This window comes from Histophilus somni (assembly GCF_014202395.1).
GTDB classification, from domain to species: domain Bacteria; phylum Pseudomonadota; class Gammaproteobacteria; order Enterobacterales; family Pasteurellaceae; genus Histophilus; species Histophilus somni.
Genome location: NZ_JACHGQ010000004.1, coordinates 115343 through 173013, shown reverse-complemented (window position 1 = coordinate 173013; position 57671 = coordinate 115343). Strand labels below are relative to the sequence as shown.

At 37.7% G+C, this 57671-nt stretch carries 53 protein-coding genes, 4 tRNA genes, 4 pseudogenes and 2 riboswitches (2 of these 63 running past the window's edge); of the genes and pseudogenes, 19 read left to right on the top strand and 42 right to left on the bottom strand.

Features of this window, described 5'->3' with window-relative positions:
• The 5 genes from HNR69_RS03925 to HNR69_RS03905 form a co-directional block, all read right to left on the bottom strand.
• Window positions 1-96: the 5' end (the start) of a DUF2489 domain-containing protein gene (locus HNR69_RS03925; protein ID WP_075294051.1), read on the bottom strand. Its footprint begins 348 nt before the window's first position; 96 of the gene's 444 nt are visible here — the first part of the coding sequence; the start codon lies at window positions 94-96; its stop codon lies off the left edge, out of view.
• A gap of 3 nt (window positions 97-99) precedes the next feature.
• Complete coding sequence (yihI, locus tag HNR69_RS03920) at window positions 100-660, bottom strand: Der GTPase-activating protein YihI (RefSeq protein WP_041604064.1); 561 nt, start codon at window positions 658-660, stop codon at window positions 100-102.
• Window positions 661-785: 125 nt separating this feature from the next.
• Window positions 786-1103: a met regulon transcriptional regulator MetJ gene (metJ, locus tag HNR69_RS03915; RefSeq protein ID WP_011608626.1), complete on the bottom strand. Its 318-nt coding sequence runs from the start codon at window positions 1101-1103 to the stop codon at window positions 786-788.
• 170 nt (window positions 1104-1273) lie between these two features.
• Window positions 1274-2917 carry a chaperonin GroEL gene (gene groL, locus HNR69_RS03910; protein ID WP_011608625.1) on the bottom strand — a complete coding sequence of 548 codons (1644 nt, stop codon included), beginning with the start codon at window positions 2915-2917 and terminating at the stop codon, window positions 1274-1276.
• Between the two features lie 30 nt (window positions 2918-2947).
• Window positions 2948-3238 (bottom strand): co-chaperone GroES, encoded by a 291-nt coding sequence (locus tag HNR69_RS03905; protein ID WP_011608624.1) that lies wholly within the window; start codon window positions 3236-3238, stop codon window positions 2948-2950.
• Between the two features lie 237 nt (window positions 3239-3475).
• On the opposite strand from HNR69_RS03905, the gene aspA reads away from it, so the two are divergent.
• From aspA to sodA, 3 genes are all read left to right on the top strand, one after another.
• A complete protein-coding gene (gene aspA, locus HNR69_RS03900) occupies window positions 3476-4891 on the top strand; it encodes an aspartate ammonia-lyase (RefSeq protein ID WP_011608623.1) in 1416 nt (471 codons plus the stop codon).
• A 185-nt stretch (window positions 4892-5076) separates the two neighbouring features.
• On the top strand, window positions 5077-7344 hold the full coding sequence (locus HNR69_RS03895; protein ID WP_075294052.1) for an NADP-dependent malic enzyme: 2268 nt from the start codon (window positions 5077-5079) through the stop codon (window positions 7342-7344).
• A gap of 138 nt (window positions 7345-7482) precedes the next feature.
• Window positions 7483-8112 carry a superoxide dismutase [Mn] gene (gene sodA / locus HNR69_RS03890; RefSeq protein WP_075294053.1) on the top strand — a complete coding sequence of 210 codons (630 nt, stop codon included), beginning with the start codon at window positions 7483-7485 and terminating at the stop codon, window positions 8110-8112.
• A gap of 128 nt (window positions 8113-8240) precedes the next feature.
• Here sodA and hpt read toward each other — a convergent pair whose 3' ends face one another.
• The 10 genes from hpt to HNR69_RS03840 all read right to left on the bottom strand — a co-directional run bounded on the left by hpt (window position 8241) and on the right by HNR69_RS03840 (window position 14621).
• Window positions 8241-8780: a hypoxanthine phosphoribosyltransferase gene (gene hpt, locus HNR69_RS03885; protein ID WP_011608620.1), complete on the bottom strand. Its 540-nt coding sequence runs from the start codon at window positions 8778-8780 to the stop codon at window positions 8241-8243.
• A gap of 203 nt (window positions 8781-8983) precedes the next feature.
• Complete coding sequence (raiA, locus tag HNR69_RS03880; RefSeq protein ID WP_012341586.1) at window positions 8984-9301, bottom strand: ribosome-associated translation inhibitor RaiA; 318 nt, start codon at window positions 9299-9301, stop codon at window positions 8984-8986.
• Between the two features lie 235 nt (window positions 9302-9536).
• Window positions 9537-10913, bottom strand: a complete 1377-nt coding sequence (locus HNR69_RS03875; RefSeq protein WP_075294054.1) for an alanine/glycine:cation symporter family protein — start codon at window positions 10911-10913, stop codon at window positions 9537-9539.
• A 104-nt stretch (window positions 10914-11017) separates the two neighbouring features.
• A riboswitch (glycine riboswitch) is annotated at window positions 11018-11120 on the bottom strand.
• Window positions 11121-11122: 2 nt separating this feature from the next.
• A riboswitch (glycine riboswitch) is annotated at window positions 11123-11208 on the bottom strand.
• A gap of 109 nt (window positions 11209-11317) precedes the next feature.
• Complete coding sequence (gene yacG, locus HNR69_RS03870; RefSeq protein ID WP_075294055.1) at window positions 11318-11512, bottom strand: DNA gyrase inhibitor YacG; 195 nt, start codon at window positions 11510-11512, stop codon at window positions 11318-11320.
• A complete protein-coding gene (gene coaE / locus HNR69_RS03865) occupies window positions 11509-12156 on the bottom strand; it encodes a dephospho-CoA kinase (RefSeq protein WP_075294056.1) in 648 nt (215 codons plus the stop codon). The genes yacG and coaE overlap by 4 nt, the downstream gene beginning before the upstream one ends.
• Before the next feature lie 19 nt (window positions 12157-12175).
• Complete coding sequence (locus tag HNR69_RS03860; RefSeq protein WP_075294057.1) at window positions 12176-12883, bottom strand: prepilin peptidase; 708 nt, start codon at window positions 12881-12883, stop codon at window positions 12176-12178.
• Entirely contained in the window at window positions 12880-14100 is a 1221-nt protein-coding gene (locus HNR69_RS03855) for a type II secretion system F family protein (protein ID WP_012341581.1), read from the bottom strand. The genes HNR69_RS03860 and HNR69_RS03855 overlap by 4 nt, the downstream gene beginning before the upstream one ends.
• A 187-nt stretch (window positions 14101-14287) precedes the next feature.
• Window positions 14288-14363 (bottom strand) — tRNA-Val (locus HNR69_RS03850).
• A gap of 66 nt (window positions 14364-14429) precedes the next feature.
• Window positions 14430-14505 (bottom strand) — tRNA-Val (locus tag HNR69_RS03845).
• 40 nt (window positions 14506-14545) lie between these two features.
• Window positions 14546-14621 (bottom strand) — tRNA-Val (locus tag HNR69_RS03840).
• Between the two features lie 173 nt (window positions 14622-14794).
• Between HNR69_RS03840 and gltX the strand changes: the two genes are divergently transcribed.
• Together gltX and HNR69_RS03830 are read left to right on the top strand one after the other, a co-directional pair.
• Window positions 14795-16237, top strand: coding sequence for a glutamate--tRNA ligase (gene gltX / locus HNR69_RS03835; RefSeq protein ID WP_075294058.1), 1443 nt, complete (start codon window positions 14795-14797; stop codon window positions 16235-16237).
• Window positions 16238-16322: 85 nt separating this feature from the next.
• Window positions 16323-16398: transfer RNA gene (locus HNR69_RS03830), tRNA-Ala, on the top strand.
• Between the two features lie 177 nt (window positions 16399-16575).
• Here HNR69_RS03830 and HNR69_RS03825 read toward each other — a convergent pair.
• The 3 genes from HNR69_RS03825 to HNR69_RS03815 form a co-directional block, all read right to left on the bottom strand.
• Window positions 16576-17310 (bottom strand): 4'-phosphopantetheinyl transferase family protein, encoded by a 735-nt coding sequence (locus tag HNR69_RS03825; RefSeq protein WP_075294059.1) that lies wholly within the window; start codon window positions 17308-17310, stop codon window positions 16576-16578.
• 38 nt (window positions 17311-17348) lie between these two features.
• A complete protein-coding gene (locus tag HNR69_RS03820; protein WP_011608610.1) occupies window positions 17349-17591 on the bottom strand; it encodes a hypothetical protein in 243 nt (80 codons plus the stop codon).
• Between the two features lie 223 nt (window positions 17592-17814).
• Entirely contained in the window at window positions 17815-18951 is a 1137-nt protein-coding gene (locus HNR69_RS03815) for an RNA-guided endonuclease InsQ/TnpB family protein (RefSeq protein ID WP_147590746.1), read from the bottom strand.
• Window positions 18952-19048: 97 nt separating this feature from the next.
• On the opposite strand from HNR69_RS03815, the pseudogene tnpA reads away from it, so the two are divergent.
• A pseudogene (gene tnpA, locus HNR69_RS03810) lies at window positions 19049-19276 on the top strand (IS200/IS605 family transposase); the annotation flags it as partial.
• 176 nt (window positions 19277-19452) lie between these two features.
• Here tnpA and htpG read toward each other — a convergent pair.
• From htpG to HNR69_RS09795, 4 genes and pseudogenes are all read right to left on the bottom strand, one after another.
• A complete protein-coding gene (gene htpG, locus HNR69_RS03805; RefSeq protein ID WP_075294303.1) occupies window positions 19453-21333 on the bottom strand; it encodes a molecular chaperone HtpG in 1881 nt (626 codons plus the stop codon).
• A gap of 296 nt (window positions 21334-21629) precedes the next feature.
• Complete coding sequence (locus HNR69_RS03800) at window positions 21630-24539, bottom strand: lactoferrin/transferrin family TonB-dependent receptor (protein WP_075294304.1); 2910 nt, start codon at window positions 24537-24539, stop codon at window positions 21630-21632.
• A gap of 204 nt (window positions 24540-24743) precedes the next feature.
• Complete coding sequence (locus HNR69_RS09540; RefSeq protein WP_247593551.1) at window positions 24744-26477, bottom strand: transferrin-binding protein-like solute binding protein; 1734 nt, start codon at window positions 26475-26477, stop codon at window positions 24744-24746.
• 462 nt (window positions 26478-26939) lie between these two features.
• Window positions 26940-27038 (bottom strand): annotated as a pseudogene (locus HNR69_RS09795) (IS200/IS605 family transposase); the annotation flags it as partial.
• Window positions 27039-27100: 62 nt separating this feature from the next.
• Between HNR69_RS09795 and relB the strand changes: the two are divergent.
• Together relB and HNR69_RS03785 are read left to right on the top strand one after the other, a co-directional pair.
• On the top strand, window positions 27101-27322 hold the full coding sequence (gene relB, locus HNR69_RS03790; RefSeq protein WP_075294306.1) for a type II toxin-antitoxin system RelB family antitoxin: 222 nt from the start codon (window positions 27101-27103) through the stop codon (window positions 27320-27322).
• Window positions 27322-27582 (top strand): type II toxin-antitoxin system RelE family toxin, encoded by a 261-nt coding sequence (locus HNR69_RS03785; RefSeq protein WP_075294307.1) that lies wholly within the window; start codon window positions 27322-27324, stop codon window positions 27580-27582. Before relB ends, HNR69_RS03785 begins: the two co-directional genes overlap by 1 nt.
• A gap of 177 nt (window positions 27583-27759) precedes the next feature.
• Here HNR69_RS03785 and HNR69_RS03775 read toward each other — a convergent pair whose 3' ends face one another.
• The 5 genes and pseudogenes from HNR69_RS03775 to HNR69_RS03755 all read right to left on the bottom strand — a co-directional run bounded on the left by HNR69_RS03775 (window position 27760) and on the right by HNR69_RS03755 (window position 32877).
• Window positions 27760-29217, bottom strand: coding sequence for a surface lipoprotein assembly modifier (locus HNR69_RS03775; protein ID WP_135026492.1), 1458 nt, complete (start codon window positions 29215-29217; stop codon window positions 27760-27762).
• A 115-nt stretch (window positions 29218-29332) separates the two neighbouring features.
• Window positions 29333-29524 carry a hypothetical protein gene (locus tag HNR69_RS03770; RefSeq protein WP_075294309.1) on the bottom strand — a complete coding sequence of 64 codons (192 nt, stop codon included), beginning with the start codon at window positions 29522-29524 and terminating at the stop codon, window positions 29333-29335.
• A 178-nt stretch (window positions 29525-29702) separates the two neighbouring features.
• Window positions 29703-30116, bottom strand: a pseudogene (locus tag HNR69_RS03765) (pseudouridine synthase); the annotation flags it as partial.
• 71 nt (window positions 30117-30187) lie between these two features.
• On the bottom strand, window positions 30188-31528 hold the full coding sequence (locus HNR69_RS03760; protein WP_075294311.1) for a PTS sugar transporter subunit IIC: 1341 nt from the start codon (window positions 31526-31528) through the stop codon (window positions 30188-30190).
• A gap of 2 nt (window positions 31529-31530) precedes the next feature.
• Entirely contained in the window at window positions 31531-32877 is a 1347-nt protein-coding gene (locus HNR69_RS03755; protein ID WP_075294312.1) for an alpha-L-fucosidase, read from the bottom strand.
• Window positions 32878-33256: 379 nt separating this feature from the next.
• Here HNR69_RS03755 and HNR69_RS09740 point away from each other — a divergent pair.
• Window positions 33257-33438, top strand: a pseudogene (locus tag HNR69_RS09740) (IS1595 family transposase); the annotation flags it as partial.
• 526 nt (window positions 33439-33964) lie between these two features.
• Here the strand turns inward: HNR69_RS09740 and HNR69_RS03745 are convergent.
• The 8 genes from HNR69_RS03745 to HNR69_RS03710 all read right to left on the bottom strand — a co-directional run bounded on the left by HNR69_RS03745 (window position 33965) and on the right by HNR69_RS03710 (window position 39160).
• A complete protein-coding gene (locus tag HNR69_RS03745; RefSeq protein WP_081376599.1) occupies window positions 33965-34525 on the bottom strand; it encodes a KwaA family protein in 561 nt (186 codons plus the stop codon).
• Between the two features lie 14 nt (window positions 34526-34539).
• Window positions 34540-35448 carry a Kiwa anti-phage protein KwaB-like domain-containing protein gene (locus HNR69_RS03740; protein ID WP_135026490.1) on the bottom strand — a complete coding sequence of 303 codons (909 nt, stop codon included), beginning with the start codon at window positions 35446-35448 and terminating at the stop codon, window positions 34540-34542.
• Window positions 35449-35497: 49 nt separating this feature from the next.
• Entirely contained in the window at window positions 35498-35941 is a 444-nt protein-coding gene (locus HNR69_RS03735) for a very short patch repair endonuclease (RefSeq protein WP_075294314.1), read from the bottom strand.
• Window positions 35941-37026 (bottom strand): HpaII family restriction endonuclease, encoded by a 1086-nt coding sequence (locus HNR69_RS03730; protein ID WP_075294315.1) that lies wholly within the window; start codon window positions 37024-37026, stop codon window positions 35941-35943. The genes HNR69_RS03735 and HNR69_RS03730 overlap by 1 nt, the downstream gene beginning before the upstream one ends.
• A gap of 5 nt (window positions 37027-37031) precedes the next feature.
• Window positions 37032-38072, bottom strand: a complete 1041-nt coding sequence (locus HNR69_RS03725) for a DNA cytosine methyltransferase (RefSeq protein ID WP_075294316.1) — start codon at window positions 38070-38072, stop codon at window positions 37032-37034.
• Window positions 38065-38280 (bottom strand): helix-turn-helix domain-containing protein, encoded by a 216-nt coding sequence (locus tag HNR69_RS03720; RefSeq protein WP_008752997.1) that lies wholly within the window; start codon window positions 38278-38280, stop codon window positions 38065-38067. Before HNR69_RS03720 ends, HNR69_RS03725 begins: the two co-directional genes overlap by 8 nt.
• A gap of 80 nt (window positions 38281-38360) precedes the next feature.
• Complete coding sequence (locus tag HNR69_RS03715; RefSeq protein ID WP_198351454.1) at window positions 38361-38957, bottom strand: tyrosine-type recombinase/integrase; 597 nt, start codon at window positions 38955-38957, stop codon at window positions 38361-38363.
• Between the two features lie 11 nt (window positions 38958-38968).
• Window positions 38969-39160: a hypothetical protein gene (locus tag HNR69_RS03710; RefSeq protein ID WP_075294317.1), complete on the bottom strand. Its 192-nt coding sequence runs from the start codon at window positions 39158-39160 to the stop codon at window positions 38969-38971.
• A 161-nt stretch (window positions 39161-39321) separates the two neighbouring features.
• On the opposite strand from HNR69_RS03710, the gene HNR69_RS03705 reads away from it, so the two are divergent.
• Window positions 39322-39924, top strand: a complete 603-nt coding sequence (locus tag HNR69_RS03705; RefSeq protein WP_075294318.1) for a helix-turn-helix domain-containing protein — start codon at window positions 39322-39324, stop codon at window positions 39922-39924.
• Window positions 39925-39976: 52 nt separating this feature from the next.
• Window positions 39977-40645 (top strand): hypothetical protein, encoded by a 669-nt coding sequence (locus HNR69_RS03700; protein WP_075294319.1) that lies wholly within the window; start codon window positions 39977-39979, stop codon window positions 40643-40645.
• Window positions 40646-40831: 186 nt separating this feature from the next.
• On the opposite strand, the gene guaA is transcribed toward HNR69_RS03700, so the two are convergent.
• The 3 genes from guaA to guaB form a co-directional block, all read right to left on the bottom strand.
• Entirely contained in the window at window positions 40832-42403 is a 1572-nt protein-coding gene (gene guaA / locus HNR69_RS03695) for a glutamine-hydrolyzing GMP synthase (protein ID WP_075294320.1), read from the bottom strand.
• Between the two features lie 21 nt (window positions 42404-42424).
• Window positions 42425-42733, bottom strand: coding sequence for a hypothetical protein (locus HNR69_RS03690; protein WP_041605033.1), 309 nt, complete (start codon window positions 42731-42733; stop codon window positions 42425-42427).
• A 70-nt stretch (window positions 42734-42803) separates the two neighbouring features.
• On the bottom strand, window positions 42804-44267 hold the full coding sequence (gene guaB / locus HNR69_RS03685) for an IMP dehydrogenase (RefSeq protein WP_075294321.1): 1464 nt from the start codon (window positions 44265-44267) through the stop codon (window positions 42804-42806).
• Between the two features lie 166 nt (window positions 44268-44433).
• On the opposite strand from guaB, the gene birA reads away from it, so the two are divergent.
• Entirely contained in the window at window positions 44434-45366 is a 933-nt protein-coding gene (gene birA / locus HNR69_RS03680; protein WP_075294322.1) for a bifunctional biotin--[acetyl-CoA-carboxylase] ligase/biotin operon repressor BirA, read from the top strand.
• Window positions 45367-45589: 223 nt separating this feature from the next.
• Here birA and glnA read toward each other — a convergent pair whose 3' ends face one another.
• The gene (gene glnA / locus HNR69_RS03675; protein ID WP_075294323.1) at window positions 45590-47008 is read right to left on the bottom strand and encodes a type I glutamate--ammonia ligase; all 1419 of its coding nucleotides are present in this window, start codon (window positions 47006-47008) and stop codon (window positions 45590-45592) included.
• A gap of 242 nt (window positions 47009-47250) precedes the next feature.
• Between glnA and typA the strand changes: the two genes are divergently transcribed.
• The gene (typA, locus tag HNR69_RS03670) at window positions 47251-49101 is read left to right on the top strand and encodes a translational GTPase TypA (RefSeq protein WP_012341568.1); all 1851 of its coding nucleotides are present in this window, start codon (window positions 47251-47253) and stop codon (window positions 49099-49101) included.
• Between the two features lie 61 nt (window positions 49102-49162).
• Here typA and rpsT read toward each other — a convergent pair whose 3' ends face one another.
• Window positions 49163-49426, bottom strand: coding sequence for a 30S ribosomal protein S20 (rpsT, locus tag HNR69_RS03665; RefSeq protein ID WP_011608572.1), 264 nt, complete (start codon window positions 49424-49426; stop codon window positions 49163-49165).
• Between the two features lie 277 nt (window positions 49427-49703).
• On the opposite strand from rpsT, the gene murJ reads away from it, so the two are divergent.
• A complete protein-coding gene (gene murJ / locus HNR69_RS03660) occupies window positions 49704-51275 on the top strand; it encodes a murein biosynthesis integral membrane protein MurJ (protein ID WP_075294324.1) in 1572 nt (523 codons plus the stop codon).
• A 162-nt stretch (window positions 51276-51437) separates the two neighbouring features.
• Here murJ and ftsY read toward each other — a convergent pair whose 3' ends face one another.
• Entirely contained in the window at window positions 51438-52781 is a 1344-nt protein-coding gene (gene ftsY, locus HNR69_RS03655; protein ID WP_075294325.1) for a signal recognition particle-docking protein FtsY, read from the bottom strand.
• 63 nt (window positions 52782-52844) lie between these two features.
• Here ftsY and rsmD point away from each other — a divergent pair, with 63 nt between their 5' ends.
• Complete coding sequence (gene rsmD, locus HNR69_RS03650; protein WP_011608569.1) at window positions 52845-53447, top strand: 16S rRNA (guanine(966)-N(2))-methyltransferase RsmD; 603 nt, start codon at window positions 52845-52847, stop codon at window positions 53445-53447.
• Here the strand turns inward: rsmD and dprA are convergent.
• A complete protein-coding gene (gene dprA, locus HNR69_RS03645) occupies window positions 53430-54536 on the bottom strand; it encodes a DNA-processing protein DprA (protein WP_075294326.1) in 1107 nt (368 codons plus the stop codon). The genes rsmD and dprA overlap by 18 nt on opposite strands.
• 235 nt (window positions 54537-54771) lie before the next feature.
• On the opposite strand from dprA, the gene tsaD reads away from it, so the two are divergent.
• From tsaD to proA, 4 genes are all read left to right on the top strand, one after another.
• Complete coding sequence (tsaD, locus tag HNR69_RS03640; protein WP_011608567.1) at window positions 54772-55800, top strand: tRNA (adenosine(37)-N6)-threonylcarbamoyltransferase complex transferase subunit TsaD; 1029 nt, start codon at window positions 54772-54774, stop codon at window positions 55798-55800.
• A gap of 61 nt (window positions 55801-55861) precedes the next feature.
• Window positions 55862-56449 (top strand): thymidine kinase, encoded by a 588-nt coding sequence (locus HNR69_RS03635; protein ID WP_011608566.1) that lies wholly within the window; start codon window positions 55862-55864, stop codon window positions 56447-56449.
• Between the two features lie 160 nt (window positions 56450-56609).
• Window positions 56610-57281 carry a trimeric intracellular cation channel family protein gene (locus HNR69_RS03630; RefSeq protein WP_011608565.1) on the top strand — a complete coding sequence of 224 codons (672 nt, stop codon included), beginning with the start codon at window positions 56610-56612 and terminating at the stop codon, window positions 57279-57281.
• Window positions 57282-57290: 9 nt separating this feature from the next.
• Window positions 57291-57671: the beginning of a glutamate-5-semialdehyde dehydrogenase gene (proA, locus tag HNR69_RS03625; RefSeq protein ID WP_011608564.1), read on the top strand. Its footprint extends 876 nt past the window's final position; only the first 381 of its 1257 coding nucleotides appear in the window; it begins with the start codon at window positions 57291-57293; its stop codon lies off the right edge, out of view.

Sequence of the window (57671 nt, the reverse complement as noted above, 5' to 3'; positions counted from 1 at the left end):
CTTCTGCTTTTGTAAAACGAGCAATAAATATATTGCGTAACCAAGCATAACGCTAATAATTAATCCGCCGAGAATGATTAAAATTGTGATCCACATAGCTTATTTAAATTGGTTAATATCAATAGTCTCAAAAGTGCGGTACAAATCATCTTCACTTTCTTCTTCAATTCCAAGTTCAGCCATAAGTTGAGCAATACGGTCTAGGCATTGATTGACAAAGATTTGATCTTTTTTACTTAAGGTTTTACCTGCATCAAGCTCATCTAATAATTGATTTAAACTTTCATTATTTTCGAGTTGTGTCAGTTCCAGCATCGGATCAATAGTTTTCGCTTTTTCCTCTAAAGCACCTGAAGGAATAAACATACCTTTTTCAGGTTTATTCACAAATTCAACAATAAGAGGAACTTTTTTACGACTCCCAACACGAGGATCTTTTTTTTCATTAAGTACGATTGTTTTACTTGTATCTACTGCACTATGACGTGAACCGGCGGTTAGTCCTTTACGTTTTTTTTTCTTTTTTTCTTCACGAGATTTAGCATCAAGTTCATAACGAGTAAGTTTCTTACCGGGGCGTGACAGATTTTCCGGACGTTTATCTGTTTTACGCATGGGCATAATATCTGTTATTCGACGAGTTTTTTTTGTACGAGCCATTGTATTTATCTCTATTGTTATAACGGTAGCGGATTGTAACATTCCCGAGTGAAATTCACTAATAAAAAGCGAAAAAGCGGTCAAAACGACCGCACTTGCTGAAATAACTTACCAAACTTAATCTATTAATATTCCCAGTCATCGGGATTTATTCCTAATTCTCTCATAATTTGTTTTGCACTTTCAGGAATCTCATCATGACGTTCTTTTAATAGATCCTCGTCTGTGGGCAAAGGTTGACCGGTAAAAGCATGCAGGAACGCCTCACACAATAATTCACTATTTGTTGCATGACGTAAATTACGGAGTTGGCGACGAGTGCGTTCATTAGTTAAAATTTCTAATACTTTAATTGGAATAGAAACGGTAATTTTCTTGACTTGTTCACTCTTTTTACCATGTTCTGCATAAGGGCTAATATATTTTCCGTCCCAATCTGCCATTTTGTTGATCCTTAATAACCTTAGTAATATTGAGTATTCTAATAAAAAATAGGCAAAATAACAATCTAGACTTCTAGATAGCTAATAATTAAGGTCTACGTTTTTTGAAAAATAAAAAGGGTCTGACGACCCTTCTTAACATAATGATTAGATATGGAATATGGGGAGAATTACATCATACCGCCCATTCCGCCCATACCACCCATTCCGCCTGTCAGATCAGCTTTCTCCTCTTTCGGCAGATCGGCTACCATACATTCAGTTGTAACCATTAATCCTGCGATAGATGCAGCAAATTGTAGTGCGGAACGAGTTACTTTAGTCGGATCTAAAATTCCCATTGCGATCATATCACCATACTGCTCCGTACCAGCATTATAACCGAAGTTTCCTTCACCATTTTTAACCGCACTTGCAACTACAGAAGCTTCTTCTCCCGCATTGGTTACGATTTGACGAAGTGGTGCTTCCATTGCACGTAAAGCAAGTTTGATACCTACATCTTGATCTTCGTTATCGCCTTTTAATGTTGTTGCAACTTTTGTTGCAGCACGGATTAATGCAACACCACCACCGGCAACAATCCCTTCTTCAACAGCGGCACGCGTTGCATGTAACGCATCATCAACACGATCTTTTTTCTCTTTCATTTCAACTTCAGTTGCCGCACCAACCTTAATTACAGCAACACCGCCGGCTAATTTTGCAACACGCTCTTGTAGTTTTTCTTTATCATAATCGGAGGTTGCTTCTTCAATTTGTTGACGAATTTGAGCAACTCGACCTTTGATTTGAGCTTCATCACCAATACCGTCAATAATAGTCGTGTTATCTTTGTTGATCACCACACGTTTTGCTTGACCTAAATCTTCAAGAGTTGCTTTTTCAAGCTCCATTCCGATTTCTTCTGAAATGACAGTACCTGCAGTTAAGATAGCAATATCCTGTAACATCGCTTTACGACGATCTCCAAATCCCGGGGCTTTAACCGCAGCAACTTTAACAATACCACGCATCGTGTTAACAACCAACGTTGCAAGTGCTTCGCCTTCCACATCTTCTGCGATAATTAACAATGGTTTACCAGCTTTCGCTACACCTTCTAGGACCGGTAATAATTCACGAATATTAGAGATCTTTTTATCAACAAGAAGAATAAACGGATTATCTAATTCAACAGTTGCGGCTTCCGGTTTATTAATGAAGTATGGTGATAAATAACCGCGGTCAAATTGCATACCCTCAACAACATCCAATTCATCTGAAAGACCGGAACCGTCCTCAACGGTAATAACCCCCTCTTTACCGACTTTTTCCATTGCTTGAGCAATAAGTTTACCGACAGTTTCATCGGCGTTTGCGGAAATTGTACCAACCTGTTCAATTTCTTTTGACGTTTCACAAGGTTTAGAAAGAATTTTTAGCTCTTCAACCACTGCATTAACTGCTTTATCAATTCCACGTTTTAAATCCATCGGATTCATTCCGGCAGCTACTGCTTTTAGACCTTCGCTGACAATCGCTTGAGCCAAAACTGTTGCTGTGGTTGTACCATCGCCTGCAGCATCATTTGCTTTAGAGGCAACCTCTTTCACCATTTGTGCACCCATATTTTCAAATTTATCTTCCAATTCGATTTCACGAGCCACAGACACACCGTCTTTAGTAATAGTAGGTGCACCAAAAGCCTTGTCTAAAATTACGTTGCGACCTTTAGGTCCTAAAGTAACTTTTACTGCATCTGCTAAAACATTCACACCTGCTAGCATTTTTACACGAGCATCATTACCAAATTTTACGTCTTTTGCTGTCATTTTCTGTATTCCTATTAATTTAATTTGTTTTTATTCTACGATTGCCAAAATATCATTTTCAGAAATGATTAACACTTCTTCACCATCAATTTTTTCTGCTTTTACGCCGTATCCATCATTGAAAATCACAGTATCACCAATTTTTACATCAAGAGGTTGAACTGTACCATTTTCCAAAATACGACCTTTACCCACAGCTAATACTTTTGCTCGAGTGGATTTTGTTGCAGCTGAGCCAGTTAAGACAATACCACCCGCAGAGCGAGTTTCTACTTCTTCACGTTTAATGATGACACGATCATGTAATGGACGAATATTCATTGTTTGGGTTCCTTATTAATAATTAATAAAAAATTAAAGCTCACCCTATATGGGGGATATTTTGGTTCTTTCAAGGGTATTTTTTATTTAATTTTCCATAAAAAAAACTAATGAATTTTATAAAAAATATATTGGTGAGAGGAGTGCTGAAAAGTGATCGGGATCACATTTTTAAACGACTATCTATCCTATAATGACTTACATTCTTTAGTCTGAAAAATTAAAAAGGAAAGAAATATGATAACGAGAAAAGAAATTGATTTGCTTGGTGAACGTGACGTTCCAGCTGATGCGTATTGGGGCATTCATACATTAAGAGCGGTAGAAAATTTTAACATTTCTAATGTAACGATTTCTGATGTACCTGAATTTGTACGTGGTATGGTCATGGTAAAAAAAGCAACCGCACTTGCAAATGGAGAATTGGGTGCAATTCCGGATAAAATTGCTCAGGCGATTGTGAAAGCTTGTGATGCGATTTTAATTGATGGTAAATGTATGGATCAATTTCCTTCAGATGTATATCAAGGTGGTGCTGGTACTTCCGTAAATATGAATACCAACGAAGTGGTCGCTAATTTAGCATTAGAAATTTTAGGTCATAAGAAAGGGGAATATGATATTTTAGATCCGATGGATCATGTTAATGCCAGCCAATCTACAAATGATGCTTATCCGACAGGTTTCCGCATTGCTGTTTATAACAGTATTATGAAACTGGTAACTAAAGTACTTTATTTACAACAAGGTTTTGAAAATAAAGCAAAAGAGTTTTCGAATATCTTAAAAATGGGCCGTACTCAATTACAAGATGCAGTTCCTATGACAGTGGGGCAAGAATTTAAAGCATTTTCTGTATTATTAGATGAAGAAGTGCGTAATTTAACCCGCACGGCTGAATTACTGTTAGAAGTAAATTTGGGTGCAACAGCTATCGGTACCGGCTTAAATACTCCTCAAGGTTATTCAGAATTAGTTGTTAAGCGTTTATCTGAGGTTTCTGGTTTACCTTGTACAGTTGCACCAAACTTAATTGAAGCCACTTCAGACTGTGGTGCTTATGTTATGGTACACGGTGCGTTAAAACGTACTGCGGTAAAATTATCCAAAGTATGCAATGATTTACGTTTACTTTCATCAGGTCCACGTGCAGGTTTAAATGAAATTAATTTACCTGAGTTACAAGCTGGATCTTCAATTATGCCGGCAAAAGTCAATCCGGTTGTACCTGAGGTAGTCAACCAAGTTTGTTTCAAAGTGATTGGTAATGATACTACCGTAACTTTTGCAGCTGAAGCGGGGCAATTGCAGTTAAATGTGATGGAACCGGTAATTGGTCAAGCCATGTTTGAAAGTATTGAAATTTTAACGAATGCTTGCGTGAATTTACGTGATAAATGTATTGATGGAATTACTGCAAATAAAGAAATTTGTGAAAATTATGTCTTTAATTCCATCGGAATCGTAACTTATTTGAATCCGTTTATTGGTCATCATAATGGCGATATAGTAGGTAAAACATGTGCTAAAACAGGACGTGGAGTGCGTGAAGTTGTACTGGAAATGGGCTTATTAACAGAAGAGCAGTTAGATAATATTCTTTCTGTGGAGAATTTAATGAACCCAACCTACAAAGCTACATTACATAAGTAAAATTGTTCTTTAGTTCCAATAGGCATATAGTAAAAATATATGCCTATTTTTGTATTTGATTCTATACATCGTATGTATTGTAACAATATGTAAATTAAAGTTGTCGTGTTACTTTTTTTGCCTATAATGAAATTGGTTTTTAGTAAAGTTGAAATGAAGTAAATAAGTTAATATGAGGAAAAATTATGGATGCACAATTACGTCAAGCCGCTTTAGATTTTCATGAGTTTCCAAAACCGGGAAAAATTGAAGTTACACCAACAAAATCATTGGGAACACAACGAGATTTAGCTTTAGCCTATTCTCCGGGGGTGGCTGTACCTTGTTTAGAAATCCAAGCAGATCCTGTCTCTGCTTATAGATATACTTCCAGAGGCAATTTAGTCGCAGTGATATCAAATGGAACCGCAGTATTAGGTTTAGGAAATATTGGAGCGTTAGCCGGTAAGCCTGTTATGGAGGGTAAAGGGGTTTTATTTAAGAAGTTTGCCGGTGTTGATGTCTTTGATATTGAAGTAGATGAACAAGATCCTGATAAATTAGTAGAAATTATCGCCGCTTTAGAACCGACTTTCGGCGGTATAAATCTTGAAGATATTAAAGCACCTGAATGCTTTTATATTGAACAAAAATTACGTGAGCGTCTGAAAATTCCTGTTTTTCACGATGATCAGCATGGTACAGCCATAATTTCAGCCGCCGCAATAATTAACGGATTACGTATTGTTAATAAAAAAATTGAAGATGTTCGTTTAGTTGCCTCCGGTGCAGGTGCGGCTTCTATTGCATGCTTAAATTTACTGGTTTCATTAGGCATGAAACGTGAAAATATCACGGTTTGTGACTCGAAAGGGGTCATTTATAAAGGTCGTGACGAAAAAATGGATGACACCAAAAAGTTATATGCTATTGATGATAACGGTCAACGCTCTTTAGCTGATGCCATTCCTGATTCAGATATTTTCTTAGGTTGTTCTGCCGCTGGAGCACTTACTCAAGAAATGGTAAAAACAATGAGCCCTAATCCTTTAATTCTAGCATTAGCCAATCCTGAACCTGAAATTTTACCGCCGTTAGCAAAAGCTGTTCGACCTGATGCGATTGTTTGTACCGGTCGTTCCGACTATCCGAACCAAGTAAATAATGTATTATGCTTTCCGTTCATTTTCCGTGGTGCCTTAGATGTCAGTGCAACCACTATTAATGAGGAAATGAAACTTGCGGCAGTTTATGCTATTGCTGATTTAGCGTTAGCAGAGCAAAGTGAAGTCGTCAGTTCTGCCTATGGTGAGAGCGGTGTTTCCTTTGGACCTGATTACATTATTCCAAAACCTTTTGATCCTCGTTTAATTGTCAAAATTGCACCAGCTGTAGCTAAAGCTGCAATGGATAGCGGTGTCGCTACTCGTCCGATTGAAGATTTTGAGGCATATATTGAGAAATTAACCCAGTTTGTTTATAAAACCAACTTATTCATGAAACCTGTTTTTGCACAGGCCAAAGAAGATAAAAAGCGAGTTATTTTAACTGATGGCGAAGAAAAACGTGTATTACATGCAATCCAAGAAATTGCAACCTTAGGCATAGCCTATCCTGTCCTATTAGGTCGTACTCATATTATTGAGGAAAGTATTAAAAAATTGGGTTTGCAATTACAGCTCGGACGTGATTTTGAGATTATTGACATTGAAAATAATCCATACTACGAGGAATGTTGTGATACCTATTACAACAAATTAAAACGCCAAGGTATGACACCTACCGGAGCCAAACGAAAAATGCTCCATAATCCGACCGCACTTGGTGCAGTTTTATTGGAGCTTGGTAAAGTCGATGCGATGATTTGCGGATTAGTTGGACCATTTGCGGCACACTTGGCTACTGTTAAAGAGGTTGTTGGTGAAAAAGAACATGAAATTCCAGCTACGGTAAACGGACTGGTTTTGCCTACCGGTAATTTATTTATTGCAGATACTTTTGTGAACTCAAGCCCAACAGCCGAGGAACTTGCAGAAATCACGATTATGTCAGCCAAAGAAGTTCGTCGTTTTGGTATAGAGCCACAGGTTGCTCTTGTTTCACATTCAAATTATGGCTCAATTAATGACCCAAGTGCGGTTAAAATGCGGCAGGTTTTAGAGCTTGTGCGTGAAAAAGCACCGGATTTGATTATTGATGGTGAAATGCACTGTGATATTGCTTTATCGGAGAATTTACGTAAGGAAGTGATGCCTGACAGTCCTATTAAAGGGGCGGCAAACTTATTGATTATGCCCAACATGGAAACTGCCCGTATTAGCTTGAATTTATTACAAGGTACAGCAACACCAATTACAATTGGACCAATTTTAATGGGGGTGGAAAAACCGGCACATATTCTTACTTCTGCTTCATCAGTACGCCGTATTATTAATATGGTAGCCGTTGCAGCGGTAAAAGCACAGAATCGTTGAATGTTTCTTAATCTATTATAATAGCCCTATCTTACGGTAGGGCTTTTTAAAAAATTAAACTTTTAATGATCTTGATCAAATTTTTTGCTAGAATTCGCTGAGTTTATTATTCAGAATTTTTTATAGAAGGAAATTGTTATGGCTTACACTTTACCTGAATTAGGTTATGCTTATGATGCTTTAGAACCGCACTTTGATGCACAAACTATGGAACTCCATCATAGTAAACACCATCAAGCTTATGTTAATAATGCAAATGCAGCACTAGAAACTTTACCTGAGTTTACAGATCTTTGTCCGGGTCAATTAATTACCAAATTAGTCGAAGTTCCTGCTGATAAACGTACTGCTATTCGCAATAATGTTGGTGGGCATGTAAATCACAGTTTATTTTGGAAAGGTTTAAAAACAGGTACAACTTTACAAGGCCCATTAAAAGACGCTATTGAGCGTGATTTTGGTTCAGTAGAGAGTTTCCAAGCTGAGTTTGAGAAAGCCGCTGCAACTCGCTTTGGTTCCGGTTGGGCTTGGCTAGTATTAAATCAAGGCAAATTAGAAGTTGTTTCTACCGCAAACCAAGATAGTCCATTAATGGGAAAAGAAATTGCCGGTTGCGAAGGTTTCCCTATTTTGGTATTGGATGTTTGGGAACATGCTTACTACTTAAAATTCCAAAATCGTCGTCCAGATTATATCAAGGCATTTTGGAATGTGGTGAATTGGGATGCTGCTGCTGAACGCTTTGAGAAAAAAATTAACAATGCTTGAAGATAATTTCTAATTATTTTCAATTTTATCTATATAGTTATTTTTTCTTAAAGAATGTGTAAAAAAAGAGATTTTTTAATCTCTTTTTTTAGTTTAATTTTTGATAGAAACATTTCCTTTTCGGTAACTTATTCTTCCAAAGTAACTTTACCGATATAGCCTAAATTACGATAACATTGAGCATAATCAATACCATAGCCGACAACAAATTCATCAGGAATAGTAAATCCAACCCATTCAACAGGAACGTCTACCTCTCGGCGAGATGGCTTATCTAATAGAGTACAAATTGCTAATGAATTAGGCGAACGTAGCAATAAAATCTCCCGCACTTTTTCTAAGGTATATCCTGTATCAATAATATCCTCAACAATCAATACATCTTCATTTTTAATATCGCCATCTAAATCTTTAGCTATTCGTACATCATGATTAGTTGTCATTTCATTCCCATAACTGGAAGTAGTCATAAATTCAATTTCAATCGGTAATTTAATTTCTCTTACTAAATCAGCCATAAACATAAATGAACCACGTAATAATCCAACAACTACCAATTTATTTACGTGTTTATGCTGATAGAATTGTGTAATTTCTCTACCTAATTCTTGAATACGTGAACGTACATCTTCCTCAGTAATTAAAACGTCAACATGATGTTTTTTCATCTTCATTCCTTAATAAAATTTATCGCCGATATATTCTAACAAAAAAGCTGAAGTTTAAACATCAGCTTTTTTAGGACTTACGAGAAGCCACGATTTACACCACTTATTTGGTAGGTTCAAATAGGTAACATACAATAAGTAAAATTCATTACGCAATAAATAGAGCGTTTTATTTTCACTCTACTTTTAGACAAACTCATTTATCAAAACAAGTCTTTTAGTCTTTCACTAGCTCGGCGAGCTTCTCCTTTATGTTGTAATTTATTCAATTGTCTTTCTAATTTTTCTTCAACTTCGTTAATTGCTTTGTACATATCATCAGACTCGCTACTTGCGAATAAATCGCCATAAGGCGTACCTATGGCAACTTCAACAGCAAAACCCTGCGGTACTTTATTTAAAATAAAATGCGGATTAATCAATTGAGTTTGCCATTTTCCTAATTTAGCAAGTCTTTCCTCTATATGTGAACGGATTGCAGGGGTGATTTCCATTTGTTTACTTGTGATATTTAGAGTCATAGCTTTTACCTCTTTTGCTTATTGATGAGCGTTTCCACTCAGAAAAATTCTTAGTTACAAAATAGTCCTCTTAGCAGGAGTTTTCAAGGTGTTTTTTCACTTTTTAGGAATAAAAATGAAAAAGTATGATCTACTTATCATATTTATAAAAAATCACTTTTATTTTTATTTGAGGTTGATATGATGGTCTGATGTAGAGAAATTTAAAGGGGCCGTCAGCCCCTTTAATTTTTGCTCAATTAGCTACATTATTTGGCTCAACAAATATTTGTTTCCTGCGAATAAAATAATCTTTAGTTTCATTGATCACAATATGTCGCAATCCAACTAAAGCAATTAAATTTGGAAATGCCATTAAACCATTCACAATATCAGCCAAAATCCAAATTAATTCCAGTTTAATAAAAGCACCACAGGCAACTAAAAGTATAAAAATTGAACGATAAACTTTGATACCTTTGACACCTGCCAGATAAACAAAACAACGTTCTCCGTAATAACACCAACCTAAAATAGTAGTAAAAGCAAAAAACAGTAACCCTACGGTTACAATTGTTGCACCAATATTATTTCCTAACCCTTGTGAAAATGCATAGTTAGTTAAAGCAGCTCCTGCCAATTCTTGTGATTGCCAAGCACCTGTTAAAACAAGCACGATACCTGTCATAGTACACACAACGAGAGTATCTAAAAAAGTACCTATCATCGAAATTAATCCTTGACGAACAGGTTCTTTAGTTTGAGCTGCCGCCGCCGCAATTGGTGCACTACCTAATCCGGATTCATTAGAGAAAATACCCCTTGCAAATCCTGATTGAATAGCTTTCAGAACAGTATATCCAAATACACCGCCTAATGCTGCTTGAGGATTAAATGCACTGTAAATAATTAGTCCAATAGCGGTTGGTACTTGTTGCCAATTTAGTATAAGAATTAACAAAGACGTAAGTACATATAAAACAGCCATAAAAGGAACGATAATAGATGCAACTGTTGAAATGCGTTTAACACCGCCTAAGATAATAAGTGCAATAAGTGCGGTAATAATGGTTGCTGTAATTTCAATAGATACGTTAAAGGTATCTTGCATAGCATGCGTGATTGCATTAATTTGAGGAAAAGTGCCAATGCCCAAAAATGCAACTAATACACCACAGACGGCAAAAAATTTGGCAAGCCATTTTATTCCTAAGCCTTTCTCAATATAATACATTGGTCCGCCACTCATAAAACCTTGTTTATCTCGCACCCGATATTTCACCGCTAATAAACACTCAGCATATTTAGTTGCCATTCCAAGTAAAGCAACTAACCACATCCAAAAAATAGCCCCTGGCCCACCGGCTTGCAAAGCAGTTGCAACACCAACAATATTTCCCGTACCTATTGTTGCCGCTAAAGCCGTACAAAGGGCTGCGAAAGCAGAAATATCCCCTTTTTTACTTACATGACGTTCTTTATCAAATAAATAATATAATGCACGAGGTAAGTAACGAATTTGAATAAATCCTAAGCGTAAGGTCAAGTAAAGACCTGTACCAAATAAAAGAAGAAGTAAGGGAGGTCCCCAAACAAAAGTATTGATAGACGATAAAATTATCTCTAATGACATAAGTATTCCTCGTAAAATAACGTGTGTTTACAAGGAGGCGAAAAGTTTTTGGGATAATAAAGAAAAAACGCTATGCAACGTTTCTATCCGAAAAGAATCTTTTGCCCCTGTCCTTTTGCCTGAGCGTTTGAAAAGCAGTAAAAAAACACCGCTCTTTTGCGCCTTCGGCGTCCATTTTGTGCATTGCACATTGGATCTCTCCAAGGGTTCGTCCAGTAACAGTCCTCGCCATCGCACCTGAAAGATTTTACCTCGTCGGTTTGGGGTCAATTCCCCATTCTCCAGCTACCTTCATTCGAACTATATTTTTATTTATCAAAATAAAAGTGGGCTGATTCTAACAAGCCCAAATTAAAATCTCAATATTCTTTTTATCTATTTATTTATCTATCCATTCATAACTCTCAATTTTCTTTAAATTCATCTTTCGGTAACAAGGTTATTTCTGAACCGGGAATAATCTTTTCTTCTGTAGCCCATTCACCTAAGTCGATTAATTGACAATGTTTGCTACAGAATGGACGAAATCGATTTTCCTCTGACCAAAGTACTTCTTTTTTGCAATTGGGACAGGCTACAGTAAATTTTTCATCAATCATTTTATATCCTCAAATTCTTCACTATTTCTAGAAATTATCTTCGCATAATGCAAATAAGTGCGGTGCAATTTTGCTACGCTTTGTTTTAAATTAGCCACGTTTTTTTCAAGGGGTAGATTATTTTCAATGACATCATCAGCAAAACTTAAACGCAACTCACGATTTACTTGCGACTGTATCATTTGTTTAATCAATTCAACCGAATGACTATCCCGCCGGCTTGCTCGTAAAATCTGGAGTTCAGGCTCTACATCAATTACCAGTACTCTATCGCATAATTTCATTAGCTTATTCTCAATGAGTAAAGGAACGACCCAAAGCACATAAGGATAATTAACAGAGCGTAATTGTTGCAGCATTTTTTCTCTAATTACCGGATGCAACAAATTATTTAGCCATAATTTTTCTTTTTCATTTTGAAATACCAATTTACGCAATTCAGATCGGTTTAACTCACCATTTTCCAACCGCACTTCTTCACCAAAATGAGCAATAATTTTCTCTAAGATTAAGGAATCTTTTGCTACGACATCTCGAGCGACAACATCGGCATCCACAATAGGTACGCCTAGTTCTGAAAAAAGATTCGCAATGGTACTTTTACCGCTACCGATACCACCGGTTAACCCTACAATATAAGCCATATTCTTCTTCCCCTAAAATTTAAGGAAGAATATCCTCCCTTAGAAAATTAAGCAAGTATACGATAATGGTTGAGAGACATAAGAACGGGGCAAAAGGAATAAATATTGTTTTTTTGTCTCTTGCATTAAAAACGACATATATTAATCCTGTGAGGCAGGCAAGAAAAATGAGCAACGGTAATTTTGTCCAAGATATAAAGCTCCCTAACCCTAACATTAACCAATAATCGCCACGTCCTAAAGCTTCATAACGATAGAATAATTTTGCAACAATGTAAATAAGATAAAAAACCGAAAAGCCTGATAAGCTACCAACTAAAGACTGCTCCAAAGTCAATGGGCTAATACCTTGATAAGCACCCAATAACCCTAAAATAAATAGGGCTTGGCATAAGGTTTGTGAAACGAGTTGGTATAGCCAATCCACTAAAACAAGGCAAAAAATTAAATAACTGCAACATGCTAACCATAAACCAACATAAATATTTTGTGGGAAATTTAAACATATATTACACCAAAGGCCACCACACAAAAAATACATAGAAAAATGACCGCACTTTTTCCGTCGTAAGATAGACATAGGCATCAAGTGCGGTGCATTTTCGGGGAAAATTTCGCAAAAAGTCGAGTAAACTTGTTTATTAATCTGAGCAGAAAATTGCCTGACATAAAGGTAAACCCATAAGCCACAAAGCCCACCAAACAACATATAAGCTAGATAAATCATTGAATTAAACTTCCCATATTAAAGATTGGTAAATACATACCTAACATAATCAAGCCTATTAATCCGCCAATGATCACCATCATAAACGGTTCTAACATTTGTGAAAGTAAATCAATTTGATGATCTAACTGTTGTTGCTGATTTTCTGCGATATGTTGCAGAATTAAACCTAGATTTCCACTCTTTTCACCAACTTGTAGCATTTGTTGTGTTTGTATAGAAAACAAATTACTGCTTACAGACTGAGAGAATTTATATCCTTGTTCGATACCACGTAATGTTAGCTTTACTTCATTAATTAACGTGAGATCTCCCTCAATCTTTTTCTGTATGTTGATAGAGTTTTGGGGAAGGAAAGAATATAGACTTTGTTGTAAAGGAATGCCTGAGTTGAGCATTAATCCTAAACTACGGCAAAAACTTATCGTTCTATTAAGCCGAATAATTTTATTTAACAACGGCACATGCGATAAAAACCAATCTTTTTTGAGTTGAAAACTATATGAATTGTGTAAACGTAATTTTATTAGATAAAAAAATAAAATAGATACCGCTATCATATGAAAAAAATACTGTTGTAAAAAAGAGGATATGTTTAACAATAGCTGCGTAAAAAAAGGAAGCTCGGATTGATTAGAACCGTACATTTCGGCAAATTGTGGCACGATAAAAATTAATAGAAGTGCGGTGAGAATGACAGAAATACTTAAGACTATCATTGGATAGAGTAAAATTTTTTGAATTTTGCGTTGTAATGCTAATGCCTGCTGACGATGTTCTGCTATTTGTTGGCAAACAGAGGCTAAATCTCCCGTCATTTCTCCAACAGAAATGAGTTGGCGTTCTTGATAAGAAAAATATAGACCTGATTGAGCCACAGATTGTGAAAAAGATAATCCTCCTTCAAGATTTTTTAAAATATATCTAACCCATTGATTTAAAGAAATATTAACACAATTTCTCAATAAAATTTGTAAGCTATCTTTTAAAGGAATTGAGGATTGTAATAACATTGCTAATTGAGTTAATAGATCACAAAATTCTATTTTTTTAGGCTTTTTATTCAGTTGCCAATGACGCTGTAAATATATATTGTTTAGCCCTTGTTGTAATAAATAGCGTTTGGCCTCTTGTACATTTTCGATAACAAGCATTCCAGCTTGTTTTTGCTGTAAAAAATTAGTGGCTTTCCAAGAAAATAGCTTCAAATTCTGCATATGTTTTCCTATTCGTTAAATAAAAAATAATTTTAATGGAATCAGGAAAAAACTTTTTTGCAAGTATCGTAGTTTTACGATCAAGATCGCAAAAGTGAACAATAATTAGTTAAAAATATAAATAAAAAAGACAACACCCCGAAAGTTGTAATGAGTTTAATAACGTGGAAACAATTTAGAATTTAATTGGTGGGCGATACCGGTCTCGAACCAGTGACCCCCTCCTTGTAAGGGAGGTGCTCTCCCAACTGAGCTAATCGCCCGATAGAATCGAATCGCTTTTCAGCTATCGGATTTGACTTAAAGTCAAATGGGAAATCCGGCTAAAGTGGTGGGCGATACCGGTCTCGAACCAGTGACCCCCTCCTTGTAAGGGAGGTGCTCTCCCAACTGAGCTAATCGCCCCTTAAGCCAATATTACAATACAAAGTTCACTATAGAATAGTGGTGGGCGATACCGGTCTCGAACCAGTGACCCCCTCCTTGTAAGGGAGGTGCTCTCCCAACTGAGCTAATCGCCCTTGTATTGTGCGAGGTGCATTATAAGAATTATCAAAAAACAGTCAATGATTTTTTATGGATTTCTATTTAACTGTCTTAAAAATAAACATAATTTTAATTTTTTCTTATGAAATTAAATAACTCATTGTACAATAAGCACCGTTTTATGATTGATTAAATAAAGGCAAAATGAATGAAATTAGAACCACTTTTTAATTTAGATCCCAATACTAAAGTTCGTACACGTTTTGCACCAAGTCCAACAGGCTATCTACATGTTGGCGGTGCAAGAACCGCACTTTATTCTTGGTTGTATGCCAAGCATAATCGAGGAGAATTTGTATTACGCATTGAAGATACGGATTTAGAACGTTCAACCCCTGAAGCAACAGCGGCAATTCTAGAGGGAATGGAATGGCTTAATTTAGCGTGGGAACATGGACCGTATTTTCAAACAAAACGTTTTGAACGCTATAACCAAGTAATCGATCAGATGATTGAGCAAGGATTGGCTTATCGTTGTTATTGTACTAAAGAACGTTTGGAAGACCTACGTCATAGTCAAGAGCAAAATAAACAAAAACCTCGCTATGATCGCTACTGCTTACATCAAAGTGAATACCCGGTTGATGCACCTCACGTTGTCCGTTTTAAAAATCCGACGGAAGGTACAGTTGTTTTCGATGATGCCGTTCGTGGGCGTATTGAAATTAGCAATCGTGAATTAGATGATTTAATTATCCGTCGCACAGACGGTTCGCCAACCTATAATTTCTGTGTCGTTGTCGATGATTGGGATATGGGAATTACGCATGTTGTCCGTGGTGAAGATCACATCAATAATACACCTCGCCAAATTAATATTCTTAAGGCATTGGGAGCACCAATTCCAACTTATGCTCATGTCTCTATGATTAACGGTGATGATGGTCAAAAATTATCTAAGCGTCATGGTGCGGTAAGTGTTATGCAATATCGAGATGAAGGTTATTTACCTGAAGCACTAATCAATTATCTTGTTCGTCTAGGATGGGGACATGGTGATCAAGAAATTTTTAGTCGAGAAGAAATGATAGCACTTTTCGATATTCATTCGGTTAGCAAATCAGCAAGTGCATTCAATACTGAAAAACTACAATGGCTAAACCAGCATTATATACGTTCTCTGCCGGTAGAGCAGGTCGCAACCCATCTAGCATGGCATATGAAAAAACACGGCATAGATTATAGCAATGGTCCGAACTTAGCTGAAATTATTCCTGTTTTAAGTGAACGTTGCAAAACATTAAAAGAGTTAGCCATCTCAAGTCGTTATTTCTACCAAGATGTTGAAAACTATGATGAAAAAGCTGTTGCTAAAAACTTCAAGCCTGAAGCGATTAAACCGTTAGCTAAATTGGCAGAAAAACTCACCGCACTTTCAGACTGGACAGTTGAAAATATTCATGAAGTAATGAGCCAAACCGCCCAAGAGCTTGATATCGGTATGGGTAAAGTAGGAATGCCATTTAGATTGGCGGTAACTGGTTTGGGACAATCACCATCAATGGATATTACAGCGAAATTGGTTGGTAAAGATCGCACAATTAGCAGAATAAATAATGCAATTGCGTTTATTCATACACAAAATGTTTAATATTTAATCTAGTAAAAAAATATTTAATATTCTATATTGACAGCACAAGTGGCGGAATTTATCATAGCCGCCACATTCGATTTACGGGGATATAGCTCAGTTGGGAGAGCGCTTGAATGGCATTCAAGAGGTCGTCGGTTCGATCCCGATTATCTCCACCAAATTTTCTAGCCTTATCAATTCATTGTTTATTGATGAGGCTTTTTGTTACCACTTAAAAAGTCCTGAATTTCTACCGCAATTTCACGATGACTCTGTTGTCCTTTGATAATTTAATCTTCGTAAATTCAATTTGAGCAATACTCTACCTCATTTTTATTATGCAACGAAAACCGACTTTAAATTTGAATGAATTGCTTTAAAGGATTCACTTGATATTCAATTGCCTGCGTCAGTTTTTTTGAAACAAACCGGTTATCTTGCCACATAAAATATTGTGTTTGTTCAATATGTTGATGACAAAAAAGTGCAAAATAAAAAGGCAACTCAGCCGTAAATATGAGCTTTCCCGTTGGGCAATAATCGGAGTGAAGTAATAATTTCTCCGGTTCATGCTTGACTTCCGATAATTTGACAATACCTACGCCCTGCGATTTCAACAATGCCTCTCGTCCGCACCAAATTTGATAAAAACGTGCCTCGCAAGGCTTTTGTTGAAACCAAATCACCTCTTGCCGTCTGGCAAAATGCTGTAAAAGTGCGGTGTAATTTCTTGTTTTTTTGACAAACTCAATATCAATTCCTACTGCACTTTTATCATTATTTTCATCAACTTGTAAAACAACTGCTACCCAATCATCAGAATGACTGATATTAAAATCAATATTGTCTTGTAAAAAGTAAGGACGATTGGATGGAGAACACTTAATATCACCTAAAAGTGCGGTATTAACACCAGCTTTTTGTAACAATTGCCACAATAAAAAATGTGCTAAACGGCGACAATGATAACGTTGCTGCACAGGTTTATAGTTACTTGCTGAATGCGTTAGGTTTTTATTTAGCAACCGCAAAGGTATTGTTTCAAAAGGATAATATTGTTGAATATTGCCCCAAGCGACGAACGTTGTCATATTTATTCCATAAAAAGACTTGAACACATCAGAAACAATCAATTTCTATACTGTTGAATATTTGCCATTCTTAAAAGGCAAATTTTATTTTGTTCTTTTTCCGGCAATTGACTTAATTTATTTTTATTTTGTTTAAACTTGGTCAGTTCAGAACTTGATAGGGAAAATTGTGCCATATTTTTTTCCAGTACACTAAAATAACGCTGGCAACTTGATGATAAATTGGTTGTGGTACAAGCAGTTAGCCAAATAACAGTTCCAAAGAAGATAATTTTTTTCATCAACAATCCTTCAATAAAAAGTCAATAAAACCCGACTTCGAATTATACGTGAAAATAATATTTTTAACATTTTTAATTACTTGACATCCTCCCCCGCCTAAAGGCAGGGGATTCCTACTAGCTCCCACAGCAAGCTGTGGGCTACTCTCGGTGGGTTTCTACTGCTGATCTCTATTGAGATTCACTTCATAGACGCTTCGGGTATGTCCTACCCTGATATTTATTATGCTTGGACTATTGCTTGCCCACGTGTGAGAACATTCATTGCTCCCACTACATCGGCATTTTCTGTATAGCCACATTCTACACATTCAAAATGAGCTTGAGTTTCACGGTTTTCTTTTGCAATATGCCCACAACAAGGGCAAGTTCGACTAGTATTCTGTGCTGGAACAGCAACTAAAAATCCGCCAAGCCATTGCGTTTTATAGTCTAGCTGTCGTCTAAATTCAAACCGAGATTGATCCCGTATTGAACGGTTTAAGCCTGATTTCTGTTTCACATTTTTTCCGTGTGCTTCCACTGTGCCTTTTGCCGATTTGGACATATTCGCAACTTGCAAATCTTCAACGTAGATCATTGCGTGGTTTTTGCTGATTTGGGTTGAGATTTTGTGCAAAAAATCTTTTCGGCAGTTAGCTATTTTATGGTGTAATTTGCCGATTTTTTCTTTCAGTTTTTGCCGGTTTTTACTGAACTTCACTTTATTTTTAAGCTGTTTTTGCAGTTTGGCTAACTTACCTTTGTAGGTTTTAAACGCATTTATCGGCTCAAAAAATTCGCCATTGGAAAGGGTTGCAAAGCGTGCAATGCCCATATCAATGCCGATTTCTCCGCCTTTATGCATCGGGATTTCATGTTCAAATTCCGTTTGAATGCTCACAAAAAAGCGACCGCACTTTTGGCTGACGGTAACATTTTTCACTTCGCCCACAATTTCACGACTATTACGATAGCGAACCCAACCGATTTTCGGCAGATACAAGCGGTCGTTTTGTGGCTGAATTTTGCAGCCTTGCGGAAAACGAAAGCTCTCTTTTATGCCTTTTTTCTTGAATTTTGGGAAGTCTGCACGCTGCTGAAAGAAATTTTTGAACGCACTTTCAAGATCTTTTAACGACTGTTGCAACACTTGAGAATGGCATTCTTTGAGCCAAATTAGCTCTTTTTTCCATTGCGGAAGTAGAGATGTTAATTTTGAATAGCTGAATTTTTGATTATTGTCTTGTTCATATTGCTCGTTCTGCCAAGCTAACGCCCGATTAAACACAAAACGGGAACAACCGCAAAATTGTTTGATTTTGCGGATTTGTTCTCCATTTGGTCTAATCTCAAATTCAAACGCTTTACGAATTAACATTACTTAGCATACAATGAAAAAATTATGCTTATAATACTCTTGGTCTATGAAAAAAGAAACAGAGATTAGACGTGGTCGCCACGTTGTTTTTAACTTACACGTTTATTTACTTGTTGAATATCCACCGAAAGTGGCTATATCAAACCTTGTGAACAGTTTAAAAGGCGTTTCAAGCAGAATGATTAGAAAGAAAAACTATCCGAGTATTCGCAAAAAATTATGGAGAAATCAACTTTGGTCTCCGTCTTATTTTGCAGGTAGTTGCGGTGGTGCACCCATATCTATTATTCGCCAATACATTGAGCAACAACAAACACCTGATTAGTTAGGTTTGAAACGGCTATGCCGCTTGTGCCTTATATCCACGCCCTCAAGGACGTGGTTTTACGGCACTGTCTGATAAAACAGGAGAGTTTCCTTTTTTGTTTAGATTGAATTTAGACACTCATATTCTAAACGGGAAACTCTCACTTTTTATAGTACATGGTCGGATCAAGTCTTTTAACTCAACAAACTATTTACTCGCTTAATAAATGCGGTAGGATTTTCTAATGAACCACGTTCAGCAAGCATTGCTTGCTCAAGCAGTAATTCAATCCAATTTGCAAATTCGTCTTCATCAGCCAAATCTGCTACTTTTTTCACTAAATGATGTTCAGGATTAAGTTCAAACGTATATTTTACTTCAGGAACAGGTTGTCCAGCCGCAGCAAATAATTTTGCCATTTGCGTGGTCATTTGATCATTATCAGTAGAAACCACTGCTGGGGTATCCGTTAAACGATGCGTTAAACGCACATCTTTTACTCGTTCTCCCAACAAGGTTTTTACTCGTTCAATAAACGAACTAAAGGTTTTATCCTGCTCTTTTTGCTCTTCTTGTTCCTTGTCCGCCAAATCGCCTAAATCCAAATCCGCTTTAGTAATCGGTTGTAATTGCTTACCGTCAAATTCAGTTAAATAACTTAACATCCATTCATCAATTCGATCAGACAACAACAATACTTCAATATCTTTCTTATTGAACAGCTCTAAGTGCGGTGAGTTTTTAGCAGCAATATAACTATCTGCAGTGATGTAATAGATTGCCTTTTGCCCCTCTTTCATACGAGCAACATAATCTTCCAAAGAAACGGTTTGTTCTGAGCTATCATTTTTACTGGAAGCGAAACGCAATAATTTGGCAATATTTTCTTTATTCGCAAAGTCTTCTGATGGACCTTCTTTCAAAACCAAACCAAATTCTTTCCAGAATTGTAAATATTTCTCCTCGTCATCTTTGGCTAATTTTTCCAGCATTTGCAATGAGCGTTTGGTCAATGCTTTACGTAAAGCAGCTGTCACTTTATTATCTTGTAAAATCTCACGAGATACATTTAGCGGCAAATCATTGCTATCAATTAAGCCACGCATAAAGCGTAAATAATTCGGCATAAATTGTTCAGCATCATCCATAATAAATACACGCTGTACATAAAGTTTCAAACCATGTTTATGCTCACGATTGAATAAATCCCAAGGGGCTTTAGACGGCACATAAAGCAAGCTGGTATATTCTTGATTTCCTTCAACTTTATTATGTGTCCATAAAAGAGGATCAGCAAAATCATGGCTTAAATGTTTATAAAACTCTTTATATTCCTCATCAGAAATCTCACCTTTCGATCTTGTCCAAAGTGCTTGAGCTTTATTAATTTTTTCCCATTTAATTCCCGTTTCTTTACCTTCTTCATCATATTCTTTCGCTAAAATTTCAACAGGCAAGCCAATATGATCAGAATATTTACCGATAATTTCACGTACACGCCATTCATTAGCAAACTCTTTTTCCTCTTCACGTAAGTGCAAAGTAATTTCCGTACCACGTTCTCTTTTCTCAATATCAGCAACAGAATATTCACCCTCACCGGCTGATTCCCACAACACCGCTCTATCTATCGGCTCACCTGCTGCTCTCGTTTTCACTGTTACTTTATCCGCCACAATAAATGCCGAATAAAAGCCGACACCGAATTGTCCGATCAACTGACTATCTTTAGCCTGTTCCTGTCCAAGTGCGGCCAAAAATTCTTTTGTTCCGGACTTAGCGATAGTGCCTAAATGATCTATCACCTGCTCTCTCGTCATACCAATACCATTATCGCTAATGGTTAACGTACCTTTTTCTGCGTCAAAACTGATCCGCACTTTTAAATCACCATCTCCTTCATATAATTCAGGTGCAGACAAGGCTTTAAAACGCAATTTATCCGCCGCATCAGACGCATTGGAAATCAACTCACGCAAAAAAATCTCTTTATTTGAATAAAGAGAATGAATCATCAATTGTAAAAGCTGTTTAACTTCAGACTGAAAACCACGAGTTTCTTGATTTGTTGACATAATATTTCCTTTTCCAATAGTGAAATTAACAAACAGCGAAAATATAAGTTCGGAAATAAAGATTTCAAGCTTATAGATAGAAAAAGTGCGATAAAAAATACCGGAAGCCACTTGAACTGCTAATCCATTGCAACAATTTTTCGTTGCCGACAAATAGCATATTTGTCTTCCATTAGACTTTTTTCTTTTTTTGGAATGTCAAGCTGCCTGAACCTGCATAACAAGACTTCAAGCAGCTATTTATACGAACAAATCATCTCAACTGTTTTTTAAACAGCTTGCAGACAGTTTTTTAATTAAAACTTCATTTCCATACTCACGGTAAAGTTTCTGCCCGGTGCGGCAAAACGTGCTGAACGTGTACCTAGGTCTTGATTGACCGCATTGGCAGCGGACTGACGCACACTTTCCCATGTACTATATTTACGATTGGTTAAATTATAGATACCGGCTCTCAACGTGAATTTTTCTTTCCAAGTGTAGTATGCCGTCAAATCATAAATATACCAAGCGCGAGTGCGTTTGCTGTTGATCGTCCGTTTAATGCTGCCACCCTTGCCGAACACTTTTTCGCCGACCACTTCGTCACGTTGTTTGGCTTGAGAGTAGGTGCCGCTTAAATTAAGGCCCCATCTGCCCTCAGGGTCATCATAGCCGATACTTGCAATAATACGTCCCGGTTGCACGGCTTCCAATGTCGGCTCAGACACATTGGTAAAATTGTCGTGCAATTTGCGTGCTTTGATATTGATACGGTTGTAAGCAAGTGTGGAATACAAGCCTTCAGGCAGCCTATCGCTGATGCCTGCCCAGTAGATTCTACCCAAGATATTGATACCGTTGAGTTTGACATCTTGGGTGTTGTAAAAATCGGTTACATAACCCAATCCCTCGACATGTTTATCTGCACGGGCAAGCAGGTTTTTATAGTTGTTTTGGAAGAAACTGGTCTCTATCACACCAAAATCTCCCTGAACGGCCAAACCAATTTCTTGGTTAAAGGCTTTTTCGCTTTTCAACGGTTTACGGCTCAAGAACTCTTTTTGTGTGAGTGGATTGTCTTTACCAGAAGCCCCCGTACGCACGCCGTACAGCTCATAAAAAGCGGGGACACGGAAACCGCTGGACACACGGTAAGACACGACAAAGTGGCGGGTCGGTTTGAGGCTCACGCCCGCATTCCACGACCAGTTGTGGTAGTTGCCACCTTTGGTCCACGGGTCATTCGAGCGGAAGGTATGGTTGTCGTACCGCACGCCCAACCCCAAGTCTGCCCATTCACCAAAGGCAATATGGTTACGCAAGGCAAGGTAATACTGTCTGCCCGTAATCACACGTGGCGAGCAGTCGCGGTTATCGCCCGCTGTCGCATTACACCCATCGACAGTTTTTAATTCCGGCGTGTTTTTACGTCTATATACGCGAGGTTTGTTATAAGAACCATTGCCGAATTGTAATTTATCCTCAGGGGTCGTATCTGTTTTAAAGGCACCTTTATCATCATACGCTTTTATTTCCTCATACGGCGGCAAGGTGACATATTCAGCATATAAGTCGCCATGTTGTAAGGTGGAGCGATGTGTACCAAAGCCGGCGGCGATATTCACCTTATGCGTGGTAAAGCCCAGATTAAAAGTTTTTTCCCAATTGAATTGTCCCAGATTAAGAATTTCTTGATAATCGTTTTTCTCGGTACGGTAATTAGACCAAGGTTTGTCCAAGCTGGCACGGCAACGTGCCACATGAGGATAATCGGTGCAATACGTCCAATGGATACGGCTCGACAGTTTGAGATCTTGGCGGTCAATACTCAAGGTCAAGCTATCTGCCCAAGAATTTTTATCGGGATTCTCATAGCGGTAAAAAATACCCGAGCGATTTTTCGTATGGCGTTCATCAAAAAACTTACCCCGTCCGTACCGCACGCCACGCGCTTGATTGCCGGCATCATATACCAAACCGTCCAAAGGATTATCAGTCAACGTGATACCGAAATTACCTTTGTCCGTCTCATTTTTATCCAACGTTTGGCAACTGGATCCGCTGTGGCAGATATCCTCTTTCGTGTAATACGCCCGTTGCGTCATATCACGGATATCGTAACGCTGCTTCGTATGTTCCAACACCCCGCCGACATAATGGTTAGGCGACAAGCGGTAACCACCTTTCCAGAAGAAAGAGTGACTTTGGTAGTCCATCGGATTAGGGCTGATGCGGTCAGGACCCGTATAATCTTTGGCAGAGGCGGTACGTGTCGGATACGGCATTTTAGCAGCCTGTGCCTGCTCTTCGGGCGTCCAATTAGGATTGTTCTCCGGGGCACCCACCCTATTCGTCTTGGCCTTGGCATGACGACAACTCGGATCACTTAAATTAGAACATTCATCGGCAAGTATATAATACGCATTCGCCCGAACAGGCGTTCCGTTGCTGTTTTGGTCAACCTCATACCGATTAAAATACCCTTCCAATGGTTGGTAAGTATGTTGTATTTCTTCGGCGGCAGGATGCACGCGGGTTTCCTTACCTTTACGATGAGTAAAAATCGCCAAACTGTCAAAACCGCCGACACGGAACGCACCGGCAACGGATTGGATAAACTGGCTGTTTTTGCTGCTGTAAGCCGTTTTACTGTCCAAGCCCCAGTTTTGCCCCTCTTTAATCACATCATCAGCTTCTTTGGTACGAAACCCTACCGCACCGCCCAAAGCACCGCTACCGTATTCTGCCGAACTGGACCCCTTGCTCAATTCAATTGACTTAATATTCTCATATTCAATTTCATTAATCGCCCCGCCGTTGGCATCGGATTTCAAGGTAGAATACGACTGCGCCTGTCCCAAGCCGTCCACCAACATAGCCACGCGGTTTCTGTCAACACCACGCATTGCATAGCCTGACGTTGCACCACGTCCCTGCTCCACCACCGAAATACCGGGATCATAACGGATCAAATCGCGAATATTCAAAATCAGTTCTTTATCAATGTCTTCACTGCTTTTGACCACCTTACCCAAACCGGTGACTTCATTGTCATGTCTGCTGATCTCGTGTTTGGCTTGCACCTGGATAGCTTCTAACTCCAGCACTGCTTCTGTATTGCTACTCGGTGATTCAGTATCGGCAACCGCCTCAGTAAAAGGTAAAAAAATCGTGCTGATAGCCAATGTTATTGGCTTAAGTTTAAACAAAGGTTTTGTAGACATTTTTTTTTCATTCCGTGTGAGTAAAAGACGGATGGGTCATGCTTTCTCAACAGAGCCGAGCGATTTGCCACTGCAACATCACACCGTCAACAACGACAGGCGACGGATTTGACAAACTTTTTCAAGCAGGTTGACCATATCAGCAGATACCCATCCTGCTACCTGACATGTGTTTCAGGTAGCCCTAGAGTTAAGATTTCATTTCTATTTCGATGGTTCTTGGCGTTTCGCGCCGAACACCCCGCCGACTTTATCGCCTGCGCCATTCGATGTGATGGTACCGCCGATTTCATTTGCATTGGGACCGTAGAATGCGCCTGATATGTCAGCTGTGATATTCACTTTGGTACCGCCAGTTGTAGCTTTATTGTCTAGCGAGAAACCACCGTTTGTAGTTTTAGCCGTACCGGAGAAGCCGTTGCCTGTAATCGTGGCGTTTTCCATTGTGAGGGCGGGTTGAGTACCGTTGGCATCAAAAAACTTGCCTGTAACTGTCTTACCACCAAAATTAACATCAAATTCAGCACGGCTTTTACCACTATCGTTACGCGGATCACCGGCGTCAACACTGCCAACCTGTCCGTTGCTACTTAAAAAGTTGGCTTGCCAGGTGCCACGATAATGTACGTTTTGGTCTTTTTGCTTCATCATATCTGCCATCGGAGTACGTTCACCGGTTAAGAAAAGGTGTCCGTTTGTTAATTGGCTAATTGATGTGCCGTTATGCGTAGTTGCTGCACCGGCAGTGCTGTTTGAAGCACCGTTTGCTGTTGTTTGTTCCCCATAGCTGCCGAATTTCACATACACCAAATTACTGCAACATACGGTAACTTTGTAGTTTTTGTGCTTATCATGGTTTGTTTTGCTTAATTTGCTACCGTCTATGGTGGTGATGAAATCATTCTTGCCTGTGTTGCCAGCGCCCGTCGTACCGGCATTACTTTCCGGCACCAAAGGAAACTGTCTGCCGTCCAACACTAAATAGCTGGCATTGCCGAACGTATCCATCGTTTCTTTTTTTAATTCATTCCTATCCGTGCTGATTTTAACGGCATCAAAGCGGGTTTCTAGTTTTTCATCGCCTTTACTTTCACGTTTTGCACCAAAGACGACAAACAGGGAATTATCATCGGTCAAGAATTTACCTGCCAGTTCCTCGGCTTTAGGACCAAAGAAACCGCCCTCGAGATTCTTAGGAGAGTTTTTACCAAAGATAGTGTGACCACTTTCTGTTGCCGTTGCAGAGCCACGAAAACGGTTGCCTTTGATATCAGCATCAATTTTGTAGCGTTCTTTAATTTTTTGATCAGAAACATGAGCCGGACCATTGCTAGTTAGAGAGCCTGTTAACTTCTTGCTGCTGAAATCCGCGTTAAATGTAGCCGTTAACCCCATTGGTTTTTTAGTCTCTTTACGATTAAGTTCCAAATCCAGTGAAGTCGCTCCTGAAGAGACGCCTGGCGTAGAAGAGAAATTACTGGTAGTAAAATCTTCAGGTAAGTCCTTACGGTCTTTATCGGCATTACTGACAAACTCCCAATGACCTTTATATTCAACAATGTGGGTAGGCAAGATAGTTGTAGGTTTATGCCCTTGATAGAAGACATATCCTGTAAATCCAGGTTGAAACTCAAGTTTTCTTTTTTCCCTGTTGAATTTGAATTTACTTTCACCCACTACATAACCAAAACGAACATACTTAAAATCTTGTTGGTCGTGAGAATAGCTAACCTGTTGTGGCAAATTATTTGCTTCTGGCTTTAATATTTTATCTTTGTCTTCTTTGATTTTTCCGGTGTAAATTTTCATTACCTCTTCTAAAGGATAACCAATGGCTTTGACTTTATCTGGCGCAATAGTGATACTGGATGGTTGTGTATCATCAAGAAAATTCCTACGCGGAATTTCTGTGGCATAACCTAGGGCGGGTTGGTTGATTTCTTCTACTGTTTCTTGCTGCCGTTGTTCGGTCGGAACATCTTGATAAGTAGGGCGGGAACTACCTGAGGAGGAGGAGGGGGGGTATGCTCGACGTCGTCTAAATCAAAGCCACCTTTGCCGGAAGAGCAGGCAGAGAGCAAAGCCACACTCAAGACCGAAAAGCCTAATAATTTGAAAGAGGTCATTTACCTATATCCTTTCTTGTATTATATAAAATATGCAAATAAGAATTGTTATTATATGTATTTTTTTAAGGAATGTAAACAGTTTTTAACACGCCCACGCTGCTGATGGATTCCTTAAACAGCCGCTGTTTGTTGTAACGATACAGCACTCGGAACGATTAAGACGTGCGATTTTGGTCGATCTGAGGGCGGGCAATCATTTCCAACAACGTTAGCTGACGGTTTTTACCTTGCGAGATTTTCTCTTTAAATTTAATTTTTTATCTAATCGTGCCGTAAAAACTTCTCTGCGATATTTTGTCACGAAAACCAAATGAACGTGTCAGTTAAAAACAACGTGTCGACCACGTCTAATCTCTGTTTCTTTTTTCACCTATATTGCAAATTCTGTATAAATGTATTACAATGTAATACAAAATGAAAGGAAATTTTACTATGGCTATTTCAATAAGATTAAACGCTCAAGACGAGCAATTATTTAAGTCCTATGCAAAAACAAATAATATTACGCTATCCGAACTGTTCAGGAATGCCGTTTTTGAAAAAATCGAAGATGAATATGACCTTGCAGTATATCGTGAGTCTTTGGAAGAATACAACAAAACCCCAATGAGTTATTCTCACGCAGAGGTATGCAAGATGTTAGGAATTGAGTGATGTACACTTTACGGTATAGTGATAAGGCGTTGAAGCAACTATGCAAGCTTGATAAAGGCACACAAAAGTTGATTTTGACTTGGATAGCAAATAACTTAGAGAACTGCGAAAATCCAAGAATAAAAGGCAAAGGACTTACTGGGAATCGAAGTGGAGAATGGCGGTATAGAGTAGGCGACTATCGGATTATTTGTGATATACGAGATAGTGAATTGATAATACTTGCCTTGTCTATTGGACACAGGAAAAATATTTATTAGGCAAATAGTTTTTAAATAGCCCAGAGCATTCTTTTCATCTTCAATAATCAACCCCTTCTCTTTCAGCAAAGAGAGCTGCTCATTAAAATCTTTCCAAGTTTTTTGTTCTTTCATTTTTCCTTCTGCTGTGATGATTAAGCATTTGTCCTAAAAGATTGAGTGAACAGCCTCCTGTATTCAAAACTGCTTATTAATTTCCAGAAACAGGCGCTGTTTGTTGTAACGAAACAACGGTATGTTACTATCCGTTTTAGTGTATGACCATGTTAACCGTGGTGTTAAACCTTGCCAGTGTACGGCTCGATGCCATACACTGACCTGTACGCCCAACTCTCGATTACGTTGGGTTTTGTTGAAAAAGCCTGCACTGCGATAGTTTTTTTTGCCATAAGAAGTAATTAAGCGTGTGGAAAGTCCTTTCCAGTCTTGCAACCAGCCTGCCCGTACCCCGATACGGTCAAAAGAATCATCGCCATCTCGTGCGTTGTTGCGATGCCAGTCTATTCCTCCAAACCAAGCTTGACTCGGATTGTGTTGATACACCGCCGATAAAGAAACAAAGTGCGTATTACCGTTTAAATGCTTACGTGTCCGATAACGATTTTGTGCCGTCTCAGCTGTCAGACTCCCCTGCCATTTGGGGCTAAAAGTGTGGGTTGCTTCTAGTGCAATACCTCGACTGTTGGAAAAACGTCGTAAGGTCTCATTGCCTTTCTTGCCCCCTGCATACCACGCTTGCTCAAAAAATGGCAGAACAGTAATGCTATTTCTCGCATTTTGATAACCGATACCCATTGAAGCACGTACATTAGCTTCATTGAAGCGTTTGTTGTTCCAATAAAATTTACTGTTGCTGTCTAAACGCCATTCATTAAATAACCCATTTTTCCAAAACCATTTTTTGTTTATGCCTAGATTGACAGCTAACCCTTGACCGGACTCAGCCTGATCACCTCGCCAACCTCCGCCCAGATCAGGATTTTTGGGAGCGTTGTTAATATTTTTGTCGTTAATATAGGTAGTGTTGCCACTGAATTGCCAACGGCTTTGCCGTTTGATATACAGCAAAACTGATTCAATTTCTTGGGCAAGTCCGGCGGGTAGCTGATTTTCGCTTTGCACCTTGCGAAACTGAGCTTCTGCCGCATCGAATTCTTTATTGGACAAGAGGGCGGCGGCGGTCTGTAAACGCAAAACCGACCAATCAGGTTGTTGTGCCAAGGCTTGGCGGTATAAACGCACGGACTGTGTATATTGATGACGCCAACGCGCAATCAAGGCTCTTGCCCAAAGGTGAAAAGTCGGGTCTTGCAGGTTTTCAGGCAACTTTTGATAGTGCGGTAACAGCAAAGAGGCATTCTCACCATTACCTTGCAATAAAGCCGCTATCAATGCACGCTCAAGTAAATCAGGATGTTGCTGTAACTGGCTTTCGCTTAATGCAACCGTTTGCTGTGGCTGAATGTTCGGCACAACGGTTTGTTTAGGTTGTGTCGGCAAGGCATCTTGAATGTTTTCACGTACCCGCTCATCTGCAATGCGGTGATCGTCCAAATGTTCGTTCGGACTTTTGGGAGTGTACGCCAGTACGGAAACCGGAAAAAGAAGAAGAATGGCTGATAAAGTGAGTTTCATTATTTCAATCCTTTTTTATAGCATGGATAGCCGAATTTGGGGTACAAGTACGTAACCGGTAGCGGCTATGCAAGCGACATTCCGGAATACGCATAGACACTGAGCCTGCCACAGCCTAAATCAAAATGGCAATCATTATTATAGATAATATTACGTATTTTACCAAGGTGTTTTCTGCTATTGTTTGGATATCAATACGGCTTTCTATCGGTTCACGGATTTCATGCGAACGATTTTTCTCACGAAATCCCTGACCACTTGTACCATTGGGAAATAAAACTTTTGAGACACCGCCGACAATTTTCATTCGCTTGTCCGGCTCTTCAATACTCAATGATTTAGCGTGTTCGGATAATCCGCTATCGATTTCAGTCGGAATTTCACGGATTAAACATGACCCAAATCACCAAAGATCGTAGCAAGCCGGTACATCTGTGGCACTGATTTACGGCACGGTTAGATAAAGCCGGCTTTGGTTGTTTGATTCACGATCTTGATCCTTGATTAAAAACAGCAATTTCCGCTTCACTTAATGGGCGAAACTCGCCATCCGATAAATTGTCATCCAGCATGATGACACCAATTTTCCAACGGTGCAAATCGACCACTTTGTTGCCCAGTGCGGCAAACATTCGTTTGACTTGATGATAACGTCCTTCGCTGATGGTTAAATTCACATTGTAGTCATCTAAGATTTCAAGCGTTGCCGGTTTAGTTGGCGTTTTTTCGCCGCGCAATAAAATGCCTTTTTCGATTTCCGCTTGATAGAAGTCTTCTACCGGATCGGCAAGGGTGACGAGATAGGTTTTGTCGCAGAGGTGTTTTGGCGAAGTTACGCGGTGTGACCATTGTCCGTCGTCGGTAAGTAAAACCAATCCGGTCGTATCTATATCCAATCTGCAAATACCCCTTTCTTAAAAAACTTTAAAATCAAGTTAAGAAGGCGTATTTACAAATTAGGTATTATAAATTACTGTGCTGCCATTTTCGCTTTTTCAATCAACTCCTTTTGTGCAGCCTCATCTAATACTTGGTTCCGCTCTTTTTCAACACAGATTTTTTCGTACATCTTAAAGAATGGATAGTAGATTAAAATATCGAGAATAATCAGTGCAATACTTAATACCGGTGCCCAAATATCCCCAGCGGACACCAAGTAAGCACCAATCGGAGCAGGGGTTGTCCACGGTGCCATTAAGTAAATGCGATGGATTAAATCAAAATCCAAAATTAGATAGGCAATGATTGAATTGGCTAATGGTGCAAAAATAAGTGGGATAAAGAAAAGTGGGTTTACGACCATTGGTACACCATACACAATCGGTTCTCCGATAGAGAAGAAAGATGGCACCAAACCGATTTTACCGATAGAACGCAAATGTGCGGATTTACTACGTACCAGCAAAAAAGCTAACGCAATAACACCGCCTGATGCACCGTGCACGATATAGAAATCCCAAAATGAGTTAGTGATGATAAAAGGTAGCGGTTCGCCAGCTTGAAAAGCCGCCAAATTTGCTGCCATGTTTTGCAATAGAAACGGTGTCCAAAGTTGCATTAACACTAGTGACCCATTAATTCCTAAAAACCAAAGTAAGTGAGTAGCAATAACAAACAAGCAGATTGCACCTAAGGAATCACTTACGGCAATCAACGGTGCCATAACGTCCATAATCAACTGTGGAATGTTACGACTCGAATACTCTTCCACCCAAATAGAGAACGGATAAATTGTTACTAACACTGCTAAAATTGGGATGACGATATTCAGTGATTCCGCAACTGCATATGGAACTTCTTTCGGCAACCGAATTTTGATTTTTAAGAACTCTAGCAAGCGAGTCATTTCAACAGTATAAATCGCAATAAAGATCGCTGAGAATAGCCCGATACCGCCAAAGAATTTGATGTCCATTGCACCATCTTTCACCGGTGCAGCCACCAGTAAGAAGGTCATCACAGACAAGAATGTCGCCGGCAGTGGTTCACGTTTATACGCTTTCGCTAAGTTGTAAGCGATACTGGCTGAGGTAAACAACGAAATCGCATTAAACGACATTTGGAAGAAGTTCCAACCATATGGACTTGCCCAGTTAGCAAAACGCCACCATGCTTGACCAAACGCATTCGTGGTATTTTCATCAAACGGTGGAATGAGCAAAATCATAATAAAACTACCGACAATCAAGAATGGTAGCACTACAATAAAGCCATCACGAATAGCAGAAATGTGCGGTTGGTTTTCCATACGACGGGCAACCGGTGCCACGTTCGTATTCATAAAATCAATAAATCGATGTGAGATAGACATAATTATTTTTCTCCATCAACAATTTTGAAGCCCAACACATACCAATCTGCTTGGTAGTTGTTGATGTGTAATACTCGACCTGCTGCGGTTTGCTCCACGGCAAAATCCAGTGCCGGATTGAGTGCTTGTAACTCGCCGAATACGGAAAGTGGCAAACTGGTTTTGCCTTCGGCTAAACCATCAATATAGAGATAGAGATCTTGGCCGACTTTGGTGTAACGCACGGTTACACCGTTTACAGTTTCGGGGGAATATTTACTGCAACGGGAGCGATAAATCCCTTCACCGTTTTGCTCCAACCATTTACCCAAAGCGAGTAGGCGTTCAACTTGCTCTTGTGGAATAGTACCGTCTGCTTTTGGGCCGATGTTGAGCAACAGGTTACCGTTGTCTGCCACGGTTTCTACTAAGAGCGAAATCAGATCTTTCACTGAAATCAAGTGGCTTTCATCTTCCACTTTGTTGTAACCAAATGATAAGCCCATACCACGGCACATTTCCCATTTTTTATCACGCGAAGCCACGCCGTGTTTGTACTCTTTTGAGGTGAAATCGCACCAGAGCTTGTTCCAACGGTCATCAACCACACCGTGTGGCACGCTGTTGTAGTAGTGTGCAAACAAGTGCGGAAGCATATGTTCACCGGCTTTCGGCCAGCCGATGTCATTCCAAAGTACATCAGGTTTATATTTATCAATCAGCTCAACCACTTGTTTATAAGCGTAATCGGCGTATTCATAGGTTGGGCAAGCATTGGAAAAGTTTTGACTCTCGGTGAAAATCGGTGCAGAAGAGTAGGTCCAGTCTATAATACCAGAGTAGTAAGCTCCCATTTTCAGCCCTTTTTCACGCACATTATCAGTCAGCTCGCCCATCAAATCACGTTGTGGACCAACTTCAGTGCAGTTGAAATCGGTATATTTACTCGGATATAAGCAAAAACCGTCGTGGTGTTTAGTCGTCAGAACCACATATTTTGCACCTGCTTTGGCAAACAGCTCCGCCCATTCGGCAGGTTGCCACTTCTCCGCTTTCCATTGTGGAATAAACTGTTCATAACTGAAATCTTCACCATAGGTTTTGATATGATGCTCGTAAGTCGGACCTTTTTTGACGTTAATTGAATTGAAATACCACTCGGCATATGGATTGTTACAGAACCATTGCTCGTCAATATCGATCTCGCCTAATTGACAAGTCGGTGGTGCAAACGCGGGGACGGAATAAATTCCCCAGTGAATAAAAATCCCGAATTTAGCATCTTCATACCATTCAGGAACTTGATGCTGTTTAATAGATTCCCAACAGGCGTGGAAATGGAGAGGGGGGGGGGTAAATTTACTATTCATATAACAAACTCCTCTTTATATATTACGAAACAAGTTTGAAATATATTTTCAATTCTCATATAAAATAAAACAAATTATTTCATCATACAGCAATAATTTGTGTATAGAATGTGAACTGCTTCACATTTATTCTCTTTACAATGCCATATAATTTGCCCGATATTACGTTTTTAGCGAAAATTCGGGCAATTATGATATTAATATATCTTTTAAATTGCTTCTCTACCAAGCTTCCGATTTCCAATCTTATCACCTGTAGAATCAAGCTGCCTTTGTGATTTTTTAGGATAGTGTCTATCTATCAAACTCATCAATATAAAAAAATATATGATTTATTTTGGGGGCAACATTAGATTAGCAAGTATGCTAGTCTATAAAAATGAAGACAACTCATTGTAAATTAAAAAATCTATATAGAAAAAGCTCCTTGAATTTTTTGTGTTAGAAGTGACAGCTCGATCAGCAGCTAATATTTTAGGTATCAATCCAAATTCAAGTGCCTTGTTTTATCGAAACATCCATGAGCTAATCCGTTATCATTTAGCCCTTGATGTAAGTGAATTTCACCACGAAAGAATTAATCATTTCGGGGGCAGTCAAACAAGACTACATCAACGACATAGAAAATTTGGGGGCTAAGCCAAACGAATACTCTGAAAATACAATGGAATTGACCGAATAAACTCTCCTTTATTTTTGAAGGAATGTAAGTCTTTGGAATATCTAAAGAGCAGTTAAAAACACTACGAAAATGTGTGTCATTTAGGGCTAATCTAATACAGTCCCTGAATTAATAGTATAATCACCCGAAGAATTATCCTTCAGGTGATTTATTGCAAGCACAACACTCAAAAAATGTCCATTTATAAGGCTTTAGAGCCTGTTTTTAACTACTCCCACTCGAAATGTCCATTGATTTCATTTTATATAATCAACATAAAATCAATGGTTTTGTTATCGGATTTAGCCTTTTTATCCAATTTATTTCTGTTTGTCCGATTTTTTGCAAGCATATTGCAAGCAGAGAAAATACTCCTCTCTAGCTTCTCATTCTTTATACCATTGGGATTTTATTAAGACGAGAAAACTAATTGTCTTTTTTATGAGCAACAAATATATCATTACTCATATAATAGCCTTTTAACTTTTCTTTATGCCTTAACACTTCTCTAGAAATATTAGTTATTACGATCTCTTTATTGGCATCTCTATATATAATATATCCAAACATAGCCCACAAAGGATTTAAATATATCAAATTTAATCTTAAATAAATATATCCAATCAAAACAAACAAAAGAATATTAACTATATAAACTTCTTTTGAGTTATCTCCATTAGTAATGAGTGGAATTATATATGTCATAATATAGCTTAATACTGTATCATCAGGATTTTCAAGATTGTTAATACCTTTTTCTCGAGTTCCTTTTCCTAGTTTCAATAAAGTCACGCTTATAACTGAAATAAATATTAAGACTAGCGTTAACGTAGTAAAGCCTATTATTAATATATTTTTTTCTAAGAATCCTTTTGTTATTTTAGAAAGGTACAAAATTATAATCATAATGTAAAGTGGGAAATAGGATGATATAAACATAATAGTTCTTGTCATTATGTTATAAAATTTATCCATTCTGCTATTCATAAAACACCACCTTTTTATTTATCATCTACCCCTATTTGCTCATTAATGATACTTCTATAATATGAATCTCTCAATATTCTTAAAATATCCATTATCTGACTTTTATCTTCATACACTATTGAAAATGAAGGCTCTTCGTTATAATTAATTTCTAAGTTAAAAATATCTATAGTTTTCTTAATATTTTCATGATTCTCATAAGTTTTAGCAACGTTTATATTTTCGCTGGTCATTTTTGTAAGCGTTTTTCTATAACGTCCATCATTTAAACAATCTTCATAAAAGCTTTCAAAATTTGTTATCCCATTACTTAACCCATCTTGATTTAAAAAATCTGATGCTGTATCTCTAAATTGATCGTCTAAATTAAAAATTATCTCTAATGAATAATGAGATAATATGAGTATATCATCATTAACAACTATAAAATCTACTTCTCCATCTATTCCAATTAATTTACTTTCAATTTTATTTAGAGTATTTCCGTTGAATCTTGCAATAATCCCTCTTGAATGCAATTTCTTAAATTTGGTTACTCTTCTAAATATTTTTATATTGGGAAATTGATCATCATTTTTAGTTATCTCAAAAGTATAAAAACTATAATTGTCAGGATCTATTTCCGTTTCAACATGATCTGAATTATTAAAACTTTCTAAAACCCTACAATAATCACGTATATAGGAAGTTTTACAACTTTCTATAGTCTCATCTCTATACCCCGTTGGATTATAATCTACACTCGACTTATCTGCAAATTTATCAATATAATCTATTATTAAACTAATTAAATCGTCATAGATTTGTGCATCAATGTTAGGCGAAAAGCTCACATAGTTTCCATTTCTTAATTTTCTGGTAAAAAACAAATTGAATTCCAAATCATTTTCTTGCATCTTAGTTTTTAAAGTATTTATATCCATAATTTCCTCCTTAAATTATATCAATATTATGCTCAACAGCTTTAACATTTCATTCTTTTTCAACAATGCGTATAATCTCATAAACTAAGTTATCCAGTCTCTTTTGTACTAATTCCTTGTCTTTCATCATCTGTTTAATTTCGCATCCCCAAACAACGATTACTTTAATGCCCATGCTTTCAAGTTTGATGTAGTTTTGCTTATCTCTTTCAACATTTCCTTCAAGTTTGTTTTTCCAAAAATCGTGATTGTTTTTAGGAATGGATGAATGCCTGCAATTTTCATGCATGTGCCAAAAGCAACCGTTTACAAAGATAGCAACTCTGTATTTAGGAATATATAAATCAGGACTTCCAGGCAACTCCTTATAGTTTAATCTATATCTGAACCCCTTATGCCATAAAAGTTTTCTCAAGAAAACTTCAGGTGTTGTATTTTTACTTTTCACTCTTGCCATATTCTGACTTCTAGTCATAGGCTTCTTTTTCTTCATTATCTGAATCTCACTTGCAAATTTAAGTTAATAAAATCTTCCCCATTCTCACTGTATATTTCTCCAAAACCATGCCTTGAAGTGGATGCCGTTTCATATTTTGTGTTCTTCAGTAAGTATTCTTCAAAGTAATTTCTGTTGTATATATGATATGCAAGAACATCACCTTCTTTCGTTACGACAATATACCCTCCGGTCGCTTCATCCACACCATCCCAAACCGTAGCAGGTTTCATTCCCAATGCTACGGCGGTTAGAAACTTCTTGAATTTATACCTGTAAGCATTGACATTTCCGTAGTTCATAGGATTTTCACATTCAAGTTTTGCAACCATCTCATCGCAGTTGCTAATCCCGTCTCTATAGAAATACAAAAGAGTTTCGGCGATGATTTTATCCATATTACTGTCAATCAATACCAAATTATCGCTAAAAGTCTGATTATTCATTTTCCAATATTTCAATTGCCCGTTTTCGTCAATTATTTTATTGATACGCCCTCTGACATCCGTGTGATTTTTACCCGCCGATACAACATATATTTCATTTGCTTCTCGAACCAAGTCGGGACAACTGTGGATGATTTTATAAATAAAGTTTGTGGTTTTTCCGGCATTTAAAAGGGTAGGGGAAGAGCCCAATTCCGATTTTATGGAAAACCCTACCGTAGGGCTGTATCCGGTATTTATATCGATTATTTTTATTGTAATATCGCTTTTGTCCGTTGCAGGTGCCGACAACTTATAGCACAAAATTTTATCCATAAAATTCTGCGTTTTTTCTACAGAAAATGCTCCTTTTGAAGTTTTAGAGTTGATTTCATTTAACAGAAGTTCGGACTGCGTTTCAAACTCGGTCGCAGGTAATTCTTTCACTTTTGAACCGTTAATGTATATGGATATGATCTCTCCTGTAGCATATTCCTTGATTTCACCTTTGTTCTCTTCTCTTATTATCTTAATGATAGGGAAGTACACATCTTCCAATTTATTCAATTCACTGTCGGCCGCATATATCTTTCCGTCAGCCAAAAGTCTTAATAAAACATATATTTCCGACCATTCTCCTTTATTCCCTGTAAGCATTAATACTACCTCCACGCAATCGCAATCTGTTTATATGATTCTTCTCTTGGTTTCATTTCCGGCTTTTCCTTTTCAAGGCACAACTTAATCTGTCCAGCAATTGCACGTATGACGGGAACAGTTACCGAATTTCCGAATTGTTTATATAAATGTGTATCCGCAACCGGCAATTTGAATTCATCAGGAAAACCTTGAAGTCTTGCCCATTCTCTCGGAGTCATTTTACGAATGTATTCCCGATTGACCTCGCCTTTAATATGAGTAACCGGAGTAAAGTCCGTCAAACGCTCGTCTATGATAAGATTTCTCTCTCTTCCCATTCCGCCGCACACAATAGCTCCCGCCACGGAAGTCGCTTCTCTGATTTCATATCCGAAGCCGTTTCCTTTTGAAACATGCCTTTCTTTGTGCCTTTTTAACGATGCCAGATAAGCTGTAGATAAATAATATTTTGAAGACACTTCCTTTTCTTCAACAATATCTTTTATAACTTTTGTATCATCCGTTTTTTGAGGGAATACAAAATTCGAAGGTGCTATGTCATTCCTGAATGCTACAATATATATCCTTTCTCTGTTTTGCGGAACTCCGAAATCCTTACTGTTCAAAACTTGATAAAACACCGCATATCCCAATTCTTCCAAAATATTTCTAATTACCTGAAATGTACGCCCCCTATCATGATTAACAAGGTTTTTGACATTTTCACAAAACACAATTTTCGGTTTATGTTCCTTTATAATCCTTGCAACATCAAAAAACAATGTCCCTCTCGCATCCTCGAACCCTCTTTTATGTCCTGCAAGAGAAAACGCCTGACATGGAAAGCCGGCAAGCAATATATCATGATCCGGAATATCTTTTTCATCAACTTTTGTAATATCTCCGACTACATCGATACTGTCATTAAAATTTGCTTTATAAGTTTCTACCGCTTTTTCATCCCATTCGCTTATAAAAACGGTCTTGATATTTTTTCCGAATGCCTGGTCAAATCCAAGCCTGATCCCTCCGATACCGGCAAACAAATCAATTGATTTATACATCTTGTTTTCCTCTTTCATACTCAATGATATCTTCAATGTTACAATTCAATCTCTCACATATTCTTCCTAAGATTTCAAGTCTTACGGGTTCGTTTCGTCCCATTCTTGAAATGGTGGACGGACCGGTTTCTATTAATTTCTGCAAATCGCCTTTATTCATATTTCTGTCGATTAACAACTTCCATAACTTGTTATATGAGAATTTCATAATACTCCTCTTCTCTATTCATTCGCATAGAATTTCTATGTTTTTTATAACATTTTTTTGTAAAAAATGAAATCCCGATTTTATCTTTCAATACCTCGATTTTTAGGTAACTTTCTTTCCCGATCTTCTTCCCCGATTTCTTTAATTTGTTTCAAGATGCTTTCCCTCGGCTTTTTCTCTATCCTTTGTTCTCTGCCCGGATAATCATCCATATTATTCTTAAGGTGTCTAAGCTCGGTAAAGCCATAATACTTATTGGCATGATTAAGAATTGCATTCTGAATTGTTCTTAAGTAAGTTTGAGAATATTGTTTCCCCTCACCATCTGACTTTTTAAGCAATTCATTTTGCCATTGTAAAATATCCGAAGCTGTTATTTCAGCTATAGATTTCTTGGCAAAGTACGGGATTATTTTCGTTTCTATAATATGAACCTTTGTCAAATAAGTGTTGTATTTAATCCTCGGCTTTAAATCGCTCAAATAGATTTCAACAAAGGATTCAAATAACATATTCAAATCTCTTGACTTACTCGCTAAAAACTCCCTTTCATATTCCAATGCCTCTCTCTTTGTAGCGAATCCACGTTTTGTATGGATTTGTTTTACTCCTTGCCAATCAACATACCTCAAGTAAATTTTCCAGGTACCTCTTTCTTTATCCTTGCTTGCTGACACAGCACCACCTCCTACACTTCTTTCGATTGTCCATAACAGTTTTCTTCATAAAATTTTCGATTAACTTTGCCTGCAATCACTATCAGATTTGGATTGCCTTTTAACATTCTCTCACTTAATTCTTTTATCATTTTGTATGCCTTAGGTTTTGAAACTCCCCAATCTTTGCTGACTTCTTCAGCATCAACATACATTTTTCTCATATTTTTCCTCCTTCCTCGTTTATTTTAACTTGCGATATATATTAGCATACTGATTTATATAATATAAGCAAATAGTTATTTCTGATTTTTATCAGAATTTCTATTTATTTTTAGTATACGATTTGATATAATCAGATATAATAAATATAGGAGATTTTAATATGAATAGTAAAACTGTATCGGAACGATTGAAATATCTTCGTTCTATAAATAAAAAAACACAAAAAGAATTTGCCGAGTTTTTGGGAATCCCTCAGCCTTCTATGTCTGCATACGAAAACGGAAAAAACAATCCTACAATAGATGTTCTGATAGATATTGCCGATAAATGCAAAGTATCTTTAGACTGGCTTGCTGGAAGAAGTGACTATACTTTAGGTCTTTCAAGCATGAGAGATTTTGTATTATTTATGTATGAACTTGCAATGAAAAAAGAAATCGGATTTGAAATAATTGTGGAAGACAAATTCCCCAATAATGATATTGAAACAGAAGAAAATAAATGGAATGCTAAGCTTGTATTCTATGGTAATGATAAAGAGCACGCTTTTAATGCTGACGTATGCAATATCCTAAAAGAATTGTCCAATAATCTGTTTGACTTGGAGTCTTACTCTATTACAAAAGAACAGTTTGATTCTATGAAAAATAAATCTGTAGAGTATTACACTCTTCCACTAACACAGAAAGAATTTGAAGAACTGTCAAGAGATGAAATTTTAAAAAAGAGAATTGAATACTTGAAAGAAAATAATCTTCTATAATTTTTAATTTTGATATAGAACATTACACTACAAATAAACGAGAGGTACATATATGAGATTTAGTGATTTATTTATCAGCTACAAATTTGGTTTAAAAGATATCAAAAGTACCATTCCATTTACTGAACTTCCACTTTACAGAAAGATTTTTATAATTATTTTTCTTACTGGAATTATCATCAGTGGAATTTTGCTTATTTTTAAACAAAATATATTTTCATTTATCCCAATAGGATTAAGCTTAATTTCGCTTATAATTTTTGCTATAATTGATTCTAAAAAGAGTAATCTTAGTCACATGCTTGAAAATCACCACATTCCTTATTCTGAAAAGCGAATGGGCATGACCATTGAGGTTTTAAAAAAATATAAGATTAACATAGAAAATGTAGATTCCATTGATATGCTAATCACGGAAGCAAAATATGCACAAGCCGAATGTGATTTCTTGTCACAATTCGAAAAACCTTTTAAAACATTAGGTGCTATCATTATTCCTATTGTCATATTTGTTGCAAAGAAAATTAGTGAAGCAGCTACCCCAACCGATATACTTAATATGGCTGCATTAGCAATAATCTTAATTTTACTAATTTTTTCACTCATATTTTCTTTGGTACCTATCATAAAGGATTTATTTTATCGTGATTATAATAAATATACCGAATTAATGTATGACTTAAGACAAGTAAAACTTTTCTATGCAAAAAAAATTAGCTAAGAATTTATTATTTAATTCATGATTATTAAAATGAAATGCTATGGGAACTTCCTGTAGCATTTTTAAATACAAAAAAATCACCCAAAGAATTACTCTTCAGGTGACCCATTTCTAAAATTTACAAGCATTTTGCAAGCACGCCACTTACAAAACAGCTATTTATAAGGCTTTAGAGCCTGTTTTTAACTACTCCCACTCAATCGTTGCCGGTGGTTTGCCTGAGATATCATAAACTACACGGGAGATGCCGTTGACTTCGTTGATAATGCGATTTGAGATTTTACCTAATAAATCATAAGGTAGGTTTGCCCAATGTGCGGTCATAAAGTCAATGGTTTCGACCGCTCTTAGGCTAATAACCCAATCATATTTACGACCGTCGCCCATTACCCCGACAGATTTTACCGGCAAGAAGACACTGAACGCTTGGCTGACTTTGTAGTACCAATCTGCTTTATGCAGTTCTTCGATAAAAATTGCATCGGCTTTACGCAGTAAATCGCAATATTCTTTTTTGATTTCACCCAGTACACGTACACCTAATCCAGGGCCTGGGAATGGGTGGCGATTAAGCATTTCTGCAGGCAAGCCGAGTGCCAAGCCGATTTTACGCACTTCATCTTTGAAGAGTTCACGTAATGGCTCAACTAAACCTAATTTCATATAATCGGGTAAGCCTCCTACATTGTGGTGAGATTTGATAACGTGGGCTTTTCCGGTTTTGCTTGCTGCCGATTCGATAACATCAGGGTAAATCGTACCTTGAGCTAACCATTTTACGTCAGTTAATTTTTTTGCTTCATCATCGAATACATCAACGAATACTTTACCGATAGTTTTGCGTTTTGCTTCCGGTTCATCAATTCCTTTTAATGCTTCTAAAAAGCGATCTTCTGCTTCTACTCGAATAATATTCAAGCCGAATTTATCACCGAACATTTCCATGACCTGATCGCCTTCATTTAGACGGAGTAAGCCGTTATCGACAAAGACACAATGTAAATTTTTACCGATGGCACGATGCAATAAAAGTGCGGTAACAGATGAATCCACGCCACCTGACAAGCCTAAAATTACTTCATCATCGCCCACTTGTGCTTTAATGCGAGCCACTGCATCTTCGATGATATTTTCTGCGGTCCAATTGGTTTCGCAACCGCAAATATCTACCACAAAATTTTGCAGTAATTTTTGACCGCACTTTGTGTGGGTAACTTCGGGGTGGAATTGCACGCCATAGAAACGACGGCTTTCATCTGACATAGCCGCGATCGGGCAAGTCGAGGTCATGCCTGTAATTTGGAAATTATCAGGTAGGCGAGTCACTTTATCGCCGTGGCTCATCCAAACATCAAGTGTAGTCTGAGAAGTGGTCGCATCATCATTGAGATGATCAAAAAGTGCGGTTGGATTTCGTAGAGAAACTTCAGCATAGCCAAACTCACGATGCGTAGAAGTTTCTGTTAAACCGCCCAACTGCATTGCCATGGTTTGCATGCCGTAGCAAATACCTAAAACGGGTACACCTGCATTGAAAACGTATTCAGTTGCACGTGGACTATTCGCTTCAGTCGTACTTTCCGGTCCGCCAGAAAGAATAATCCCTGTTGGGTTAAATTCACGGATCTGTGCTTCCGTTACATCCCAAGCCCATAGCTCGCAATACACCCCGATTTCACGTACACGACGTGCGATAAGTTGCGTATATTGTGAACCGAAATCTAAAATGAGGATTTTATGGTGATGGATATTTGTCATTTTGTTTCCTAAAGTTTTAGTTTATTTTTTAGATACGCGAAAGTAAGTCCCGCCATGACCGTCACTAACATATTTCACATTAAAAACGTTTGTTATATTACAGCCTGTTACAGTCCAAGTTTCATTTACATTACCTGCACTCGGTATTGAATTGATTTCCGTATGGATTTTTTCTATTCCACAATTATTTATAGCACGAAAATATAGCCTAATAGTGCTTTCTGTATCTGATTTTAATAACCAGTCTGCTGTTGTTTGCCCTGAATATGATGGACCAAAAATGCCACAGCCGGACAATAACAGTATAGAAATCAAACCTAATTTTTTCATTTTATGCTCCTTATCTCAGTACAAGCGACACAAATTCTGCAAATTTTGCAAAAACCAACCGTTTGTTATATCAGCCCATTCGATAATTCGGTGCTTCTTTGGTAATGGTCACATCGTGAACGTGACTCTCTTTGATGCCTGCTCCGCTGATACGTACAAATTGGGCTTTAGTGCGTAATTCTTCGATAGTCGCACAGCCGGTTAAGCCCATGCAAGAACGTAATCCACCCATTTGTTGGTGGATAATTTCTTTTAATAAGCCTTTGTATGGAATACGCCCTTCAATCCCTTCAGGCACTAGCTTATCCGCAGCATTATCGGATTGAAAATAACGATCGGAAGATCCTTTTGACATTGCACCAAGGGAACCCATACCTCGGTAAGATTTAAATGCTCGCCCTTGATAAAGTTCGATTTCACCCGGTGCTTCTTCCGTTCCTGCAAACATTGATCCGACCATAACACAAGATGCACCTGCTGCAATCGCTTTAGCGATGTCACCCGAATAGCGGATACCACCATCGGCAATCACTGGAATACCACGCTCACGCAATGCTTCAGCAGCATCAGCAATCGCCGTAATTTGTGGCACCCCCACACCTGTTACAATACGAGTCGTACAAATTGATCCCGGTCCAATCCCAACTTTAACCGCACTTGCCCCCGCATCAGCTAATGCAATCGCACCTTCCGCTGTTGCAATATTCCCTGCAATAATAGGTAAATTTGGATATTTAGCACGAGTTTCACGTACCCGTTGCAACACGCCTTCGGAATGTCCGTGTGATGAATCAATCAATAAAATGTCCACACCGGCATTTACTAAGGCTTCAATACGTTCTTCATTACCGGGACCGGCACCGACTGCGGCACCAACACGTAAACGACCAAATTCATCTTTACACGCATTCGGCTTACTTTCGGCCTTTTGGTAGTCTTTTAAGGTAATCATTCCTTTTAGTTTAAAGCTGTTATCCACTACCAGCACTTTTTCAACACGATGTTCGTGCATTAAATGGAAAATTTCTTCTCGAGTAGCCCCTTCTTTCACAGTAACTAAACGATCTTTTGGGGTCATAAAATCCGCAACAGTTTTATTCAAGTCTGAAACGAAACGTGTATCACGCCCTGTAATGATCCCTACCAACCCTTTTTGTTCATCAACTACAGGATAACCTGCAAACCCGTTTTTCTTAGCCAATTCCGCTAATTCAGTTAACGTCATTGTTGGTGAAACGGTAACCGGTTCAGATACAATTCCACTTTCGAATTTTTTTACTTTACGCACACGATCTGCTTGACGTTCAATGGTCATATTTTTATGAATAAATCCGATACCGCCCTCTTGAGCTAAAGAAATAGCCAATTTAGCCTCGGTAACGGTATCCATTGCGGCGGATAACATGGGAATATTTAGACGGATTTCTTTGGTCAGGTGAGTTGAAAGATTGGCAGTATTTGGAAGTACTGTAGAATGAGCCGGAACTAATAGAACGTCGTCAAAAGTTAAAGCTTCTTGTTTGATGCGTAACATAGCAATATTCTCTCTATTAAGATTAAGGATAAAAAATATTGCGTCGGGATTATACAGATCTCATACTTGTTTGAAAATGCTTTTTTATAATTATTTCTTCTTGAAAAAGATTGTGTTAAAAATGCGTTTAACAGAGATTTTATGTAATAGGAACGATGAGGAAAAAATGTTTAAATTATTGTCTATTCTAGCAGATTGCAAACCTTATTCTTATGAAAATTTGACCGCACTTTTAGACCTGACAAAAGAACAGCTGGAAGAGCGGATAGCACAATTAAGGCAACAGGGAATTTTTATTGTTATTGATGAGCAAAATATTTCTTTAAAACCGCAACTTCCTTTATTAAATCTCTCTTATTTGGCAACAAAATTGAGTCCCTATAAGATTTATTATCACCCTATTATCAATTCAACTAATCAGTATCTCATGGAAAACATTTTACAGTTGAAAAAAGGAGACTTGTGTTTTACCGAGTATCAATTTGCAGGGCGAGGTAGACGAGGACGGGAATGGCAATCGCCTTTTGCCGGTCAACTAATGGTGAGTTTTTATTGGACATTCAATCCGACAGTTTCGTTAAACGGTTTAAGTTCAGTATTAGGACTGGCAACTGCTGAAGTGCTAAATGAAATGGGTGCGGGGGTTAAGTTAAAATGGCCGAATGATCTGCTATTGTTCGGACGGAAATTAGCAGGAATTTTAGTTGAAATCGTCAATGCTAAAAATGGATTACTTAATTTTATCGTTGGCATTGGGATAAATTTATCTTTACCGCAAGAAAACAAAATTGATCAACCTTGGGCGGAATTATTGGAAACTTTGCCGGAAATAGATCGTAATGATCTTGCAATTCAATTAGTAAAAAAATGGTATCAATATTTGACTATTTTTGAGCAACAGGGAATGCATGCTTTTTTTCAGCGTTGGATTAAGTTGGATTATTTTTTTGGACAAGAAGTAAATATTATTAGCGAAAAAGAAATCGTTTGTGGAATTGAGCAAGGTATTGATGAAGAGGGTTATCTATTAGTAGCGTTGAATAATGGAGTGTTGAGAAAATTTAACGGAGGAGAAGTTTCGCTGAGAAAAAAAGAGTAAAAAGTGCGGTATAAAATTAAGAATTGCCAGCGAAGAAAATATCCTCTTATCAGAGTAAGTCGGGAAAATTTCAGATACTTTATTACAACAATTTGAATATATTCACGTGAAACTAAAAGGACTGCGACCTGTAAATGATATAACACAGTCCTTGAATTAAATCTGTCTAGCCTGTGAGGTCAGATCAAACAAATTTAGTCGCTTTTTGTTTATCTAACCAGTATTAAGCGTAGTACATTTCAAATTCTACTGGATGTGGTGTCATATTTAAACGTTCCACTTCTTTACGTTTCATTGCAATAAACGTATCAATAAATTCTTTGCTGAACACTTTACCATGCGTTAAGAATTCATAATCTTTTTCTAAATTATCTAACGCTTCACTTAATGAACTTGCAACGGCAGGAATGTCTTTCAGTTCTTCCGGCGGTAAATCATAGAGGTTTTTGTCCATTGCATCACCAGGGTAAAGTTTGTTTTGAATACCGTCTAAACCAGCCATTAATAATGCTGAAAACGCTAAGTATGGGTTAGCCAACGGATCGGGGAAACGTGCTTCAATACGAATAGCCTTAGGATTAGTAACCGCCGGAATACGAATTGATGCAGAGCGGTTACTTGCTGAATAAGCCAATAAAACAGGTGCTTCAAACCCCGGAACTAAGCGTTTATAAGAGTTGGTTGATGGGTTGGTAAACGCATTTAAGGCTTTGGCATGCTTAATAATCCCCCCAATGAAATAAAGTGCGGTCTCAGAAAGACCTGCATATTTATCACCTTGGAAAATATTTTTCCCGTCCTTACTCAAAGACATGTTGCAATGCATACCTGAACCGTTGTCGTTTATAATCGGCTTTGGCATAAAGCAAGCTGTCTTGCCATGTTCATACGCAACATTTTGCACAATATATTTATAAATTTGCGTTTCGTCTGCTTTTAACGTAAGTGTATTAAATTTAGTGGCAATTTCATTTTGCCCCGCTGTTGCAACTTCGTGGTGATGGGCTTCAATCACTAATCCCATTTCTTCCATTAACAAACACATTTCCGAGCGAATATCATGTGCGATATCATTCGGTGCAACTGCACAATATCCCCCTTTCTTCAAAGGACGATAGGCTTTATTTCCACCTTCATAGTGTTTATTTGTATTCCATGCTGCCTCAATATCGTCGACAGTATAAGAGTTACTGTTCATCGAGACATCAAAACGCACATCATCAAATAAGAAAAACTCTGGTTCAGGGCCAAAAAATACATCATCCGCAACGCCTGTTGAACGCATATAATTTTCTGCACGCATGGCAATTGAGCGTGGATCTCTGTCATAACTTTGCATGGTAGTCGGTTCAAAAATACTGCAACGGATTGAAAGTGTCGGAATTTGAGCAAAAGGATCAACAACGGCGGTTTCAGCAATTGGCATCAATAACATATCTGCCTTATTTATGGCTTTCCAACCTTCAACTGAGGAGCCATCAAACATTTTACCGTCTTCAAACAAGTCCTCATCAACTAAACTGACCGGCAGGGAAACCCCATGTTCTTTACCTTTGATATCGGTAAAACGAAGAAGAACAAACTTAATATTATTTTCTTCGATTAACTTGAATACATTTGTAATAGCTGTTGTGTTTGACATAATACTCTCTCTACTTTAGTGGGAACGGAAATAAATTTGAACGGAGATTATAATCAATTAGAGGGGAATAGGATAGGGAATTTTATATCGGTGAAGGTCGGAGGTCGTTTTTTTATAGCTCCTAATAACAAAAAGTTGTATAATCGGCGACCTTTCCGCACGGTATAGATGTAAAAATGAACTATTTTGAAACGTAAAGTGCGGAAGAAATTTTTAATTTTTTATAACTCTAGATTATTCAAATGACAGATAAAATTGATATTCAAAAATTACGCAATATTGCAATTATTGCACACGTTGACCATGGTAAAACAACCCTCGTTGACAAGCTTCTTAAACTTTCAGGCACATTAGACACTTCTCGTGGTGATACTGATGAACGTGTAATGGATTCCAATGACTTGGAAAAAGAACGTGGAATTACTATTCTTGCGAAAAATACCGCAATTAATTGGAACGGCTATCGTATTAATATCGTGGATACACCAGGACACGCAGACTTCGGTGGAGAAGTAGAGCGAGTACTTTCAATGGTAGATTCCGTATTGTTGGTTGTCGATGCCTTTGATGGTCCAATGCCACAAACCCGCTTCGTCACCCAAAAAGCCTTCTCACATGGTTTAAAACCGATTGTTGTAATCAATAAAGTGGATCGTCCCGGAGCACGTCCTGACTGGGTAGTAGATCAAGTATTTGATCTCTTTGTAAATTTGGGTGCCACAGATGAACAACTTGATTTTCCTATTATTTATGCTTCTGCGTTAAACGGTGTAGCCGGTCTTGAACATGAAAAATTGGCTTCTAATATGGATCCGCTCTTTGAAGCAATTATTGAACATGTTTCACCGCCGGATGTTGAGTTGGATGCACCGTTCCAAATGCAAATCTCCCAATTAGATTACAGCAAATATTTAGGTGTCATTGGGATTGGACGTATTAAACGTGGTACAGTAAAACCAAATCAACCTGTTACATTAATTGATCCTGAAGGGAAAACCCGCAATGGTCGTATCGGTCAGGTTTTAGGACACTTAGGTTTACAGCGTTACGAAGCTCAAGAAGCTTATGCAGGTGATATTATAGCCATTACCGGTTTAGGTGAGTTAAATATTTCAGATACTGTTTGTGATATTAACAATGTGGAAGCATTGCCTGCATTAAGCGTTGATGAACCGACAGTAACTATGTTCTTTTGTGTAAATACTTCACCATTCTGTGGAAAAGAAGGTAAATTTGTCACTTCCCGCCAAATTTTAGAGCGTTTGAAAAAAGAGCTTGTACATAATGTAGCATTGCGTGTAGAAGAAACGGATGATTCGGATATTTTCAGTGTATCCGGCCGTGGGGAATTGCACTTATCCGTATTAATTGAAAATATGCGTCGTGAAGGCTATGAGCTGGCGGTTTCTCGTCCTAAAGTAATTTTTAAAGAAATTGATGGTCGCAAGCAAGAGCCTTTCGAGCAAGTGACTATTGATATTGAAGAACAACATCAAGGTTCTGTCATGGAAGCACTCGGTATTCGCAAAGGTGAAGTACGTGATATGATACCGGACGGTAAAGGTCGTACTCGCTTAGAATACATTATTCCAAGTCGTGGTCTCATTGGTTTCCGTAATGAATTTATGACAATGACTTCAGGGACAGGCTTACTTTACTCAAGTTTCAGCCATTATGATGATGTAAAACCGGGTGAAATTGGCCAGCGTATTAACGGCGTACTGATTTCAAACGGTACAGGTAAAGCCTTGGCTTATTCACTTTATGCCCTACAAGATCGTGGCAAGCTAATGGTTGATCATGGTGCAGAAATTTATGAAGGACAAATAATTGGTATTCATAGTCGCTCTAATGATTTAACTGTCAATCCGCTGGAGGGTAAAAAACTCACCAATATGCGTGCTTCAGGTAAAGATGATGCTTTGACTTTAACCACACCATTGAAACTCACACTTGAACAAGCATTAGAGTTTATTGATGATGATGAGTTAGTTGAAGTAACGCCAATTTCTGTACGTATTCGTAAAAAACTTTTAACTGAGGTAGAGCGTAAACGTGCAAACCGTACGACAACGAGTACCAGTACCCGTTAATCAACAGCTGATAAAAAACCGCACTTTAAAGTGCGGTTTTGTTTTTATCGGTTTTAAAAAATTACGCTAATTTTTTGATTTGTGCCGCTAACTTAGATTTGTGGTTAGCTGCTTTGTTAGCGTGAATTAAGCCTTTAGATGCCATGCGGTCTACAACTTTTTGCATTTCAACAAAAGCAGCTTGAGCTACTGCTTTATCACCTGTTGCTACTGCTGCATAGGTTTTTTTGATAAAAGTACGCATCATAGAGCGTTGGCTTGCGTTATGTTGACGGCGTTTTTCAGATTGAACCGCACGTTTTTTAGCTGACTTGATATTAGCCAAGGTCAAACTCCTAAAATATCTGTTAGTTTACGAAAAAATAAAGGCGTAAAATATGCCTTTTTTCTATACAATTGTCAATAAACAATTAGCAAAATTTGGGTTGAGGATTTCGGTGAGACACAACCGAAACAACCATCGTTAGCTTTCCTCAATTGCCTTTAGTTGTTGAGCCTAGTTACGATGTAGGCGGAATTCTAACAGTTTTTTCGTTTGGAATATAGCTTAAAAACAAAATTTATATACAATTAAGCCAATTTTTCATGAAAGGAAACTTATTTTGAGCAAAAAATTATTGAAATCAGGCATTATCGTCAGTGCAATGACTTTGTTATCACGTATCTTAGGTTTAATTCGTGATGTTATTACTGCACAAATATTAGGTGCAGGTGTAGTGGCGGATGTTTTTTTATTTGCTAATCGCATTCCAAATTTTTTAAGACGTTTATTTGCCGAAGGTGCTTTTTCACAAGCCTTTGTACCAGTTTTAGCAGAATACCAAAAATCAGGCGATTTAAGTAAAACCAGAGAATTTATAGGTAAAGTATCAGGTACTTTGGGCGGATTGGTTTCAGTAGTGACCTTATTAGCAATGCTTTTTTCTCCTGTAATTACGGCGATCTTTGGCACAGGTTGGTTTATTGATTGGCTAAATGACAGCCCCAATGCAATAAAATTTGAACAAGCCTCTTTACTCCTCAAAATTACTTTCCCTTATTTATGGTTTATCACTTTTGTGGCGTTATCCGGTGCAATTTTAAATACCATCGGTAAATTTGGCGTGATGTCTTTTTCGCCCGTTCTTCTCAATATAGCTATGATTTGCACCGCTCTTTTTCTCGCTCCTCGATTAGAAAGTCCTGATCTTGCTCTTGCTATCGGGATCTTTATTGGCGGCTTGCTACAATTTCTCTTTCAAATTCCTTTTTTAAAACAAGCCGGATTTTTAACAAAACCTCAATGGGCTTGGCATGATGAGGGCGTAAAAAAAATAAGAGCCTTGATGATTCCGGCACTATTCGGTGTTTCTGTAAATCAAATAAATCTTCTATTGGATACTTTTATTGCCAGTTTTTTAATGACCGGATCAATCAGCTGGCTTTATTACTCAGATCGCTTATTAGAATTTCCTCTCGGTTTATTTGGTATTGCGATTTCAACGGTTATTCTTCCAACTCTATCTCGACATTATGTTAATCGTACAGATAACATTGAAAAAAGTGCGGTTGATTTTCGTCAAACAATGGATTGGGGCGTCAGAATGATCTTATTATTTGGCATTCCGGCAATGATTGGTATTGCTGTTTTGGCACAACCGATGTTATTGGTACTGTTCATGCGTGGGAAATTTTCATTTTCTGATGTGCAAGCCGCCTCTTATTCCCTTTGGGCATTTAACGCCGGATTGTTGAGTTTTATGCTGATTAAAATTTTAGCCAATGGCTATTATGCTCGGCAAGATACCCAAACTCCGGTAAAAATTGGAATTATTGCTATGGTAAGTAATATGGGATTTAATTTACTCGCTATCCCGTTCAGTTATATTGGATTGGCTATCGCTTCAGCAATGTCAGCAACACTGAATGCTTACTTGCTTTATCGAGGATTAGCTAAAGCGGATATTTACCATTTTACTCGACAAAGTGCGGTCTTTTTTGTCAAAGTTTTAATCTCTGCGATCATTATGGGAATGGTTATTTGGTATTATTCACCAGCACTCAGTCTCTGGAAACAAATGACCTTTTTCACTCGTGTACATTGGCTGGGCTGGCTGATTTTCGTCGCTGTGATAACTTATTTTGTGATGTTAATATTGTTGGGCATCCGAAAACATCATCTTATTTCTAAGTAATGTTAAGTAAAATGATTTAAAACTAGATTGAATTCATATAAAAAAATACCGCACTTCCTATCATTAGAGGCATAGTCAACGATAGTATAGAATTTCCTACGTTTTATGCTAAATAATAACTTGCCATCTAAGATAATCATTCTAAGATCTGTATTTCAACATTTACTCTTCTTGTACAAAAAGTGCGTCAATAAATTCATCTGCTTGGAATGGGCGTAAATCATCGATTTTCTCACCGACACCAATATAGCGAATAGGTAAATTAAATTGATCTGCAATCGCAAAAATAACACCGCCTTTTGCTGTTCCATCCAACTTGGTTAGACTAATACCCGTTAATCCTACCGCTTCATTGAACAATTTCGCTTGACTAATTGCATTTTGTCCCGTCCCACTATCAAGAGTTAGCATGATTTCATGCGGTGCTGTTTTATCACATTTTTTTATCACACGAACAATTTTTTTCAACTCATCCATCAGGTTATTTTTATTCTGCAAACGCCCAGCCGTATCCGCAATAAGCACATCAATATTACGTGCCACTGCCGATTGCATAGCATCAAAAATGACAGAAGCAGAATCTGAACCTGTACTTTGTGCAATAACAGGAATCTGGTTACGTTCTCCCCAAACTTGAAGCTGCTCAACAGCCGCAGCACGGAACGTATCTCCTGCCGCCAACATAACGGATTTGCCTTGCCTTTGGAATTGATTAGCCAATTTGCCGATTGTAGTGGTTTTACCCACACCATTTACACCAACCATCAAGATAACATAAGGTTTTTTACTGTTATCAAGTTGTAAAGGTTGCTCGACCGGTTTTAAAATATCGGCTAATTCCACTTTAAGTTGTTGATAAAGTAAATCTGCCTCTTGCAATTGTTTACGGCTTGCATGCTGAATTAAATTATTGATGATTTTTGTCGTAGTTGGCACACCGATATCAGCGATCAATAGTTGTTCTTCTAACTCCTCAAATAACTCGTCATCAATTTTCTTGCCCAAAAACAAACTGCGGAAACCGATACCGATATTTTGCTTGGTTTTTAATAATCCTTTGACTAAACGACTAAAAAAACCATTTTCAGCCGGTTTTTCTTGTTCTTGCGGTATTACTTCTTTAACCGATGTAATCGTTGTTTCCTCTCGCTGCTCCTTATTGATAGCCTGATATGTTGTATCCTCTTCAATAAAAATATCTGTTTTTTCAACCGCACTTTCTATTTCTATTACAGTATTTTGAGACAGTTCCCGTTCATGAAGTGAGTATTCTTTTACCTCTTGCTCCTGTAAATGAGCGGATAAAACCAAGTCTGATGAAGTGTCATCAATATGCTCTGGTTCTTTTATAACCTGCTCTATATTCGAAGTAGATTCTTGCTCGCTTGCAACACTTTCCTGTTGTCCTGATTGTTGCTCCGGTTGCTGTTCTGATATCGGATCTTCTGTTTTCTGCCCCAATCCTAACCAAGACCAAAATCTACCTTTTTTCTTTTCTTCTGACATAAAATTGCTCACTTTTCTGTTAAAATTACGAAACTGCATTTAGTTTATCATAATTAATTTTTAATGAAAAAAAATCAACCAAACCGTATACAAGAGAAAAACAAAGGGGAAGTCAGAATTATTGCCGGACTTTGGCGTGCCAGAAAATTACCTGTTTTGAATTCTACAGGTTTAAGACCAACAGGAGATCGTGTTAAGGAAACCTTATTCAATTGGCTAATGCCTCATATCGTTGATTCCAATTGTTTAGACTGCTTTGCCGGAAGCGGTTCTCTCGGCTTTGAAGCACTTTCACGCCAAGCAAAAAATGTTACATTCCTTGAATTAGACAAAACAATAGCTAATCAGCTCAATAAAAATGTCGCTATATTAAAATGTACCAATGCAAACGTTATTAATCAAAACAGTTTGCACTATTTAAACAAAACTCAAACCGAACCGCACTTTGATATTGTTTTTATTGATCCTCCTTTCTACTTTAATCTTGCTGAACAAGCCATTAAGTTACTAGTACAGCATAATTGGTTACATGCCAATGCACTTATTTATGTGGAAACGGAACGAGAAAAAACCTTAACAACGCCTGCAAATTGGCAATTATTAAAAGAAAAAAACACAAAACAAGTCAGTTATCGCTTATATCAACATTTAAGTCCGTCGATATAACCCTTTTTCAGCAATAACGAGATCTTGCAATTCAAGTTCTAACAGCTGTATCAATAAGGTATCTACACTTAATCCGCTTTTATTTGATAATTCATCAAGCCCTACCGGCGTATAACCAATATGGGCATAGAGTTCAGGATAAGTCGGTGAAGCAGGTAACTTATAAGCCGGCGGAAATTGCGTTTCTATCTGTTTTGCTGTTAGTTGACGTTCATAATGCGTAAAAGGCGATAAATTTTCTACAATATCTGCAACATTCTCTACTAACAACGCACCGTCTTTTATTAATCTATGACACCCTTGACTATACTCATTTTGAATTTGTCCTGGAAGTGCAAAAACTTCTCTATTTTGTTCTAAAGCATAACGTGCAGTAATGAGTGAACCGCTTTTTTCTGTTGCCTCAACCACTAAAACACCTTTAGAAAGTCCGCTAATAATGCGATTACGTTGAGGAAAATGTTGTGGTTTGGGAGGCTGATGAGGTAAAAATTCTGACACTAACGCACCGCCATAATCTAGCATTTGTTGTGCTAATTTTTTATGTTGTTTGGGATACAACTCTTCCAAACCTCCCCCTAATACCCCGATAGTTTGTCCTTGAATATCCACAACAGCCTGATGACAAAAACCGTCTATCCCTAGAGCCAGTCCACTGGTAATAACAAAACCGGCAAGGAACAATTCCGTTGCAAAATACTTTGCCCAATACTCGCCATAATGTGAGCAATGACGGCTTCCTACAATAGCGACTTGTTGTTGAGCAAGTATTTCCGGATTGCCTTTGATAAATAACAAAGGGGGAGCACCTATGGTTTGCTTTAATAAATAAGGGTAATTCTCTTGATAGAAATTCATCAAATAATGTCCCTTTTTGCTTGCCCAAAATAATGCAGGTTCAATATATCTAAGATCCGGATACAACCATCTATTTATCTGTTCAGGTTTCCAGCCTAAATAATGAAACGCAACATCATCATAATCCTCTAATGTTTTTAAATCGATGTGTGATAAAAGTTGAGTTATTCCGGACGCTCCCAACTTCGGCACTTGTAACAAACGCAGTAACAGCTCATTCCGTTTATCCATATTTTTCCTATCTGTTCCGTACTCATAACTGGTAAGAGGTTAATACAAAAAAATTCATTTAGAAAATAAGCAAGCTAATTTTGCGAGATATGTCGAAAAAATAAAAAAATTCTAAAAAATACCGCACTTTTAAATACCGCACTTTTTCTCTTAAAAAAATCAATACGCTAGTTTAATTTAAGTAAAAAAGGTAGAATCTACTCTATTTCGAAATTCAATAAAGAAGAGAAACAAAATGCGTATTCTAGGCATAGAAACATCTTGTGATGAAACAGGCGTTGCCATTTACGATGAAAAAAAAGGATTGATTGCCAATCAACTGTATACTCAAATTGCTTTACATGCTGATTATGGCGGTGTTGTCCCTGAATTAGCGTCTCGTGATCATATCCGTAAAACCGCACCATTAATTCAGGCGGCTTTACAACAAGCGGGATTAGAAGCAAAAGACATTGATGGCATAGCTTACACTTGTGGACCGGGATTGGTGGGTGCACTTTTAGTAGGTTCAACAATTGCACGCTCGCTTGCCTATGCTTGGAACATTAAAGCTATTGGTGTACATCATATGGAAGGGCATTTACTTGCCCCTATGTTAGAAAATAATCCCCCAAAATTTCCTTTTGTAGCGTTATTAGTATCCGGCGGACATACACAGCTTGTTCGTGTTAATGCTGTAGGGCAATATGAATTACTGGGAGAAAGTATTGACGATGCTGCCGGTGAAGCATTTGATAAAACGGCAAAATTATTAGGATTGGATTACCCTGGAGGGAGTGCACTTTCACGTTTGGCAGAAAAAGGGAATCCCGAACGTTTTTTCTTTCCTCGTCCTATGACAGATCGCCCCGGCTTAGATTTTAGTTTTTCAGGGTTAAAAACTTTTGCCGCCAATACAATTAATCAAGCAATTAAACAAGAAGGTGAACTCACTGAACAAACTAAAGCAGATATCGCCTACGCATTCCAACAAGCAGTAGTAGATACGTTAGCAATTAAATGTCGTCGAGCTTTAAAAGAAACAGGCTTTAAACGCTTAGTCATTGCAGGCGGTGTGAGTGCAAATAAACAATTACGTCAATCTTTAGCGGATATGATGAAACAATTAAAAGGAGAGGTCTTTTACCCTCAACCTCAATTTTGTACAGATAACGGTGCAATGATTGCTTACGTCGGTTTTTTGCGTCTAAAACAAGGTGAATATTCACCTTTGGAAATTGACGTTAAACCCCGCTGGGCAATGACTGAACTGAAAGCAATTTAAGATAAATAATGGAAAAATCAAACTTAATATATATTATTTCCGGCGGTTGGGTATTAACATAATGGCAAAACTATATTTTTATTATTCCACAATGAATGCGGGGAAATCTACAACTTTATTACAATCGGATTATAACTATCGTGAACGTAACATGAATACGTTAGTTTATACAGCTGCCATCGACGATCGTTTTGGTAAAGGTAAAGTGAGTTCACGTATTGGCATTCATAGACAAGCGAATTTATTTCATAAAGACACTGATCTTTTTACTGAAATAGCACTGCATATTAAGCAGCAAAAATTACATTGTATTTTAATTGATGAAGCTCAGTTTTTAACGAAAGCACAAGTCTATCAACTAAGCAATGTGGTAGATGAACTCAATATTCCGGTATTATGCTATGGTCTGCGTACAGATTTCCAAGCAGAATTATTCGAAGGAAGCAAATATCTGTTGGCTTGGGCAGATCAACTTGAAGAATTGAAAACTATTTGTTACTGCGGTCGTAAAGCTAATTTTGTTTTACGCTTAAATGAACAAGGTAAAGCAGTCAAAGACGGTGAGCAAATTCAAATTGGCGGAAATGATAGTTATATGTCGGTATGCCGTAAACATTATAAAGAAATACTTTATTCTTCTAATGAATAATCCTTGCTAAATTTGATGATATGAGAATTTCTTTTTTATCCGGTTAAATATTCCTTGCAATAAATCCGCCTAACCTCTTGGGTTAGCTCAAAAATAACATTGTTTCTTTGTTCTATGCACTCTAAAATAGTAATCCTTTTACCGCACTTTAAGGACACTTATGTTACTGAGTATTCTCTACATTATCGGCATTACAGCAGAAGCGATAACCGGAGCATTAGCTGCCGGACGAGAAAAAATGGATATTTTTGGGGTTATTATTATTGCTTCAATGACAGCCATCGGTGGAGGATCGATTCGGGATATCTTGCTCGGGCATTATCCCTTGGGTTGGGTTAAAAACCCACATTATTTCTTAATTGTTACCGGAGCGGCTATACTCACTGTTTTTATAGCTCCTTTCATCAAACACTTTATACGCTACTTCCGTACCATTTTTTTGGTCTTAGATGCACTAGGATTGATCGTATTTTCCATTATTGGTGCTCAAATTGCTTTGGACATGGGGCATGGTTTTACTGTTACCTGTATAGCCGCTATCGTTACGGGAGCCTTTGGTGGTGTATTACGAGATTCGCTCTGTAACCGCATTCCTTTAGTGTTCCAAAAAGAGCTTTATGCCAGTATTGCATTATTAGCTACCGGTATTTATGTTGGCTTACAACAATTACAGATTAATCAAAATTTGGTCATTATTATTACGTTAATTAGTGGCTTCATTATTCGTTTGCTCGCCATTTATTTCGAATGGGGATTGCCTATTTTTGATTATCAAGAGCAAGAAGCAGAAAAAGTCAAAACGCATGATAAATTACCTAAAAAAACAAAATAAGGATATTGTATGAATTTAAAAGAAATGGGAAAAAATGCTAAACAAGCCGCTACGATTTTGGCTCAACTTTCTCAACAACAAAAAAATACCGCCTTACAAATTATCGCTGAACAATTGGAATTACAAAGCAATAAAATTCTTGTAGAAAATGCTAAGGATATTCAGCTGGCAAAAGAAAATGGATTATCTGATGCAATTATCGATCGCCTCTTACTCACCAAGGAACGCATAAATAGTATCGCAAACGATGTTCGTCATATCATTTCATTGCCGGATCCTATCGGACAAATCATTGATGGCGGTATTTTAGAAAGTGGTACAAAATTAGAACGAGTTCGTGTGCCTTTAGGTGTTATTGGTGTAATTTATGAAGCTCGTCCAAATGTAACC

What these genes read in the sequence shown, in the direction of transcription:
- yihI (WP_041604064.1), bottom strand. Translation starts at nt 660, where the DNA reads ATGGCTCGTACAAAAAAAACTCGTCGAATAACAGATATTATGCCCATG.
- metJ (WP_011608626.1), bottom strand. Translation starts at nt 1,103, where the DNA reads ATGGCAGATTGGGACGGAAAATATATTAGCCCTTATGCAGAACATGGT.
- groL (WP_011608625.1), bottom strand. Translation starts at nt 2,917, where the DNA reads ATGACAGCAAAAGACGTAAAATTTGGTAATGATGCTCGTGTAAAAATG.
- HNR69_RS03905 (WP_011608624.1), bottom strand. Translation starts at nt 3,238, where the DNA reads ATGAATATTCGTCCATTACATGATCGTGTCATCATTAAACGTGAAGAA.
- aspA (WP_011608623.1), top strand. Translation starts at nt 3,476, where the DNA reads ATGATAACGAGAAAAGAAATTGATTTGCTTGGTGAACGTGACGTTCCA.
- HNR69_RS03895 (WP_075294052.1), top strand. Translation starts at nt 5,077, where the DNA reads ATGGATGCACAATTACGTCAAGCCGCTTTAGATTTTCATGAGTTTCCA.
- sodA (WP_075294053.1), top strand. Translation starts at nt 7,483, where the DNA reads ATGGCTTACACTTTACCTGAATTAGGTTATGCTTATGATGCTTTAGAA.
- hpt (WP_011608620.1), bottom strand. Translation starts at nt 8,780, where the DNA reads ATGAAAAAACATCATGTTGACGTTTTAATTACTGAGGAAGATGTACGT.
- raiA (WP_012341586.1), bottom strand. Translation starts at nt 9,301, where the DNA reads ATGACTCTAAATATCACAAGTAAACAAATGGAAATCACCCCTGCAATC.
- HNR69_RS03875 (WP_075294054.1), bottom strand. Translation starts at nt 10,913, where the DNA reads ATGTCATTAGAGATAATTTTATCGTCTATCAATACTTTTGTTTGGGGA.
- yacG (WP_075294055.1), bottom strand. Translation starts at nt 11,512, where the DNA reads ATGATTGATGAAAAATTTACTGTAGCCTGTCCCAATTGCAAAAAAGAA.
- coaE (WP_075294056.1), bottom strand. Translation starts at nt 12,156, where the DNA reads ATGGCTTATATTGTAGGGTTAACCGGTGGTATCGGTAGCGGTAAAAGT.
- HNR69_RS03860 (WP_075294057.1), bottom strand. Translation starts at nt 12,883, where the DNA reads ATGATTTATCTAGCTTATATGTTGTTTGGTGGGCTTTGTGGCTTATGG.
- HNR69_RS03855 (WP_012341581.1), bottom strand. Translation starts at nt 14,100, where the DNA reads ATGCAGAATTTGAAGCTATTTTCTTGGAAAGCCACTAATTTTTTACAG.
- gltX (WP_075294058.1), top strand. Translation starts at nt 14,795, where the DNA reads ATGAAATTAGAACCACTTTTTAATTTAGATCCCAATACTAAAGTTCGT.
- HNR69_RS03825 (WP_075294059.1), bottom strand. Translation starts at nt 17,310, where the DNA reads ATGACAACGTTCGTCGCTTGGGGCAATATTCAACAATATTATCCTTTT.
- HNR69_RS03820 (WP_011608610.1), bottom strand. Translation starts at nt 17,591, where the DNA reads ATGAAAAAAATTATCTTCTTTGGAACTGTTATTTGGCTAACTGCTTGT.
- HNR69_RS03815 (WP_147590746.1), bottom strand. Translation starts at nt 18,951, where the DNA reads ATGTTAATTCGTAAAGCGTTTGAATTTGAGATTAGACCAAATGGAGAA.
- htpG (WP_075294303.1), bottom strand. Translation starts at nt 21,333, where the DNA reads ATGTCAACAAATCAAGAAACTCGTGGTTTTCAGTCTGAAGTTAAACAG.
- HNR69_RS03800 (WP_075294304.1), bottom strand. Translation starts at nt 24,539, where the DNA reads ATGTCTACAAAACCTTTGTTTAAACTTAAGCCAATAACATTGGCTATC.
- relB (WP_075294306.1), top strand. Translation starts at nt 27,101, where the DNA reads ATGGCTATTTCAATAAGATTAAACGCTCAAGACGAGCAATTATTTAAG.
- HNR69_RS03785 (WP_075294307.1), top strand. Translation starts at nt 27,322, where the DNA reads ATGTACACTTTACGGTATAGTGATAAGGCGTTGAAGCAACTATGCAAG.
- HNR69_RS03775 (WP_135026492.1), bottom strand. Translation starts at nt 29,217, where the DNA reads ATGAAACTCACTTTATCAGCCATTCTTCTTCTTTTTCCGGTTTCCGTA.
- HNR69_RS03770 (WP_075294309.1), bottom strand. Translation starts at nt 29,524, where the DNA reads ATGAAAATTGTCGGCGGTGTCTCAAAAGTTTTATTTCCCAATGGTACA.
- HNR69_RS03760 (WP_075294311.1), bottom strand. Translation starts at nt 31,528, where the DNA reads ATGTCTATCTCACATCGATTTATTGATTTTATGAATACGAACGTGGCA.
- HNR69_RS03755 (WP_075294312.1), bottom strand. Translation starts at nt 32,877, where the DNA reads ATGAATAGTAAATTTACCCCCCCCCCTCTCCATTTCCACGCCTGTTGG.
- HNR69_RS03745 (WP_081376599.1), bottom strand. Translation starts at nt 34,525, where the DNA reads ATGAATAGCAGAATGGATAAATTTTATAACATAATGACAAGAACTATT.
- HNR69_RS03740 (WP_135026490.1), bottom strand. Translation starts at nt 35,448, where the DNA reads ATGGATATAAATACTTTAAAAACTAAGATGCAAGAAAATGATTTGGAA.
- HNR69_RS03735 (WP_075294314.1), bottom strand. Translation starts at nt 35,941, where the DNA reads ATGAAGAAAAAGAAGCCTATGACTAGAAGTCAGAATATGGCAAGAGTG.
- HNR69_RS03730 (WP_075294315.1), bottom strand. Translation starts at nt 37,026, where the DNA reads ATGCTTACAGGGAATAAAGGAGAATGGTCGGAAATATATGTTTTATTA.
- HNR69_RS03725 (WP_075294316.1), bottom strand. Translation starts at nt 38,072, where the DNA reads ATGTATAAATCAATTGATTTGTTTGCCGGTATCGGAGGGATCAGGCTT.
- HNR69_RS03720 (WP_008752997.1), bottom strand. Translation starts at nt 38,280, where the DNA reads ATGAAATTCTCATATAACAAGTTATGGAAGTTGTTAATCGACAGAAAT.
- HNR69_RS03710 (WP_075294317.1), bottom strand. Translation starts at nt 39,160, where the DNA reads ATGAGAAAAATGTATGTTGATGCTGAAGAAGTCAGCAAAGATTGGGGA.
- HNR69_RS03705 (WP_075294318.1), top strand. Translation starts at nt 39,322, where the DNA reads ATGAATAGTAAAACTGTATCGGAACGATTGAAATATCTTCGTTCTATA.
- HNR69_RS03700 (WP_075294319.1), top strand. Translation starts at nt 39,977, where the DNA reads ATGAGATTTAGTGATTTATTTATCAGCTACAAATTTGGTTTAAAAGAT.
- guaA (WP_075294320.1), bottom strand. Translation starts at nt 42,403, where the DNA reads ATGACAAATATCCATCACCATAAAATCCTCATTTTAGATTTCGGTTCA.
- HNR69_RS03690 (WP_041605033.1), bottom strand. Translation starts at nt 42,733, where the DNA reads ATGAAAAAATTAGGTTTGATTTCTATACTGTTATTGTCCGGCTGTGGC.
- guaB (WP_075294321.1), bottom strand. Translation starts at nt 44,267, where the DNA reads ATGTTACGCATCAAACAAGAAGCTTTAACTTTTGACGACGTTCTATTA.
- birA (WP_075294322.1), top strand. Translation starts at nt 44,434, where the DNA reads ATGTTTAAATTATTGTCTATTCTAGCAGATTGCAAACCTTATTCTTAT.
- glnA (WP_075294323.1), bottom strand. Translation starts at nt 47,008, where the DNA reads ATGTCAAACACAACAGCTATTACAAATGTATTCAAGTTAATCGAAGAA.
- typA (WP_012341568.1), top strand. Translation starts at nt 47,251, where the DNA reads ATGACAGATAAAATTGATATTCAAAAATTACGCAATATTGCAATTATT.
- ftsY (WP_075294325.1), bottom strand. Translation starts at nt 52,781, where the DNA reads ATGTCAGAAGAAAAGAAAAAAGGTAGATTTTGGTCTTGGTTAGGATTG.
- rsmD (WP_011608569.1), top strand. Translation starts at nt 52,845, where the DNA reads ATGAAAAAAAATCAACCAAACCGTATACAAGAGAAAAACAAAGGGGAA.
- dprA (WP_075294326.1), bottom strand. Translation starts at nt 54,536, where the DNA reads ATGGATAAACGGAATGAGCTGTTACTGCGTTTGTTACAAGTGCCGAAG.
- tsaD (WP_011608567.1), top strand. Translation starts at nt 54,772, where the DNA reads ATGCGTATTCTAGGCATAGAAACATCTTGTGATGAAACAGGCGTTGCC.
- HNR69_RS03635 (WP_011608566.1), top strand. Translation starts at nt 55,862, where the DNA reads ATGGCAAAACTATATTTTTATTATTCCACAATGAATGCGGGGAAATCT.
- HNR69_RS03630 (WP_011608565.1), top strand. Translation starts at nt 56,610, where the DNA reads ATGTTACTGAGTATTCTCTACATTATCGGCATTACAGCAGAAGCGATA.